Source organism: Lentzea albidocapillata (assembly GCF_000719115.1).
In the GTDB taxonomy this organism is placed as follows: Bacteria; Actinomycetota; Actinomycetes; order Mycobacteriales; family Pseudonocardiaceae; genus Lentzea; species Lentzea albidocapillata.
This window is the reverse complement of the sequence record NZ_JOEA01000032.1, coordinates 1-55958: the sequence shown is the minus strand read 5'-3', so window position 1 is coordinate 55958 and position 55958 is coordinate 1. Positions and strand designations below refer to the sequence as shown.

61 protein-coding genes and 2 pseudogenes (1 of these 63 running past the window's edge) are annotated in these 55958 nt (G+C 69.5%); 29 read left to right on the top strand and 34 right to left on the bottom strand.

Annotation, left to right across the window (positions count from 1 at the left end; translation table 11 throughout):
- The 4 genes in view from IG04_RS0139150 to pyrR are tightly spaced (at most 53 nt apart) and all read right to left on the bottom strand, a layout consistent with a single transcriptional unit that may run on beyond the window.
- Positions 1-355, bottom strand: the 5' portion of a protein-coding gene (locus tag IG04_RS0139150) for a PH-like domain-containing protein (protein ID WP_030481813.1). 152 nt of this gene lie to the left of the window's left edge; 355 of the gene's 507 nt are visible here — the first part of the coding sequence; the start codon lies at positions 353-355; its stop codon lies off the left edge, out of view.
- Positions 352-1635, bottom strand: coding sequence for a dihydroorotase (locus tag IG04_RS0139145; RefSeq protein WP_030481812.1), 1284 nt, complete (start codon positions 1633-1635; stop codon positions 352-354). Before IG04_RS0139145 ends, IG04_RS0139150 begins: the two co-directional genes overlap by 4 nt.
- Before the next feature lie 53 nt (positions 1636-1688).
- On the bottom strand, positions 1689-2621 hold the full coding sequence (locus IG04_RS0139140; protein ID WP_030481811.1) for an aspartate carbamoyltransferase catalytic subunit: 933 nt from the start codon (positions 2619-2621) through the stop codon (positions 1689-1691).
- Positions 2618-3190, bottom strand: coding sequence for a bifunctional pyr operon transcriptional regulator/uracil phosphoribosyltransferase PyrR (gene pyrR / locus IG04_RS0139135; RefSeq protein WP_030481810.1), 573 nt, complete (start codon positions 3188-3190; stop codon positions 2618-2620). Before pyrR ends, IG04_RS0139140 begins: the two co-directional genes overlap by 4 nt.
- 258 nt (positions 3191-3448) lie before the next feature.
- Between pyrR and bldD the strand changes: the two genes are divergently transcribed.
- Positions 3449-3937, top strand: coding sequence for a transcriptional regulator BldD (bldD, locus tag IG04_RS0139130; RefSeq protein WP_030471611.1), 489 nt, complete (start codon positions 3449-3451; stop codon positions 3935-3937).
- A 115-nt stretch (positions 3938-4052) separates the two neighbouring features.
- Here the strand turns inward: bldD and IG04_RS0139125 are convergent, their stop codons facing one another.
- The gene (locus IG04_RS0139125) at positions 4053-4871 is read right to left on the bottom strand and encodes a sigma-70 family RNA polymerase sigma factor (protein WP_030481809.1); all 819 of its coding nucleotides are present in this window, start codon (positions 4869-4871) and stop codon (positions 4053-4055) included.
- Between the two features lie 87 nt (positions 4872-4958).
- Here IG04_RS0139125 and IG04_RS48475 point away from each other — a divergent pair, with 87 nt between their 5' ends.
- Genes IG04_RS48475 through IG04_RS0139115 form a run of 3 tightly spaced genes read left to right on the top strand, consistent with a single transcriptional unit; the run spans position 4959 to position 6328 of the window.
- Positions 4959-5237, top strand: coding sequence for an NAD-dependent epimerase/dehydratase family protein (locus IG04_RS48475; RefSeq protein ID WP_245816528.1), 279 nt, complete (start codon positions 4959-4961; stop codon positions 5235-5237).
- Complete coding sequence (locus IG04_RS43365) at positions 5138-5686, top strand: SDR family oxidoreductase (RefSeq protein ID WP_245816530.1); 549 nt, start codon at positions 5138-5140, stop codon at positions 5684-5686. The genes IG04_RS48475 and IG04_RS43365 overlap by 100 nt, the downstream gene beginning before the upstream one ends.
- A gap of 12 nt (positions 5687-5698) precedes the next feature.
- On the top strand, positions 5699-6328 hold the full coding sequence (locus IG04_RS0139115) for an HD domain-containing protein (RefSeq protein WP_030481808.1): 630 nt from the start codon (positions 5699-5701) through the stop codon (positions 6326-6328).
- Positions 6329-6379: 51 nt separating this feature from the next.
- On the opposite strand, the gene nusB is transcribed toward IG04_RS0139115, so the two are convergent.
- From nusB to IG04_RS0139100, 3 genes are read right to left on the bottom strand one after another with little or no spacing between them, the layout of a single operon-like run.
- On the bottom strand, positions 6380-6799 hold the full coding sequence (gene nusB, locus IG04_RS0139110) for a transcription antitermination factor NusB (RefSeq protein WP_030481807.1): 420 nt from the start codon (positions 6797-6799) through the stop codon (positions 6380-6382).
- Positions 6799-7368 carry an elongation factor P gene (gene efp, locus IG04_RS0139105; RefSeq protein WP_030481806.1) on the bottom strand — a complete coding sequence of 190 codons (570 nt, stop codon included), beginning with the start codon at positions 7366-7368 and terminating at the stop codon, positions 6799-6801. Before efp ends, nusB begins: the two co-directional genes overlap by 1 nt.
- Before the next feature lie 33 nt (positions 7369-7401).
- Positions 7402-8478 (bottom strand): M24 family metallopeptidase, encoded by a 1077-nt coding sequence (locus tag IG04_RS0139100; protein ID WP_030481805.1) that lies wholly within the window; start codon positions 8476-8478, stop codon positions 7402-7404.
- A gap of 35 nt (positions 8479-8513) precedes the next feature.
- Between IG04_RS0139100 and IG04_RS0139095 the strand changes: the two genes are divergently transcribed.
- Entirely contained in the window at positions 8514-8924 is a 411-nt protein-coding gene (locus tag IG04_RS0139095) for a B-4DMT family transporter (RefSeq protein WP_143027694.1), read from the top strand.
- Between the two features lie 105 nt (positions 8925-9029).
- Here IG04_RS0139095 and IG04_RS0139090 read toward each other — a convergent pair whose 3' ends face one another.
- On the bottom strand, positions 9030-9395 hold the full coding sequence (locus IG04_RS0139090; RefSeq protein WP_245816534.1) for a VOC family protein: 366 nt from the start codon (positions 9393-9395) through the stop codon (positions 9030-9032).
- A gap of 180 nt (positions 9396-9575) precedes the next feature.
- Here IG04_RS0139090 and IG04_RS0139080 point away from each other — a divergent pair, with 180 nt between their 5' ends.
- Positions 9576-9773, top strand: coding sequence for a hypothetical protein (locus tag IG04_RS0139080; RefSeq protein WP_030481802.1), 198 nt, complete (start codon positions 9576-9578; stop codon positions 9771-9773).
- Here IG04_RS0139080 and aroQ read toward each other — a convergent pair.
- From aroQ to IG04_RS0139035, 9 genes are all read right to left on the bottom strand, one after another.
- Positions 9763-10191 (bottom strand): type II 3-dehydroquinate dehydratase, encoded by a 429-nt coding sequence (aroQ, locus tag IG04_RS0139075; protein ID WP_030481801.1) that lies wholly within the window; start codon positions 10189-10191, stop codon positions 9763-9765. The genes IG04_RS0139080 and aroQ overlap by 11 nt on opposite strands.
- Complete coding sequence (gene aroB, locus IG04_RS0139070) at positions 10188-11297, bottom strand: 3-dehydroquinate synthase (RefSeq protein WP_030481800.1); 1110 nt, start codon at positions 11295-11297, stop codon at positions 10188-10190. Before aroB ends, aroQ begins: the two co-directional genes overlap by 4 nt.
- Positions 11294-11800: a shikimate kinase gene (locus IG04_RS0139065; protein WP_030481799.1), complete on the bottom strand. Its 507-nt coding sequence runs from the start codon at positions 11798-11800 to the stop codon at positions 11294-11296. Before IG04_RS0139065 ends, aroB begins: the two co-directional genes overlap by 4 nt.
- Positions 11797-12996, bottom strand: coding sequence for a chorismate synthase (aroC, locus tag IG04_RS0139060; protein WP_030481798.1), 1200 nt, complete (start codon positions 12994-12996; stop codon positions 11797-11799). Before aroC ends, IG04_RS0139065 begins: the two co-directional genes overlap by 4 nt.
- Positions 12997-13009: 13 nt before the next feature.
- Positions 13010-13489, bottom strand: a complete 480-nt coding sequence (locus tag IG04_RS43360) for a prepilin peptidase (protein ID WP_051771746.1) — start codon at positions 13487-13489, stop codon at positions 13010-13012.
- Positions 13490-13578: 89 nt separating this feature from the next.
- Entirely contained in the window at positions 13579-14790 is a 1212-nt protein-coding gene (locus tag IG04_RS0139050) for a glycosyltransferase family 2 protein (RefSeq protein ID WP_084401953.1), read from the bottom strand.
- 76 nt (positions 14791-14866) lie between these two features.
- Positions 14867-15259, bottom strand: a complete 393-nt coding sequence (locus IG04_RS0139045; RefSeq protein ID WP_144065584.1) for a hypothetical protein — start codon at positions 15257-15259, stop codon at positions 14867-14869.
- 353 nt (positions 15260-15612) lie between these two features.
- Positions 15613-16068, bottom strand: a complete 456-nt coding sequence (locus IG04_RS0139040; protein WP_030481794.1) for a PTS sugar transporter subunit IIA — start codon at positions 16066-16068, stop codon at positions 15613-15615.
- The gene (locus IG04_RS0139035) at positions 16065-16301 is read right to left on the bottom strand and encodes a PTS sugar transporter subunit IIB (RefSeq protein WP_030481793.1); all 237 of its coding nucleotides are present in this window, start codon (positions 16299-16301) and stop codon (positions 16065-16067) included. The genes IG04_RS0139040 and IG04_RS0139035 overlap by 4 nt, the downstream gene beginning before the upstream one ends.
- Before the next feature lie 111 nt (positions 16302-16412).
- On the opposite strand from IG04_RS0139035, the gene IG04_RS0139030 reads away from it, so the two are divergent.
- Genes IG04_RS0139030 through IG04_RS47430 form a run of 3 tightly spaced genes read left to right on the top strand, consistent with a single transcriptional unit; the run spans position 16413 to position 18768 of the window.
- Positions 16413-17168 carry a GntR family transcriptional regulator gene (locus IG04_RS0139030; protein WP_030481792.1) on the top strand — a complete coding sequence of 252 codons (756 nt, stop codon included), beginning with the start codon at positions 16413-16415 and terminating at the stop codon, positions 17166-17168.
- Positions 17165-18472 carry a PTS transporter subunit EIIC gene (locus IG04_RS0139025; RefSeq protein WP_084401954.1) on the top strand — a complete coding sequence of 436 codons (1308 nt, stop codon included), beginning with the start codon at positions 17165-17167 and terminating at the stop codon, positions 18470-18472. The genes IG04_RS0139030 and IG04_RS0139025 overlap by 4 nt, the downstream gene beginning before the upstream one ends.
- Before the next feature lie 29 nt (positions 18473-18501).
- Positions 18502-18768, top strand: coding sequence for an HPr family phosphocarrier protein (locus tag IG04_RS47430; protein ID WP_159460507.1), 267 nt, complete (start codon positions 18502-18504; stop codon positions 18766-18768).
- Positions 18769-18960: 192 nt separating this feature from the next.
- On the opposite strand, the pseudogene IG04_RS48470 reads toward IG04_RS47430, so the two are convergent.
- A pseudogene (locus IG04_RS48470) lies at positions 18961-19458 on the bottom strand (phosphatase PAP2 family protein); the annotation flags it as partial.
- Between the two features lie 102 nt (positions 19459-19560).
- Between IG04_RS48470 and IG04_RS0139015 the strand changes: the two are divergent.
- From IG04_RS0139015 to IG04_RS44640, 3 genes are read left to right on the top strand one after another with little or no spacing between them, the layout of a single operon-like run.
- A complete protein-coding gene (locus IG04_RS0139015) occupies positions 19561-20235 on the top strand; it encodes a response regulator transcription factor (protein ID WP_030481789.1) in 675 nt (224 codons plus the stop codon).
- Positions 20232-21578, top strand: coding sequence for a sensor histidine kinase (locus tag IG04_RS0139010; RefSeq protein ID WP_030481788.1), 1347 nt, complete (start codon positions 20232-20234; stop codon positions 21576-21578). Before IG04_RS0139015 ends, IG04_RS0139010 begins: the two co-directional genes overlap by 4 nt.
- Positions 21575-21970, top strand: coding sequence for a hypothetical protein (locus IG04_RS44640; RefSeq protein ID WP_051771740.1), 396 nt, complete (start codon positions 21575-21577; stop codon positions 21968-21970). The genes IG04_RS0139010 and IG04_RS44640 overlap by 4 nt, the downstream gene beginning before the upstream one ends.
- A gap of 246 nt (positions 21971-22216) precedes the next feature.
- On the opposite strand, the gene IG04_RS48465 is transcribed toward IG04_RS44640, so the two are convergent.
- From IG04_RS48465 to IG04_RS0138975, 6 genes are read right to left on the bottom strand one after another with little or no spacing between them, the layout of a single operon-like run.
- Positions 22217-23032 carry a shikimate dehydrogenase gene (locus tag IG04_RS48465; protein WP_030481786.1) on the bottom strand — a complete coding sequence of 272 codons (816 nt, stop codon included), beginning with the start codon at positions 23030-23032 and terminating at the stop codon, positions 22217-22219.
- Positions 23032-24255: an endolytic transglycosylase MltG gene (mltG, locus tag IG04_RS48460; RefSeq protein WP_030481785.1), complete on the bottom strand. Its 1224-nt coding sequence runs from the start codon at positions 24253-24255 to the stop codon at positions 23032-23034. Before mltG ends, IG04_RS48465 begins: the two co-directional genes overlap by 1 nt.
- Positions 24252-24740 (bottom strand): Holliday junction resolvase RuvX, encoded by a 489-nt coding sequence (gene ruvX, locus IG04_RS0138990; RefSeq protein WP_030481784.1) that lies wholly within the window; start codon positions 24738-24740, stop codon positions 24252-24254. The genes mltG and ruvX overlap by 4 nt, the downstream gene beginning before the upstream one ends.
- The gene (gene alaS / locus IG04_RS0138985) at positions 24727-27396 is read right to left on the bottom strand and encodes an alanine--tRNA ligase (RefSeq protein WP_030481783.1); all 2670 of its coding nucleotides are present in this window, start codon (positions 27394-27396) and stop codon (positions 24727-24729) included. The genes ruvX and alaS overlap by 14 nt, the downstream gene beginning before the upstream one ends.
- Positions 27397-27455: 59 nt before the next feature.
- The gene (locus tag IG04_RS0138980; RefSeq protein WP_030481782.1) at positions 27456-27725 is read right to left on the bottom strand and encodes a hypothetical protein; all 270 of its coding nucleotides are present in this window, start codon (positions 27723-27725) and stop codon (positions 27456-27458) included.
- Positions 27722-28114: a DUF948 domain-containing protein gene (locus tag IG04_RS0138975; RefSeq protein WP_030481781.1), complete on the bottom strand. Its 393-nt coding sequence runs from the start codon at positions 28112-28114 to the stop codon at positions 27722-27724. The genes IG04_RS0138980 and IG04_RS0138975 overlap by 4 nt, the downstream gene beginning before the upstream one ends.
- Before the next feature lie 265 nt (positions 28115-28379).
- Here IG04_RS0138975 and IG04_RS0138970 point away from each other — a divergent pair, with 265 nt between their 5' ends.
- Entirely contained in the window at positions 28380-28958 is a 579-nt protein-coding gene (locus IG04_RS0138970) for a GNAT family N-acetyltransferase (RefSeq protein ID WP_144065585.1), read from the top strand.
- Here IG04_RS0138970 and IG04_RS0138965 read toward each other — a convergent pair.
- Entirely contained in the window at positions 28955-29590 is a 636-nt protein-coding gene (locus IG04_RS0138965) for a maleylpyruvate isomerase N-terminal domain-containing protein (RefSeq protein WP_030481779.1), read from the bottom strand. The two genes, IG04_RS0138970 and IG04_RS0138965, sit on opposite strands and share 4 nt — an antisense overlap.
- Before the next feature lie 22 nt (positions 29591-29612).
- The gene (locus IG04_RS0138960) at positions 29613-30962 is read right to left on the bottom strand and encodes a replication-associated recombination protein A (RefSeq protein WP_030481778.1); all 1350 of its coding nucleotides are present in this window, start codon (positions 30960-30962) and stop codon (positions 29613-29615) included.
- A 37-nt stretch (positions 30963-30999) separates the two neighbouring features.
- Between IG04_RS0138960 and IG04_RS0138955 the strand changes: the two genes are divergently transcribed.
- The 6 genes from IG04_RS0138955 (at position 31000) to IG04_RS0138930 (ending at position 36505) form a co-directional block, all read left to right on the top strand.
- Positions 31000-31578: a uridine kinase family protein gene (locus IG04_RS0138955; RefSeq protein WP_030481777.1), complete on the top strand. Its 579-nt coding sequence runs from the start codon at positions 31000-31002 to the stop codon at positions 31576-31578.
- Between the two features lie 70 nt (positions 31579-31648).
- Entirely contained in the window at positions 31649-32641 is a 993-nt protein-coding gene (locus IG04_RS0138950; protein WP_030481776.1) for a DUF7847 domain-containing protein, read from the top strand.
- The gene (locus tag IG04_RS0138945) at positions 32628-33227 is read left to right on the top strand and encodes a DUF4129 domain-containing protein (RefSeq protein ID WP_030481775.1); all 600 of its coding nucleotides are present in this window, start codon (positions 32628-32630) and stop codon (positions 33225-33227) included. The genes IG04_RS0138950 and IG04_RS0138945 overlap by 14 nt, the downstream gene beginning before the upstream one ends.
- Positions 33224-34255, top strand: coding sequence for a DUF4350 domain-containing protein (locus IG04_RS0138940; RefSeq protein WP_030481774.1), 1032 nt, complete (start codon positions 33224-33226; stop codon positions 34253-34255). Before IG04_RS0138945 ends, IG04_RS0138940 begins: the two co-directional genes overlap by 4 nt.
- Positions 34252-35214: an AAA family ATPase gene (locus IG04_RS0138935; RefSeq protein ID WP_030481773.1), complete on the top strand. Its 963-nt coding sequence runs from the start codon at positions 34252-34254 to the stop codon at positions 35212-35214. The genes IG04_RS0138940 and IG04_RS0138935 overlap by 4 nt, the downstream gene beginning before the upstream one ends.
- Position 35215: 1 nt before the next feature.
- Positions 35216-36505, top strand: a complete 1290-nt coding sequence (locus tag IG04_RS0138930) for a DUF58 domain-containing protein (RefSeq protein WP_030481772.1) — start codon at positions 35216-35218, stop codon at positions 36503-36505.
- Here the strand turns inward: IG04_RS0138930 and IG04_RS0138925 are convergent.
- Positions 36502-37509, bottom strand: a complete 1008-nt coding sequence (locus IG04_RS0138925) for a stage II sporulation protein M (RefSeq protein ID WP_030481771.1) — start codon at positions 37507-37509, stop codon at positions 36502-36504. The two genes, IG04_RS0138930 and IG04_RS0138925, sit on opposite strands and share 4 nt — an antisense overlap.
- Before the next feature lie 19 nt (positions 37510-37528).
- Here IG04_RS0138925 and IG04_RS0138920 point away from each other — a divergent pair, with 19 nt between their 5' ends.
- Entirely contained in the window at positions 37529-38260 is a 732-nt protein-coding gene (locus tag IG04_RS0138920; RefSeq protein WP_051771732.1) for an RDD family protein, read from the top strand.
- Here IG04_RS0138920 and IG04_RS0138915 read toward each other — a convergent pair.
- The 5 genes and pseudogenes from IG04_RS0138915 to IG04_RS0138900 all read right to left on the bottom strand — a co-directional run bounded on the left by IG04_RS0138915 (position 38257) and on the right by IG04_RS0138900 (position 41549).
- Positions 38257-39162, bottom strand: coding sequence for a phosphotransferase (locus IG04_RS0138915; protein ID WP_030481769.1), 906 nt, complete (start codon positions 39160-39162; stop codon positions 38257-38259). The two genes, IG04_RS0138920 and IG04_RS0138915, sit on opposite strands and share 4 nt — an antisense overlap.
- A 7-nt stretch (positions 39163-39169) precedes the next feature.
- A complete protein-coding gene (locus IG04_RS47425; protein ID WP_051771757.1) occupies positions 39170-39958 on the bottom strand; it encodes an energy-coupling factor ABC transporter ATP-binding protein in 789 nt (262 codons plus the stop codon).
- Positions 39947-40540, bottom strand: a pseudogene (cbiQ, locus tag IG04_RS47840) (cobalt ECF transporter T component CbiQ); the annotation flags it as partial. The pseudogene cbiQ and the gene IG04_RS47425, both read right to left, overlap by 12 nt.
- Positions 40541-40584: 44 nt before the next feature.
- The gene (locus tag IG04_RS0138905) at positions 40585-40866 is read right to left on the bottom strand and encodes a PDGLE domain-containing protein (protein WP_030481767.1); all 282 of its coding nucleotides are present in this window, start codon (positions 40864-40866) and stop codon (positions 40585-40587) included.
- On the bottom strand, positions 40863-41549 hold the full coding sequence (locus IG04_RS0138900) for an energy-coupling factor ABC transporter permease (RefSeq protein ID WP_030481766.1): 687 nt from the start codon (positions 41547-41549) through the stop codon (positions 40863-40865). The genes IG04_RS0138905 and IG04_RS0138900 overlap by 4 nt, the downstream gene beginning before the upstream one ends.
- A 299-nt stretch (positions 41550-41848) precedes the next feature.
- Here IG04_RS0138900 and IG04_RS0138895 point away from each other — a divergent pair, with 299 nt between their 5' ends.
- Positions 41849-43945, top strand: a complete 2097-nt coding sequence (locus tag IG04_RS0138895; protein WP_245816537.1) for a glycosyl hydrolase family 95 catalytic domain-containing protein — start codon at positions 41849-41851, stop codon at positions 43943-43945.
- Positions 43946-43995: 50 nt separating this feature from the next.
- Entirely contained in the window at positions 43996-45345 is a 1350-nt protein-coding gene (locus IG04_RS0138890) for a pyridoxal phosphate-dependent decarboxylase family protein (RefSeq protein ID WP_030481764.1), read from the top strand.
- Between the two features lie 97 nt (positions 45346-45442).
- Here IG04_RS0138890 and IG04_RS0138885 read toward each other — a convergent pair whose 3' ends face one another.
- Positions 45443-45958, bottom strand: coding sequence for a MarR family winged helix-turn-helix transcriptional regulator (locus IG04_RS0138885; RefSeq protein WP_245816540.1), 516 nt, complete (start codon positions 45956-45958; stop codon positions 45443-45445).
- A 362-nt stretch (positions 45959-46320) separates the two neighbouring features.
- Here IG04_RS0138885 and IG04_RS0138880 point away from each other — a divergent pair, with 362 nt between their 5' ends.
- The 7 genes from IG04_RS0138880 to IG04_RS0138850 all read left to right on the top strand — a co-directional run bounded on the left by IG04_RS0138880 (position 46321) and on the right by IG04_RS0138850 (position 55484).
- The gene (locus IG04_RS0138880) at positions 46321-47670 is read left to right on the top strand and encodes a glutamine synthetase family protein (protein ID WP_051771729.1); all 1350 of its coding nucleotides are present in this window, start codon (positions 46321-46323) and stop codon (positions 47668-47670) included.
- Between the two features lie 10 nt (positions 47671-47680).
- Entirely contained in the window at positions 47681-50167 is a 2487-nt protein-coding gene (locus IG04_RS0138875) for a DEAD/DEAH box helicase (RefSeq protein ID WP_030481761.1), read from the top strand.
- 446 nt (positions 50168-50613) lie between these two features.
- Positions 50614-50901 carry a hypothetical protein gene (locus IG04_RS0138870; protein WP_051771726.1) on the top strand — a complete coding sequence of 96 codons (288 nt, stop codon included), beginning with the start codon at positions 50614-50616 and terminating at the stop codon, positions 50899-50901.
- A gap of 350 nt (positions 50902-51251) precedes the next feature.
- On the top strand, positions 51252-52157 hold the full coding sequence (locus IG04_RS0138865) for a LytR/AlgR family response regulator transcription factor (protein ID WP_084401957.1): 906 nt from the start codon (positions 51252-51254) through the stop codon (positions 52155-52157).
- Between the two features lie 23 nt (positions 52158-52180).
- Entirely contained in the window at positions 52181-52555 is a 375-nt protein-coding gene (locus tag IG04_RS0138860) for a membrane protein (RefSeq protein ID WP_030481758.1), read from the top strand.
- The gene (locus IG04_RS0138855; protein WP_084590044.1) at positions 52552-54294 is read left to right on the top strand and encodes a sodium/solute symporter; all 1743 of its coding nucleotides are present in this window, start codon (positions 52552-52554) and stop codon (positions 54292-54294) included. The genes IG04_RS0138860 and IG04_RS0138855 overlap by 4 nt, the downstream gene beginning before the upstream one ends.
- Positions 54295-54308: 14 nt before the next feature.
- Positions 54309-55484 (top strand): sensor histidine kinase, encoded by a 1176-nt coding sequence (locus tag IG04_RS0138850; RefSeq protein ID WP_030481756.1) that lies wholly within the window; start codon positions 54309-54311, stop codon positions 55482-55484.
- Positions 55485-55958 lie beyond the last annotated feature (474 nt).

Genomic DNA, 55958 nt, shown 5'->3' with positions numbered 1-55958 from the left:
CCTTCCCGGCCAGTCCCCGGTCGGTGCGGGCGTCCCGGACGGACCCGGCGGGGATGAAGAGCGGCGAGGCGCCGGTCCGGTCGATCGCGATGCCCTCCGGCACAAGGCTCAGCGTGGCCTCGGCGCGGTGGCCGATGTCACCGACCTGGATGCGGTCCTGCCAGTTGCCCGCGTTCGTCGTTCCGATGTAGACGCCCGTGGTGGCGAACGTCGCGGCGCCGAGCTCCTCCGGCGTCGAGGGGAACGCGGGCAGATCGGCCTGCTTGCGCTGGCGTCGCTTCCAGCCGTGCCACATGCCGTAGACGCACAGGGCGAAGAAGACGAAGACCGCCAGGGACAGGAGGATCCGAGTCATTCCGCAATCCTCCCCGCCACCGAGGTCACCCGGCCACGCAAGATGGTGGCCGTCACCGCCGCGGGCAGTTCCATGCCCTCGAACGGGGTGTTGCCCGCGATGCTCGCGAACTGCGCGCCGTGCACCGTCCACGACGCGTCCGGGTCGACCAGCACGAGGTTCGCGGGCTCGCCGACGGCGATCGGACGGCCCTGGTCGGTCAGGCCGGCGATCTCGGCGGGCTTCTCGCTCATCACCCGCGCGACGCCGCGCCAGTCCAGCAGGCCGGTCTTCACCATCGTCTCGACGACGATGCCCAGCGCGGTCTGCAGGCCGAGCATGCCCGGACGGGCCGCCGACCACTCGCAGTCCTTGTCCTGGACCGCGTGCGGGGCGTGGTCCGTGGCGACGCAGTCGATCGTGCCGTCCGCCAGGGCCTGCCGCAGCGCGTCGACGTCGGCCTGCGTGCGCAGCGGCGGGTTGACCTTGTTGACCGGGTCGTAGGTGCTGAGCCGGTCGTCGGTCAGGATCAGGTGGTGCGGGGTGACCTCGGCGCTGACCCTGGTGCCGCGCGCCTTGGCCCACTTCAGGACGTCCGCCGTGCCCGTCGTGCTGACGTGGCAGACGTGCAGCCTCGCGTCGACCTGCTTCGCGAGGATGCAGTCACGGGCGACGATGGACTCCTCGGCCGCCGCCGGCCAGCCCTGCAGGCCGAGCCTGGACGCGTTCTCGCCCTCGTGCGCCTGGGCACCGACCGTGAGGCGCGGTTCCTCGGCGTGCTGGGCGATGACGGCGCCCAGGGACTTCGAGTACTCCAGCGCGCGACGCATGATCAGCGGGTCGTGCACGCAGTGGCCGTCGTCGGAGAAGACGCGGACGTTCGCCTTGGACTTCGCCATCGTGCCGAGCTCGGCGAGCTTCTCGCCCTTGAGGCCGACGGTGACGGCGCCGACCGGGTGGACGTCGACCAGGCCGACCTCCTGGCCGCGGCGGGCGACGTGCTCGACGATCACGGCGTTGTCGGCGACCGGGTCGGTGTTGGCCATGGCGAAAACGGCGGTGTAGCCACCCAGAGCAGCGGCCTTGGAACCGGTCTCGATCGTCTCGGTGTCCTCGCGGCCCGGCTCACGCAGGTGGGTGTGCAGGTCGACGAAACCCGGGAGCAGCACCGCGCCGTTGCCTTCGATGACTTCGGCTTCTGAATCCGTGCCCTCTGCGATCACGCCGTCGCGGATCAGCAGGTCGATCGGTTCACCCTCGCCGTAGGGCCGTACTGCCTTCAGCAACAAGGATTTCTTCACTTTGGCTTCCTGCAAGGGCTTCACTGTGTTTGATGGTTCGGTCGCAAGCTCCCTCACGAGGTTTCCTCCTCGTGGGCAAGCAGGTGGTACAGCACGGCCATGCGCACGTGGACACCGTTGCGGACCTGCTCGGTGATGGCGGCCTGCGGGCTGTCGGCGACGACGGAGGCGATCTCCATGCCGCGCAGCATCGGGCCGGGGTGCAGCACGACGGCGTGCTCTGGCAGCAGCTTCAGGCGGCGCTCGTTGAGGCCGTAGGCGATCGAGTACTCGCGCGAGCTCGGGAAGAACCCGCCGGTCATCCGCTCGGCCTGCACGCGCAGCAGCATCACGGCGTCCTGCGAGGCGAGCTCGGAGTCGATCTCGTGCGAGACCGTGACCGGCCACTTCTCGACGCCGGTGGGCAGCAGGGTCGGCGGGGCGACCAGCGTGACCTCGGCACCGAGCGTGGTGAGCAGGTGCACGTTCGACCGGGCGACCCGGCTGTGCAGGACGTCGCCGACGATCGCGACGCGGCGGCCGTCGAGGCTGCCGAGCCGGTCGCGCAGCGTGGCGGCGTCGAGCAACGCCTGCGTGGGGTGCTCGTGCATGCCGTCGCCGGCGTTCACCACGGACGTGTTCGTGTGCTTGAGCCAGCCCGCGAGCCGGTGTGCCGCACCGGATGCGGGGTGCCGCACGATCACGCAGTCGGCGCCCGCCGCCTGCAGGGTCAGCGCGGTGTCGCGCAGCGACTCGCCCTTGCTGACGCTGGAACCGGAGCTGCTGACGTTGATCACGTCGGCGGACATCCACTTGCCGGCGATCTCGAAGCTGACGCGGGTGCGGGTGCTGTTCTCGTAGAACATCGTGATCACCGTGCGGCCGCGCAGCGTCGGCAGCTTGCGGACCTCGCGGCCGAGCAGCGCCTGCTTCAGCCGGTCCGCGGTGTCGAGGATCGCGATCGCCTGGTCGCGGTCGAGGCCGTCGGTGGAGAGCAGGTGCTTCACTTCAGCACCACTCCGTCGCGACCGTCGAACTCTTCCAGCATCACGACGACGTCCTCGGTCTTGGACGTCGGCAGGTTCTTGCCCACGTAGTCCGCGCGGATCGGCAGCTCGCGGTGGCCTCGGTCGACCAGCACGGCGAGCTGGACGGCGCGGGGCCGGCCGTGGTCGCGCAGGGCGTCGAGGGCGGAGCGGATGGTGCGGCCGGAGAACAGCACGTCGTCCACGAGCACGACCAGCCTGTCGTCGATGCCGCCCTCGGGCAGCTTCGTCGCCTCCAGGGGCCGCGTGGGGCCTCTGCGCAGGTCGTCGCGGTAGAGGGTGATGTCGAGCGTGCCCTCGTGCACCGTCCGGCCGGAAAATTCGGCGATCTTAGCGGCTAGACGTCGTGCGAGGGGGGCTCCCCGGCTGGGAATACCCATCAAGACGACGTCGGGTGCGCTGGGTGCATCGAGAGCGGTCTTCTCGATGATCTGATGGGCCATTCGGGCGACAGTGCGCGCGACGTCACCGGCCGAAAGAATCTCGCGATCCCCGGCCGGATCCGTCGCGCCACGTTGACGTGACGCCACGGCTGGACCTCCTTCCCCGCCTCACTGGACGGGTCCTTAAAGGACGTCGGACACCTGGTAACAACTAGGCTGACCTGCACCGTATCACCTACGGACGGTCAACCATCCGAGTGGTAGGCCAGGCGTGGCGCGCGTCTCTCCCCGAGATCAGCTTGACCTGCCGACCACGGCGAGTAATCATTACTCTGCGTATCGATCTAAGCCTCCCCGGCGGCACGCGTGTACTGCTGACGGGGCGAATGAACGGAGAACCGCCACATGGGCGACTACGCCAAGGCGTTGGGGGCCAAGCTCCGCGCTATCCGCCAGCAGCAGGGTTTGTCCCTGCACGGCGTCGAGCAGAAGTCCGGCGGTCGCTGGAAGGCCGTGGTCGTCGGCTCCTACGAGCGCGGTGACCGCGCGGTGACCGTGCAGAAGCTGGCCGAGCTGGCCGACTTCTACGGGGTTCCCGTCGCCGAGCTGCTGCCCGAGGGCCGCGTGCCCTCCGGTGCCGAGCCGGCCACCAAGATCGTGATCAACCTCGAACGGCTGCAGCAACTGCCGGTCGAGAAGGTCGGCCCGCTGGCTCGCTACGCCGCGACCATCCAGTCGCAGCGCGGTGACTACAACGGCAAGGTCCTCTCCATCCGCACCGAGGACCTGCGTTCGCTCGCGATCATCTACGACATGACGCCGGGCGAGCTCACCGAGCAGCTGATCGACTGGGGTGTGCTGCCTCCCGAGGCCCGTCCCGCGAAGGAAGACTGAACTCCTTTTCCACTTCCGGAGCAGTGGCTCCCTGACGTCCTGCCAGTCGCCCTGAGGACGTCGGGCGAGCCACTGCTGCTTTTCGGGCGGAGCCACCCAGCGTGACCACCGGGTCTCACGACCGCGGCGCGACCAGCCTGCGGAGGTGCTCCCGGTCCTGGATCACGTGGATCGCGGCGATCTGCCCGTCGCGCACGGTGAAGGCCATGATCGAGAACGGCACGCCGTCCACCCGCGTGACGAAGCCGGCCTCGCCGCCGATGACCGCGAACTCGACGGCCGCCATCGCCGCGTACTTGCGGAACAGGCTGGCCCGGCCGGCGACGGTACGTCCGCCGATGACCTCCAGTGCGCCCGCGCGCAGCACGACGTCCGGGTGCAGCACCGCGACCAGGCCTTCCAGGTCACCTTCACGGGACGCCCTGAGGAACGCCTGCACCACCTCGCGCTGTTTCGGCAGGTCGACGTTCGGCTGAGGCCGGTCCTGCACGCGCTTGCGGGCGCGGGACGCCAGCTGCCGGGCCGTCGCCGGGGTCTTGTCGATCAACGGCGCGATGTCGTCGAACGGCACGGCGAACATGTCGTGCAGCACGAACGCCAGCCGCTCGTCGGGCTTGAGCGAGTCGAGCACGATCAGCATCGCGAGCCCGACCTGGTCCTTCGCGACGGCCTGCTGCTCGGGCTCCTCCCCCATCTCGATCACGGGGTCGGGCATCTCGAACGCGTGCTCCCGCCGGTCGCGCAGCATGTTCAGGCACACCCGCCCGACGACGGTCGTGAGCCACGCGGCCGGGTTCTCGATCTCTGCCGTGTCGGCGCGTTCGACGCGCAGCCAGGCGTCCTGCAGCGCGTCGTCGGCCTCGGCGAACGACCCCAGCATGCGGTGGGCGATGGCGCGCAAGCGCGTGCGCTCCTGCTCGAACTGCGCGATCAAAGCTCCCCCTGTGGCCTGGCGCACACCCTGTCACGTTCCCCGGCGCCGCCGGGTCGAGAGGGCGACGACTCATTCGGGAGGGTAATCGTGAAGATCCTCGTGACCGGTGGCACCGGCACACTCGGCAGGCACGTGGTTCCGCTGTTGCGCGAGGCCGGAGCGGACGTGGTGGTGCTGAGCAGGCACGGCGACATCGCCTGCGACCTGCTCGGTGACGTCCCGCCGATCGAGGCGGACGTCGTGGTGCACCTCGCCGGTGGGACGTCGTGGTGCACCTCGCCGGTGGGCAGAAGGGCGACGACGTCGCGACCCGCAACCTGCTCGCGGCCTGCCGGGGCGTCCGGCACTTCGTGTACATCTCGGTGATCGGCGCCGACACCGTGCCGCTGGCCTGGTTGCGCACCAAGCACGCGTGCGAGGAGGCGGTCGAGGCATCGGGCATCCCGTTCACGGTCCTGCGCGCGGCCCAGTTCCACGACCTGACGCTGACGATGGTGCGCGGCCTCGCGAAGCTCCCGGTCGTGCCGGTGCCGGGGATGCGGCTGCAGCCGGTGGACGCACGCGACGTGGCCGCACGGATCGCCGGTCTGGCGCTGGGACAGCCCGCCGGCCGGGTGCCCGACCTCGCCGGGCCCGCCGATTTCGATCTCCGGGAACTCGTGCGCGACTACCTGACCGTCGCGGGCAAGCGCCGGCTCACGGTGCCGGTGCGGCTGCCGGGCCAGGCCGGGAAGGCGTATCGCGGCGGGCGGAACCTGGCGCTGGACGGCGACCGCGGCACCCGCACGTGGGAGGAGTTCCTGGCCGAGCGGTAGTGTCCTGGCAACGTGACAGGACTTCTCGCTGATCAGAACCCGTTGCCGTCCGGTGTGGACTCCCGGCTGCGCGAGCACCTCACGTTCCTCATCGAGGTCGACCGGCTCAAGACCGTGCTGCGCGCGTCCCCTCTCGCGGCGGCGGACAGGCGCGAGAACGACGCGGAGCATTCGTGGCACCTCGCGCTGATGGTGATGACGCTCGCGGAGTACGCCGACGAACCGATCGACGTCGGCCACACGATGAAGCTCGTGGTGGTGCACGACCTCGTCGAGATCTACGCGGGTGACACGCCGATCTACGACACCGCGCTGGGCGAGAGCCAGCAGGAACGCGAGGAAGCCGCCGCCGACCGGCTGTTCGGCATCCTGCCCGAGGACGCGGGCCGCGCGATGCGGGCGTTGTGGGACGAGTTCGAGGCGCGTGAGACGCCGGAGGCGCGGTTCGCGAAGGCCATGGACCGGCTGCAACCGTTGCTGCTCAACTGGATGGCGAAGGGCGGGACCTGGCGGACGCCGGGCGTGAAGGCGCAGGACGTGCGCGCTCGCAAGGCCGTGATCGGCGAGGGCTCGACGACGCTGTGGCAGGCGGCGCTGCACCTGATCGACGAGGGCGAGCGGCGCGGCTGGGCCCGGCACTGACGCCGAAGGGGGCCACGTTCACCGTTGAACGTGGCCCCCTCGGAAGCAGAACTACAGGACGGCGCGCAGCTGGTCCGCGATGACCGCGATCCGGCCGAGCACACCGTTCACGAACCGCGGCGAGTCGTCCGTGGACAGGCCCTTGGCCAGCTCCACGGCCTCGTCGATGGCGACCGCGTCCGGCACGTCGGCCGCCCACAGCAGCTCGTACAGGCCGAGGCGCAGGATCGCGCGGTCGACCGCGGGCATGCGCTGCAGAGTCCAGCCCTCGGCGTGCTCCGAGATGAGGTCGTCGATGCGCGAGCGGTTCGCGGTGACACCCTCGACCAGCGTGACGGTGTAGTCGTTCACCGGCGGGACGTCAGGGGACCCGACGCGCGAAGCCAGCAGCGTCACTGCGTCGCTGCCCAGCAGGTCGGCCTCGTAGAGGAAGTCGACCGCGCGCTTGCGGGCCTTGCTCCGAGCACCCATCAGGACTTGTCGCTGATGCGGCCGAGGTAGCGGCCGTCGCGGGTGTCGACCTTGATCTTCTCACCGGTCGTGACGAACAGCGGGACCTGGATCTCGGCACCGGTCTCGAGGCGGGCGGGCTTGGTACCACCGGTGGAGCGGTCGCCCTGCAGGCCGGGGTCGGTGTGCTCGATGACGAGCTCGACCGACGTCGGGAGCTCGATGAACAGCGGGACGCCCTCGTGCGTGGCGACCATCGCTTCCTGGTTCTCCAGCATGTAGTCCGCGGCGTCACCGACGGTCTCGGCCGGAACCGGGATCTGGTCGTAGGTGTCACCGTCCATGAAGATGAAGTCGGTGCCTTCCTTGTACAGGTAGGTCATGCCGCGCTTGTCCACGGTGGCGGTCTCGACCTTGGTGCCCGCGTTGAAGGTCTTGTCGACGACCTTCCCGGTCAGCACGTGCTTGAGGGTCGTGCGTACGAAGGCGCCACCCTTGCCGGGCTTGACGTGCTGGAACGCGGTGACGGTCCAGAGCTGGCCGTCGAGGTTCAGCACCAGGCCGTTCTTCAGGTCGTTCGTGGTGGCCACGGTGGGATTTCTCTCCTGTGTAGGACGGGGGTGTCAGACGACCACGAGTTCCTTCGTGGTCAGGGTGAGGAGCTCCGGTCCGCTTTCGCGGACCACGAGGGTGTCCTCGATGCGGACCCCGCCCCGCCCCGACAAGTAGACGCCGGGCTCGACGGTGACCGCCATACCGGCCGAAAGTGTACCGGCACCTGCCTTCGACAACGCCGGTGCCTCGTGGATCTCCAGCCCGACCCCGTGACCGAGGCCGTGCAGGAACTCGCTCCCGTGCCCGGCCTTCTCGATCACCTCGCGTGACGCGTGGTCGACGTCGCTCACCTTCACGCCCGGCTCGAGCGCGTGGCGGCCCGCCGCCTGCGAGCGCGCGACCAGGTCGTACAGGTCGCGCTGCCAGTCCGCGGGCTTGCCGAGCACGAGCGTGCGGGTCATGTCGGAGTGGTAGCCGTCGACCAGCGCGCCGAAGTCGAGCTTGATGAGGTCGCCGGGGTGCAGCGTCGCGTCCGTCGGCGAGTGGTGGGGCACGGCCGAGTTCGCGCCGAACGCCACGATCGAGGAGAACGACGGCCCCTCGGCGCCGTGGTCGAGCATGCGGCTCTCCAGTTCGCGCGCGACCTCGCGTTCGGTGCGGCCGGCTCGCAGACCGCCGTGCCCGATCAACGCCGCGAGCGCGCGGTCCGCCGCCGCGCACGCCATCCGCAGCGCCTCGATCTCGACCTCGTCCTTGACCAGCCGCAGCTTCTCGACCAGGCCACCGGCCTTGTGCAGCTCCGCCTTGACGGCGGCCGCCGTCATTTCGTCCAGGCCGTCGACCGTGACGTGATGGCTCTCGAACCCGAGCCTGCCCTTCGCCCTGCTCGCGAGCGCGGTGTCGCACGGCCGGTCGATCAGCCGTTCCAGGTCCGGCACCTGCTTCGCCGACTGGGTGAGATAACGGCCGTCGGTGCAGAACACCGAGGTGTCGTCACCGCTCGCGCCGATCAGGACGGCGGCGTTCGATCCGGTGAACCCGGTCAGATACCGGACGTTCAGCAGGTTCGTCACGAGGAGCGCGTCCAGGTTCGTGGCCTGGAGCGCTTGGCGCAGTGCGTTTCGGCGTGCGGCGTACGACGACATGTCTCGCAGCGTACGGCCAGTCCTAAGCTGTCCGCATGCGTCCTTGGTTCGTCCGTGCGTTGTGGATGGGGCTCCTGCATGGAGCCGTGCAGACCGGCGTGGCGGCTGTGGGCGTGCGCAGCCCCGAGGCCTCGTCGATCCGGCCGATCGCTCTGGGCCTCCTGATCGTCGCCGCGGTCCTCTGGGGCGCCGTCGACGCGTTGCGCGAACTGGACGGGCGCGGCATGCAGTGGTTCATCGCGTCGCTGATCGCGGGCCCGTTCGCGGGTGCGCTGGGCGTGATCGGGTCGGCGTTGCTGGTCGACCAGACCGGGCAGGAGGCGCTGTGGGTGGCGCTGACCGGTGGAGCGGCCTTCACGGCGTTGCTCGTGCTCGCGCCCGCCGGGCTCGGGATGCTGCTGGGCGGGTTCCTCGCGAAGAAGGACCCGGCTAGTCCGCGGAGCTGACCGTGAGCAGGTAGCGCGCCGAGGTGCTGAACGTCCACCACTTCGCCTGCAGGCCCTGATCGGACAGCCGTTCCGCGCTCGCCGTCGATCGGCATCTTTACACGTTCAGACGCCTACCAGCTCGATTTCGAAGCCGTCCTCGTTCTCCAGGAACGCCGCGTAGTGATCCGGACCGCCCGCGTGAGGATGCCTGTCCGCGAACATGAGCCGCCAGCCGTTCGCCTCGGATTCCCGGGTCAGCCGGTCGACGTTCTCCCGGGTTCCGGCGTGCAGGGCGAGGTGGTTCAGGCCCGCCTTCATCCGATCGTGTGGACCGGTCATGGCCGGGGACTGCTCGACCACGACGTAGGTCTCGCCGAGTTTCCAGCTGACCCCGGCGGTCCAGCGCTGGTATTCGGTCCAGCCGAGTTCGGTGAGGACCCATCCGAACGCGGCCTCGGCGCGGGCCAGGTCCGGGACCCACAGTTCCACGTGGTGTAGCAACGGTTTCCCTTACGTGTCAACGAACTGATCAGCGGCAGAGGTGACCGCCGCGACCAGCGCGCCGTCGTACCCGCCGTCGGGCAGAGTCGACGTTTCGCCGCCCCGCAGCGAGGCCTGCGCAGGGCTCACCGGCCTGCGCGACGGGCCGCGGCCGACGGGCTCGCGCGGGTGGTCGTGCCGGTGCGGCCGACGCTCAAGGCGACCTACCCGTTGACGTCCATGGAGGACTTCCAGGGTGGACCCGCGGACGGCCTGCACGTCGTCGCGGGCGGGCTGGACCTGGTCGAGATCGACCGGGAGAGCGACCAGGGGGTCTACGACGAGACGAACCTCTGGATGCGCCACCCGGTGCGCGCTACTTCTTGAGCGACAGCCAGCGCAGGGCGAGCAGGTAGCCCTCGACGCCCAGGCCGACGATCACGCCGCTCGCGATCGCCGAGATGACGCTGTGGTGCCGGAACTCCTCGCGCTGATGGATGTTCGAGATGTGCACCTCGACCAGTGGCCCGGTCAGCTGCGAGCACGCGTCACGTACCGCGATCGAGTAGTGCGTCCAGGCGGCGCCGTTGAGGACCACCGGGATGGAGGCGTCGGCGGCCTCGTGCAGCCACTTGACCATCTCGCCCTCGTAGGCGGTCTGGCGGACCTCGACGTCGAAGCCGAGTTCCTTGCCCTCGGCGACGCACATCTCGACGAGGTCGGCGTGCGTGGTGCTGCCGTAGATGAGCGGCTCGCGGGTGCCGAGGCGGTCGAGGTTCGGGCCGTTCAGGACGAGGACCTTCACAGCAGCACCTTCCCGGAACCGGCGGCCGGCTCGGCGGCGACGGCCGAGTACGCGGCGGCGATCAGGGCCGGGTCCGGGCCTTCGAGGCGGCCGGGCTTGGCGAGGCCGTCGAGGACGACGAAGCGGAGCACGCCCGCCTTGTTCTTCTTGTCGACCTTCATGCCCTCCATGAGCTGCGGGAGGGCGTCCGGGTCGTACGTCGTCGGCAGGCCGAGCAACTGCAGGACGCGCTTGTGGCGGTCGGCCGTCTCGTCGTCCAGGCGGCCGGCGAGGCGGGCCAGTTCGGCGGCGAAGACCAGGCCCACGCTGATCGCGGCGCCGTGGCGCCAGCGGTAGCGCTCGCGGCGTTCGATGGCGTGGCCGAGGGTGTGGCCGTAGTTCAGGATCTCTCGCAACGACGACTCGCGCAGATCCGAGGTCACGACGTCGGCCTTGATCTGGATCTTGCGGCGGACCAGCTCGGCCAGCACCTCGCCCGTCGGGTCGAGGGCCAGGGCGGGGTCGGCCTCGATCAGGTCGAGGATGACCGGGTCGGCGATGAAGCCGCCCTTCACGATCTCGGTCATGCCGGCGATGAGTTCGTTGCGCGGCAGCGTTTCCAGCGTCGCGAGGTCGACGAAGATCGCGTCCGGCTCGTAGAACGTGCCGACGAGGTTCTTGCCCGCGTCGGTGTTGATGCCGGTCTTGCCGCCGACCGCCGCGTCGACCATGCCGAGCAGCGTCGTCGGGATGTTGACCAGCCGCACGCCGCGCATCCAGGTGGACGCGACGAAGCCCGCGAGGTCCGTCACCGCGCCGCCGCCGAGGCCGACGACGACGTCGGAGCGCGACAGGCCGATCTTGCCCAGCACGTCCCAGCAGAAGCCGGCGACCACGAGGTCCTTGCCGTCCTCGGCGTCCGGGACCTCGACGCGGTGCGCGTCGGCGCCCACGGCCTTGAGCTCGTCGACCAGCACCTTGGCCGTCTCGGCCAGGGTCGGCTGGTGCACGATCGCGATCTTGGCCGTGCCGCCCAGGAACTCGACGATGTCGCCGAGCAGGCCCCGGCCGACCACCACGTCGTAGGGCTTCTCCGCGGCGACCCGGATGCGCACGGGCTCGGTCATGCTTCAGCTCCCTTGATCACCGCGTCGGTCACCTGTTCCGGATCGAGCGAGTCCGTCAGGACCTCGATCGTCGCGACCTCGCGGTACAGCGGCAGGCGCGCGTCCAGCAGCGCCTTGAACGTGGCACGCGGGTTGATGCCGGACAGCAGCGGCCGCGAGGACGACAGCCCCGTGCGGCGCACACCCTCCGCCATGCCCACGCGCAGGAACACGACGGTGTGCTCGCGCAGGCGCTCGCGGGTCGTCGCGGACAGCACCGCTCCCCCGCCCAGGGCCAGCACGCCCTCGTGCTCGACGAGTGCCTTGGCGACCGCTTCCTCTTCCATGGTGCGGAAAGCGGGCTCGCCGTCGTCGGTGAAGATGTCCGAGATGGGCTTGCCGGCGAGCTCGACGATGTCCGCGTCGACGTCGCGGAACGGCACGCCGAGCCGTGCGGCCAGCAGTTCGCTGACGGTGGTCTTCCCGGCTCCGGGAGGACCGACCACCACGTACCGGGGGCTCACATGCCCTCCCAGCGGGCTTCCAGCGCCTTGAGGTAGGCGTGGGCGTTACGGCGCGTCTCGGGAAGCGAGTCGCCGCCGAACTTCTCCAGCGCGGCCTCGGCCAGCACCAGCGCCACCACGGACTCCAGCACCACACCGGCGCGCGGCACGGCGCAGACGTCCGAACGCTGGTGGATCGCGACGGCGGGCTCACCGGTGCGGACATCCACAGTGGACAGTGCGCGCGGCACGGTCGAGATGGGCTTCATCGCCACGCGGGCGCGCAGGATCTCGCCGTTGGTGATGCCGCCCTCGAGGCCACCGGCGCGGTTCGAGCGGCGCGTCACGCCGACCGGGCCGCTGCCGCGGTCGATCTCGTCGTGCGCCTGTGAACCCCAGCGCTTCGCCGAGGTGAAGCCGTCGCCGATCTCCACGCCCTTCATCGCCTGCACACCCATGAGGGCGGCGGCCAGGCGCGCGTCGAGGCGGCGGTCCCAGTGCACGTGCGAGCCCAGGCCCGGCGGCAACCCGTAGGCGAGCACCTCGATGACGCCGCCGACCGTGTCACCGGCCTCCTTGACGGCCTCGACCTCGGCGACCATCGCGTCGGTGCCGCGCTGGTCGAAGCACCGCACCGGCGACTCGTCGATCGCGGCCAGGTCGTCGGGCGTGGGCAGCGCGGCGTCCTCGGGCGTCTCGGCCTGGCCGATGGACACCACGTGACTCACGATCTGCACGCCGAGCAGCTGCTGCAGGAACTGCCGGGCGACCGTGCCCAGTGCCGTGCGGGCCGCGGTCTCACGCGCGGAGGCGCGCTCCAGCACCGGACGGGCCTCGTCGAAGCCGAACTTCTGCATGCCCGGCAGGTCGGCGTGGCCGGGACGCGGGCGGGTGAGGGCCTCGTTGCGGCCGGTCGTCTTGAGCAGGCTCGGGTCGACCGGGTCCGGCGACATGACCGTCTGCCACTTGGGCCACTCGGAGTTGCCGATCGTGACCGCGACCGGACCGCCCTGGGTCTTGCCGTGGCGGACACCGCCGAGGATCTCGACCTCGTCCTGCTCGAAGCCCATGCGCGGCGAGCGACCGAACCCGAGCCTGCGGCGCCCGAGCTGGGCGACGAGGTCCTCGGTGGTCACCTCCACCCCGGCGGGCATGCCCTCCAGGACGGCGACGAGGGCGGGGCCGTGTGACTCTCCAGCGGTGATCCAGCGCAGCACGTTCACAATCCTTTCACAGCGTCGTCAACGCCCAGGTGGCGGCCAGCAGGCCCGGTCCGTGCGGCACCGCGCGCCTGCGCCGGAGCGCGGCGACGGCCAGGGTGACCGCGCTGGACAGGATCGCCGCAGGTAAGAGCGCCGGCAGCGGGAGCGCCGCGCCGAGCCCGAAGGCGAGCTTCACGTCGCCGCCGCCCATGACGGCGGGCCTGACCCGTCTGACGACGAGATGCGCGCCACCGAAAACGGCGGCCGCGAGCAGCGCTTCTCCCAGGTGGTGGAACTGGAGGAGCAGCAGCGAGGCGGCCAACGGGAGGGTGAGGGCGTCCGGCAACCGGTGGTGCCGCAGATCGATCGCGGCGAGCACGACGCCGAACCAGGCCAGCACGAACGACTCGGGCGGTGCGTCGAGGGCCGCGGCGACTGTCCACAACAAACCTGCGAGCGCGCCCTTGAGGAGCACGCCCGGCGCGAACGCGAGCAGGACCGTGGTCATGGCTCCACGGTCCCGCCCCGGACGACGCGCGCCAAACTCCGGCCTGTCGTGAGCGGTCCATCCACGCACGGGGCTCACGGTGCCGCGGATCAGGCTGGCGAAACCCCAGAAGCGCGGCGCGGCACCGACTTCTCGAAGAAGACGTCGTCCCAGGGATCGCAAAGCTCCCGATAACGGTCCGCTTCGCCTTCTCCCCGCAACCGCCCCAGCAACGCGCAAATGAGCGCGTCGGTGTGACGACCGGCCCGATCGATGGCACTGCGCGCCATCAGATCGTCGTTTTTCCGGATTTCCACCGCTCGCAGAAGATCCCGCTTGGTCACCACTCCGCCGACCAGTTCCGCCATCGTGCTGAAGTAATGCGCGTCGACCTGTTCCAGATCGCGGCAGAACCGGTGAACCGAATCCCAGTCCCCCAGCGCGACCAGACCCTGGCACGAGAAGGCGAGCGCGAGTTTCCAGTACTCGGCCGCGCCGAGTAGGTCCCCGGACCCGGTGTCGCGCCCCACGAGATCGCGCAGCGCGTCGCACAGACCGACGATCTGGTCACCGCCGAGAACGGGCAGCGCGTCACGGACCATGAAGTAGAACCACCGCGGGTTGGCAGGATCGCTTTTCAGGGCACTGCGCAGCAACTCCATGTTGCGCTGTCGCTTTCCCTTGGCGTCCACCACATCGGGGCGGTACCCGTCGTGCAGGAAGACGACGTCCAACTCGACCAGCCCGATCGGTTCGTCGACCTCTCCCGCCACCACCGGGTACTCGTGGATCGCCCCCTTGAACCGGACGCCGCCGTCCGCCAGGAAGATGCGCGGGATGGAGTCGTCGTAAGTCTCCCGGTCCACGTCGAAGATCCTCGGCGCGAACACGAGCCGCGGTAGTCCCCCGGCACCGGTCAGCGAGTCCAGGCAGTCCCTGAGCTCCTCGGCCGACTCCACCCACTCGTCGGCGTCCACGAAGACGACCCACCCGTCCCCGATGGCGTCGACCGCCACGTTCCGCGCCTCGGCGAACGAGTCGCCCCACGGCACCTGAAGCAGCCGCACACCCCGGTCCGCATAGGTCGCGACGATGCCCAGCGTGCCGTCCACCGACCCGGTGTCCACCACCAGGACGTCGTCGAACCCGCTGTTCACGACGCTGTCGAGGCAGCGGGCGATGCACCTCTCCTCGTCCCTGGCCAGCACCACGACACTCGCCCTTGCACTCGTCTCCTGCCCGGTGAAACTCAGGTCGGCGAGCGGGGGCAGCACGCGTCGGATCCACGGGTTGGGCCCCGGCGACATGGTCTTCTCGCGCATCACGCCTCGCTTCCCGGTCAGCGGGTGAGACGCGGGTGCCGCACACGCGAAGGGCACCCGCGTCCAGCTCCACCGACTAGTTGCAGGCTTCCTTCGTGCCGATGTAGTACCAGGTGTTGCAGGTGAAGGAGTAGTGCCAGAAGACGTGGCACCAAAGCACCTGGTTCGGCGAGTAGCTGTAGCGGTACTCGAACTTCTGGATGTCCAGGAAGTTGCAGGTCTTGCTGTGCGTGTAGTTCTTGTAGTCGGGCTTCATGCAGTCGCTCGCGACGACGTCCGATCCGGTGCCAGCACCGGCCACCCCGGCCGAGACCGTGAAGAAGGACGCGCTCGCCAGCAACGTCGCGGCGAGGTGACGGATCTTGCGGCCTGCCACGCCCGTGCCGGACTCGGCAGCCTGGCTGCCCGCGCTCGGAGCGGACAGCTCGGCTTCGAGGTCGTCCAAGAACGCAAGCCGTTGCGAATTCACCGTTGGTTCCTCCACTAATCGCGTGTCATAGACATGTTTCAGCGAACGAGTAATAACGCGCACGCCGACAGAGCTCCGAGCTGCCGCCCGAAACTCTCCCATGCTGCGCGGACCCGCCCCCTGCGGAACTGCGAATGGCCGAAAACGGCCTAAGACGGCGTCACCCGGAAGTTGCCCCAGCAACTGTCCGGCACACGCCGATCACTGATTCCCACCCAGTGCACAATGCCCCCAGAACGCCAAATTCTGTCGGCGCACCGAGGATTCTTCTAGACCCATCCGGGTGAAGTGCTTCGATTCAGCTCGTCGTCGCCGACCGGGAGCCGGCGACGACGAACCAGAACGGGCTCACCTCAGCGAGACCAGTCGAACAGGGCGTCGCCCGCCACCACGTCCGCCTCGAGAGCCAGGTCGCCGAGCATCTCGGCGGACGCGTCCAGCGCCACCACCGGGCAGATCGGCGCGAACCCGGCCGCCTCGACCTCGGCCGGGTCCCACGTCACGATCTTCTGACCGGCCTGGACCTGCTCGCCCTTGACGACGTGGAGCTCGAAGCCCTCGCCCTTGCGCTTCACGGTGTCGATGCCGAGGTGGACCAGGATGGCCGCCCCGTCACCGTTGGCGACCACGAACGCGTGCGGGTGCAGCGTGACGACGGTGCCGTCGAGCGGTGACACCACATCGGCCTTCGATCGAACCGGTTCAACGGCCACGCCGGGCCCGACCATCGCCTCGGCGAAGACCTGGTCCGGAACCGCGGAGAGCGCGACCACCCGCCCGGCCACCGGGCTGCCGACGCGGAGGCTCACAGCAGGTCCTCGATGTCCGACGCGATGGTGTCCGCCTCAGGTCCGACGACGACCTGGACAACGTTGCCGGAACGCATGACTCCGTGCGCTCCCAACGCCTTCAGCGCCTTCTCGTTTACGACGGAACCGTCTTCGAGCTCGCACCGCAGGCGGGTGATGCAGGGCTCGATCTCGATGATGTTGTCCCGGCCGCCCAGCGCCTCGAGGATCTTCTGAGCCTTCTCGTCAGCCACGTTCGTACCTCTCGTTCCCGTAACAGCGGTTGACACCCGCTCGGTGCGCGGAGCATTCTCCCGCACCAACTGGTCTAGACCGGAAAGTACCACTAGCGAGGAGGTGAGCGAGTGAACGAGATCGTGGACGGGCCCAAGCCGAAGCACGCGCAGCTCCGCGAGATCCTGCGGCGGCTGGCCGAACAGGAGCTCGCTCCCGGCTCACCGATTCCGTCCGAGCGCGATCTCGCCGAGCGGTACGGAGTCTCTCGCATCACCGTGCGGGCCGCAGTCGGCCAACTGGTCGCCGACGGCCTGCTCACGCGGGCCAAGGGACGTGGGACGTTCACCGCCAAGCGGCGCTACGACCTGCAGCTCTTCCTGGCCTCGTTCACCTCGGACATGAAGGCACGCGGGGTCGAACCCAGCACCGAGGTGATCAGCTGCGGCCAGGCGGCACCCGGCTCGAAGGCCTCACTGGGCCTGGAGTCCGACGAGTACGCGTACCGCGTCGTGCGGCTGCGCAAGGCCGACGGGGCACCGTTGGCGCTCGAAGCCGGCTGGTACAGCCCGCACATGCTTCCCGAGCTCGACCGATGCGACCTGACCGGATCGATCTACGAGATCATCGCGACCCGGTACGGAATTCAGCTCGACCACGCGCGGCAGACCGTGTGGGCCGAGACCGCCGACGCGGAGACCGCGAAGGCGCTCGACGTCCGCAAGGGCAGCCCGCTTCTCGTGTTCAGGAGGGTCGCCAGCTCCGACGGGCGGCCCTGTGAAGACGTGACCTCCTGGTACCGGGGCGATCTCTACCAGGTGACCATGCAACTGGACCGGACCGTCCCGGGTACCGGACCAAACTCCGCCAAGGGAGGTACCACATGAGCGCCAGCGCCCCAGAGGCGACAGACGGTCGCGGGTTCAAGGGCCTGGCCGGTATGCAGCGGTTCGGCCGCAGCCTCATGCTGCCGATCGCCTCACTGCCCGCCGCCGCGATTCTCCTGCGTTTCGGTCAGCCTGACCTGCTCGGCAAGGACGGCCTGGGCTGGAACAAGGTCGCCGCCGTCATCGGCGGCGCGGGCGACGCCCTGTTCAGCAACCTGCCGCTGCTGTTCGCCGTGGGTGTGGCCATCGGCTTCGCCCGCCGTGGCGACGGCTCGACCGCACTCTCCGCCGTGGTCGGCTTCGTCGTCACTCAGGCCGTGTTCAAGGCCATGTCGCCGATGGTGCTTCCTCTCGCCGAGGATCCCACCAAGCAGGAGCAGATCAACTACTCCGTGCTGACCGGCATCGTGGTCGGCCTGATCTCCGCCGTTCTGTGGCAGAAGTACCACCGCATCAAGCTGCCGCCGTACCTGGCGTTCTTCGGCGGCCGTCGCTTCGTGCCGATCATCGTCGCGTCCGTCATGATCCCGGTCGCGGTCCTCATGGGCCTCATCTACCCGTGGTTCGACAAGGGCCTGACCGCGGTCGGCGAGGCCGTCTCGGGCAGCACGATCCTCGGCGCCGGCATCTACGGTGTCATCAACCGCCTGCTCATCCCGCTGGGTCTGCACCACATCCCGAACACGTTCATGTGGCAGGTCTTCGGCGAGTACCAGGTGGACGGCGCCACCAAGACCGGTGACATCCCGAGGTTCTTCGCGGGCGACCCGACCGCCGGCACGTTCATGAGCGGCTTCTTCCCGATCTTCATGTTCGCGCTCCCTGCGGCTGCGCTGGCGATCATCCACACCGCCAAGCCGTCGCAGAAGAAGATCATCGCGGGCATCATGGGCTCGGCGGCCCTCACCTCGTTCATCACGGGCGTCACCGAGCCGCTCGAGTTCGCGTTCATGTTCGTCGCCTGGCCGCTGTACGTCATCCACGCGTTCCTCACCGGCACGTCGCTGGCGATCACCAACGCGCTGGGTGTGCACGACGGTTTCGGCTTCTCGGCGGGTGTGATCGACTACCTGCTCAACTTCAACATCGCGACGAGGCCGTTGCTGATCATCCCGATCGGCCTCGTCTACGCGGCGATCTATTATTTCCTGTTCCGCTTCGTCATCACCAAGTGGAACCTGAAGACGCCTGGCCGCGAAGATGACGAGTCGCCGGAGGCCGACGAGAGCATCGTCGGCAGCAGTGGCGACACGGCGGTGGGCGAGAAGCCGAAGCCGAAGCGCAACCCGAACGAAAAGCAGTAGCGAAACCAGCTCTACCGGGAGGAACCATCATGGCCGAGCGACGGGTCACCGTGGCCAGCAAGGTCGGACTGCACGCCCGGCCTGCCGCACTGCTGGCGAAGGCCGCCGCCGACCAGCCGGTGACGGTCAGCATCGCCAAGGACGGCGGCGAAGCCGTTGACGCGGCGAGTGTTCTGGGTCTGATGACCCTGGGCGCCATGCACGGTGACGAGGTGGTGCTCAGCGCCGACGGGGACGGAGCGGACGCCGCTCTGGACGCCATCGCCGAGCTGATCGCCACCGATCACGACGAGTGATCCCGGTCGTGAGTGGTCTCGATCGCCCCGACGGCCGAGACCACTCACGGCCCACCCGAAGTGCAGCACGACACCCGCGGTCACGACGCCGGTCAAGGTCGACGGCGTGGCCTGCGGGTAGCTCACGATCAGCCAGACGCCTCCCACGGCCAGCGCGGGCGGCACGACCAGCCCCGCGGTCCACCTGTGCAGCAACAGGAACGCGAGCGTCGAGACCAGCAGCGCCGCACCGAGCGTGTCGCTGAACCGGTGCCAGCCGAGCGACACCGTCTCCGCCGCGACCGCCCCCGCGCCGAGCGCCCCCGGTACCGCCACGACCAGCGCGAACCGCCTGGGCACCGCCATCGTCACCGCGATCACCGACGCCACCGCGGCCGTCGTGTGTCCACTCGGGAAGCTGTTGTGCACCAGGACGGCGTCGTCGTCGAGCGGCGGACGCACCAGCACGTAGAGCTTCAGGACCTGCGCTCCCAGCACCGAACCGCCGAGCAGCAGCAACGGCGTGAGCGACTTCTTGCGCGCGAAGAGAACCACGAGGACGGCGGCGACGATGATCACCGTGTCCACGTTGGACGCCCACGAGCGTTGGAGTGACAGCTCAGGCAACGCGGCGTTCTCCGCCTTCTGCCCGAACGACGTCCACACCAGCGCGAAGTACGTGAAGAGAAATCCCAGCAAGCTTCCGGCCATGGGTTCGACACTCCGCGAGCCGGTCCATGGGAACGTCCACGCCATGTCATGGTTCCGCTACAGATCCAGCGCCGGTGCCGTGTCCGGCAGATAATGGATCTCGTGGCGATGGTGTTGCTGGTCGAGGACGACCCCTCGGTGCGTGAAGGACTCGGGCTGGCGTTGCGCCGCCAGGGACACGACGTCCGAGCAGCGGGAACAGGTGAGGAAGGCGTCGAGAAGCTGCGCGAGTCCCGTCCCGACATCGTGGTCCTCGACATCATGCTGCCGGGCATCGACGGCTTCGAGACGTGCCGGCGGATGCGCACGCACGCCGAGGTGCCGATCATCATGCTCACGGCGCGCGGCGACGACTTCGACGTGGTCGCGGGCCTGGAGGCGGGCGCGGACGACTACGTGGTCAAGCCCGTGGAACCGCGCGTGCTCGAGGCACGCATCCGCGCCGTGCTGCGGCGGACCGTCGCCGAGCCGTCGTCGATCGAACGGCACGGCTCGCTGGTGATCGATCGGGCAGGCCTGCAGGTGCTCAAGAACGACGTGAAGGTCGCGCTGACGCCGACCGAGCTGAAGCTGCTGCTCGAACTGTCCCGCACCCCCGGCCGCGTGCTGACCCGCCAGCAGATCCTCGAGGCCGTCTGGGAGCACGACTACCTCGGCGACTCACGGCTGGTCGACGCGTGCGTGCAGCGGTTGCGCGCGAAGATCGAGGACGTGCCCTCCGACCCCGGTCACGTCCACACGGTGCGCGGCTTCGGTTACCGCTTCGGCCCCCGATGAGGTCGTTGCTGCGCGGCCTGCGCCCGAGGCTGATGGCCGCGTTCCTGCTGTTGACGGTGCTGGGCGCGGTGGGAGCCGCGGGCGCCTCCTACGCGACCGCCCGCACGTTGCTGCTGGAGGACGCGCAGGACGGCTTCATGAACCCGCTCGTGCAGGACGTCCGCGACTACGCGCCCCGGCTGACCGTGCCGCCGGCGCAGGAGGACCTGGACGGCTTCGGCTCGTACCTGCGCGGCTCGGCGGTCGTGGTCTACGAGGGCCTGCGCTCCACCGGCGGCCCCGACCCGTCGTTCATCCCCGCCGAGATGCGCGAGAGGCTCAGGACGAGCGGGACGACCCTCTGGCAGCGCCGCACGGACCTGACCGAGCCGTACGTCGTCGTGGGCATCCCGCTGGTCCGTGCGGACGGCACGCCCACAGGCGTGGAGGTGTGGTCGCTGCTGTACTTGAGGGGCCCGCAGACCGCCATCGACAGCTTCTCGACGGCCGCCTGGGTGGGCGTCAGCCTCGTGCTCCCCCTGGCCCTGGGCGTCGCGCTGTTCACCGCGCGCGGGGTTCTGCGCCCCGTCCGCCGTCTCGGCGCCGCCGCCCGCGCGCTGGGGTCCGGCCGCCTGGACGCCCGCGTCGACGTACGCGGCTCCGACGAACTCGCCGATCTGGCCCGCACGTTCAACCAGGCCGCCGAACAGCTGGAAGCCTCCCAGGTCGCCTCCCGCCGCTTCGTCGCCGACGTGTCGCACGAACTCCGCACGCCCCTGACGGCGATGAACGCCGTGACCGCCGTGCTGGACGAGGACGCGGACACGTTGCCGCCCGACACGGCCGTCGCGGCCCGCCTGGTCTCCGCCGAGACCCGCAAGCTGACCCGCCTGGTCAACGACCTGATGGAGATCTCCCGCTTCGACGAGGGCCGCAACCTTCTCGAACTGGACGACTGGGACATCGGCACGGCGGTCCGCGACACCCTGGCCGCGCGCGGCTGGGCCACGTCCGTCGAGGCGTCCCTGCCCGAGGGCGTGGTGGCGCGGGTCGACCGCCGCCGCCTGGACGTCATCGTCGCCAACCTCGTGGGCAACGCGCTGAAGCACGGCGGCGTCCCCGTACGCGTGACGGTGCGGCCGGGCGTCATCGAGGTGGCCGACCACGGCCCCGGCATCCCCGCGGACGCCCTCCCCCACATCTTCGACCGCTTCTACAAGGCAGACACGGCCCGCTCCCGTTCCGAGGGCAGCGGACTGGGATTGGCGATCGCATGGGAGAACGCACGCCTGCACGGCGGCACCATCGAAGCGGCCAACGCGCCCTCGGGCGGCGCGGTCTTCACCTTGCGCTTGCCCTCGTGACCCTCACGGCCTGCGGCATCCGCCCGACCCCGATCCTCACCGGAGCCGCGGCGCCGACGGTCTCGTCGCACACGCTCACCATCTACCTCGTCACGGCCGGGCACGACGGCCTGGTGCGCCGCACCCGCGACTACACCGGCTCCGTCGACATCACGACCGCGATGAACCTGCTGCTGGCCGGCCCGAACGACGAGGAGAAGAAACTGGGCCTGGTGACCGAACTGCCCGCGACGTCGTCCAAGGCGGTGCCGGTGCTGGACGTGATCGTGATGCCGGAGGACGTCGCGCCACCGAGGACTAAGTGGGCGGTCTTCCAGGTGCACTGCACGGCCCTGGCGAGCCGCGCGAAGGTGGCCGGTGTGGCACCGGTTTCCGACGAGTTCTGTCCCTGACTTGCGCCGTAGAGGCGGGACGCACCGGCGGCCGTGGTGCCGTAACCGGTCGGCCCACGCGCCCAAGCGGAGCCCCCCGGCGGACACACCCGTGCGCCCCCACCCGCCGGCCCTCCCAAGGTGAGGAACACCGGCATGCGATGACTCCGGCCGAGTGGCACATCGTCCGCAGCCAAACGAGTCAGGCGTAGGGAACCACATCACCGCCGCGCGCCGGTACCGGACAGCCCAAGATCAAGCCGAAAGTTACGACCGCGATACAGACCCCAGGGCGGCACGCATGGCCTCCCGCGGCGCGGGCTTGCCGGTGAACTGCTCGAACTGCCCGAAAGCCTGGTGCAGCAACATGTCCAGCCCGGTGACCAGACGGGCGCCGGAGGCCTCGACGGCCTTCGCCACCGGCGTGGGCCACGGGTGGTAGATCACGTCCAGCACGTACGGCGCCCGCGCCAGCGAGTCGGCCAGCCGGGCGGCGGCCTCGGCGGGCACGGTCGACACGAGCACGTCCGCGGCACCGGCCAGCACGGCGAGGTCCACAGAGGACAGTTCCAGCACCTCGACGGAGACACCGACCCTCGACGCCGTCTCCACGGCCTCTCCCGCGCGCGCGGGATCTCGCACCACCAGGGAGACCGACGAGATCCCGAGCTCGGCGAACCCGGCCAGCGCGGCCGCGGCCGTGCCGCCCGCACCCAGCACGACGCCGTGCGAGCCGCCGGAGAAACCCTTCTCCCGCAACGCTCCCACGACACCGTCCACATCGGTGCAGTCGGCGTGCCACTCGGAACCGTGGCGCACCAGCGTGTTCGCCGCCCCCACCGCGGTCGCCCGCGGGGTCACGACCGAGGCGAACGCCAGCGCGGCGCGTTTGGTCGGCATCGTGCAGGACAGGCCTGCCCACTCCGGTCCCAGCGACGAGACCAGCGCGGGAACGCCGGCCTCGGAGCACTCCAGGCGGGTGTACTCCCAGTCGAGGCCCAGCTCGGCGTACGCGGCGTTGTGCAGCACGGGAGAAAGCGAGTGTTCGATCGGCGAGCCGATCACCGCCGCCTTGCGCACCACTAGTAGACGCCCTCCTGCTGAGCCTTCTGGTCCTTCGCCTGGTGCTCTTCGTACGTCTTCGAGAAGCACGACGTGCCGTCCTTCTGGCACTTCACGAAGTACATCATGTCGCCGCCCGCGGGCTTGATCGCGGCGGCGATGGCCTGCTGCGACGGCGAGCCGATCGGCGTCGGCGTCAGGCCGGGGACCTTGTAGGTGTTGTAGGGCTGGATCGCGTTGCGGTCCGCGTCGGACGTGCGGATGTGCGGCTGGTTGTTCCGGTAGTTGATGGTCGAGTCGAACTGCAGGGGCATCGGTTCCGCGATCCGGTTGTAGATGACCTGCGAAACCTGGCCGAAGTCCTTCTCGATGGCTTCCTTCTCGATCAACGAGGCGATGACGAGCACCTCGTAGGGACGGAAGCCGGTGTTCATGGTGCCGCCGGGAATGCCCGCGCCCTGCAGCTTCTGGGCCGAGGACACGATGACGCTGCGGATCAGCTCGACCGCGGTGACACCGGGTTTGACCTGGTAGACGCCGCGCATGATCAGGCCTTCGAGGCGGAACTGGGGATCGGCGCGCTTCACGTCCGCCAGCGCCCATTCCGGCACACCGAGGGCGACCGGGTCGGTCTGCTCGGCGGCGGCCTTGATCTCGTCGGCGGTCAGGCACACCTTCGCGCCGTCCTTCTCCGTGCAGCTCGCGGCGGCGAGCTTGGAGTAGACGCCCGGGACCGCCTTGCCGTCGGCCTGGATGTCGGTGAGCTTCAGGCCACCGACGATCTGCACGGCCGGGACCCTGGTCTTCGGGTCGATCATGCGGGCCACCGCGTTCTGGCCCGACATCTTCGTCTTCATCAGGTAGAAGCCGGGCTGGATCGACGTCACGCGGGCGTCGGTCTTGCTGGCCTCGGTGAAGGCGCGCGCGGAGGCGATGACGCCGTTGTCGTACAGGGTCGACGCGATCTTGCTGACCACGTCGCCGTCCTGGACCTCGACGATGGCGTCGACCTCGCCGCTGCCCGCGTAGTCCTCGAACGAGCCGATGCCGCGCAGCTCGCGGTAGCCGTAGTAGGCACCGCCCATGCCCACGGCGAGGATCAGCGCGACGACCAGCCACAGGACCGTCTTCTTGCGCTTCTTCGCCTTGGCGCGGGCGTTGTCACGCTCGCGATCGCGTTTCTTGAGCGGCCTCCGCTCATCCACTTCGGGGTCGGTGAACAACCCGAGATCGTCGCCGCTCACGCCTCGTCCTTTCGGGCGGGCACCGAATGTGCCCGTGCGTCCAGCCAAGATTGCAGGATCTCGACAGCGGCAGCCTGATCGACCACGGCTCGCTGCTTCTTGCCCTTCACACCGCGCTGTGCCAGTACCCGGCTGACCACGACCGTCGTCAGGCGTTCGTCGCTGAGCCGCACCGGCACCGGAGCGATGCGCTCGGCCAAGGCCGCAGCGTACGCGGTCGCCGCCTCTGCCGCGGGGCCGTGCCTGCCGGCCAATGTCTTCGGTAAGCCGACCACGACCTCTACGACTTCATGTTCGGCCACGAGACGTACGAGTTCCGTGAGGTCCGAGCCGTTCTTCTGGTCGCGTTGCAGGGTGACCAGCGGAGTCGCCAGGAACGGTGCCGGATCGCTGAGGGCGACCCCCACGCGAACCGACCCGACGTCGACGCCGAGCCTCCGTCCGAGGCCCGGATCGTCGACACCAGGAGCATCAGCGCTGCTCAAGCACCTTGTCCAGTTCGTTCGTCAGGGCCGTGATGGCGTCGGTGACGCCGGCCGGGTTCGTGCCGCCACCCTGGGCCAGGTCCGGCTTGCCGCCACCGCGGGCGGCGATGGCCGGGCCGAACACCGGGACGAGCTTGCCGGCGGCCAGCCCGAGGTCGCGGGCGGCGGCCGTGGTGGCCACCACGAAGCTGACCTTGTCGCCGTCGACCGAGAACAGGGCCACCACACCGGGCCTGCTGCCCAGGCGGTTGCGGACCTCGCCACCGAGGGTGCGCAGGTCGTTGCCCGACACGCCCTCCAGGCCGAGGGCCACCAGCGACAGGCCGCGGATGTCGAGGGCCTTGTCGGCGAGGGCGCCGGCGTTGCCCAGCAGCTCGGCGGCGCGGACCTTCTCCAGCTCCTTCTCGGCGGACTTCAGGCGCTCGACCAGCGACTCGATCCGCTCGGGCAGGCCTTCGGAGCCGACCTTGAGCATGTCGGAGAGGTTCTGCACGATGGCGCGTTCCCTGGCCAGGAACCGCATGGCCTCGATGCCGACGTAGGCCTCCAGGCGGCGCACGCCGGAACCGACCGACGACTCACCCAGCAGGGTGATCGGGCCGATCTGCGACGAGTGCTCGACGTGGGTACCACCGCACAGCTCGCGCGACCACTCGCCACCGATCTCGATGACACGCACGGTCTCGTCGTACGTCTCGCCGAACAGGGCGACGGCGCCCATGTCCTGGGCACCGGCCATGTCGGTGTAGACGATGCTGACCGGCAGGTCCTTGCGCACGGCGAGGTTCGAGACCTCCTCGATCTCGCTCTTGGCCTCGGCGGACAGGCCACCGGTCCAGGCGAAGTCGAGCCGCAGGTAGCCGGGCTTGTTGTACGAACCGCTCTGCAGGGCCGACGGGCCGAGCACGTGCCGCAGGGCGGCGTGCACGACGTGCGTGCCCGAGTGGCCCTGGCGGGCACCGACGCGCCACTCCGGGTCGACGCGGGCCTCGACGTGCTCGCCCTCGCTGACCTCGCCGCTGACGACGCGCACCTGGTGCACCCACAGCTTGCGGGCGACCTTCTGCACGTCGAGCACCTCAAGCTCGGCGTTGGCCGTGACGATGGTGCCGGCGTCGGACTCCTGGCCACCGGACTCGGCGTAGAGCGGCGTGCGATCGAGGACGACCTCGACGATGTCGCCCTCGCGAGCCGACTTCACCCGCTGGCCATTCAGCACGATGCCGCGCAGCGTGGCCTCGGAGGCGAGCTCGGTGTAGCCGGTGAACTCGGTCGGGCCCTGCTCCAGCAGCTCGCGGTAGACCGACTGGTCGCCGTGGCCGGTCTTCTTGCCGGCGGCGTCGGCCTTGGCGCGGGCGCGCTGCTCGGCCATCAGCTTGCGGAACCCGTCCTCGTCCACGGCCAGGCCGGCCTCGGAGGCCATCTCCAGCGTGAGGTCGATCGGGAAGCCGTACGTGTCGTGCAGCTGGAAGGCCTTGTCACCGGGCAGCGTGGCGCGGCCGTCGGACTTCACCTCGGCGGCGGCGCCCTCGAAGATCCGCGAACCGGCGTCGAGGGTGCGCAGGAACGTGTCCTCCTCGGCCTTGAGCACCTGCTGGATGCGGGCGAACCCGCTGACCAGCTCGGGGTAGGCCTCGCCCATCGAGTCGCGGACGACCTCGGCGAACTGCTGCAGCACCGGCTCGTTCACGCCCAGCAGGCGGGAGCTGCGGACGATGCGGCGCAGCAGGCGGCGCAGCACGTAGCCGCGGGCCTCGTTGCCGGGCGTGACGCCGTCGCCGACCAGGAGCACACCGCTGCGGGCGTGGTCGGCGATGACACGGAAGCGGATGTCGTCGACCTCGTTGGTGCCGTACTTGCGGCCGGAGAGCTCCTCGGCCTTGTTGATCACGGCGCGGACCAGGTCGGTCTCGTAGACGTTGTCGACGCCCTGCAACAGGTAGGCGACGCGCTCGACGCCCATGCCGGTGTCGATGTTCTTCGACGGCAGCTCACCGAGGACCGGGTAGTCCTTCTTGGCGCCACCCTCGCCGCGGATGTTCTGCATGAAGACGAGGTTCCAGATCTCCAGGTACCTGTCCTCGTCGACTACCGGGCCGCCCTCCTTGCCGTACTCGGGGCCGCGGTCGTAGTAGATCTCCGAGCACGGGCCGCACGGGCCGGGGACGCCCATCGACCAGAAGTTGTCCTCGACGCCGCGGCGCTGGATGCGCTCCAGCGGCATGCCGGCGACCTTCTGCCACAGCTCGATGGCCTCGTCGTCGTCGAGGTAGACCGTCACCCAGATGCGCTCGGGATCGAAGCCGTAGCCGCCGTTCTCCTGGGAGTTGGTGATCAGCTCCCAGGCCAGCCGGATGGCGTCTTCCTTGAAGTAGTCGCCGAGCGAGAAGTTGCCGGCCATCTGGAAGAACGTGAGGTGGCGCGTGGTCTTGCCGACCTCGTCGATGTCGGGCGTGCGCACGCACTTCTGGATGCTCGTCATCCGCTTGGCGGGCGGCGGGGCCTCGCCGAGGAAGTACGGCTTGAACGGCACCATGCCGGCGTTGACGAACAGCAGGTTCGGGTCGTCGAGCAGCAGCGAGGCGCTGGGGATGTACTTGTGCCCGGCCTTCTCGAAGTGCTCGCGGAAACGCTTGATGATCTCGTGGGTCTGCACGGGAAGTTCCTTGGTGAGTTGCTGGGGGAAGTCAGGACATGGTCACGGGGCGAACGGCGCTAGTGCTTCCCGTTCGCCCTGGGCGCTCGGCGCCCCGGCGTGAATCCCGTCTGACGTTCCACGGTGTCCTGCAACTCCTGCTCCCGTTCGGCCATCCCCGCGCGCACCTCGGCCCCGAAGGAACCGATGGCGCCGGCGAGTTCGCGCAGGCCTTCACCCACGTTAGCGCCGACACCGGCAGGAGTCGCCTGCTTTGCGACCTCGGAGGCCTTCTTCGCGGCGAACAGGCCTGCCGCGGCACCCAGTCCGAACCAGAAGAGGCGGCTCACTTCGCACCTCGCCTGGGACGGCGCTTGGAGTGCTTGTTCGGCTGTTCGGCGGCCTTGCGACGAGCCTTGACGGCCTTGCTCACGCCGTAGGACAGCGCGGCGGCCTTGACCAGCGGACCGCCGAGAGTGGCGGTGAACAGGCTGGTGAGCGCCGAGACGTTGCCCGTGACGGCGCGCGCGTTGGCCGTGATGCCGTCGACGCGTTCGAGCTGCGTGTTCACGTGCGTGAGCGTCGTGTTGGCCTCGGTGAACAACGGGTCCGTGTTCTCGTGCGCTTTGCGCATCGCGATCGTGGCCTCGTCGAAGAAGCGCGCGGCCTTGATCGCCACGACCCCGACGATGAGCACGAGCAGCACGAAAGCACCGGCGGCGAGCCACCCTGGCGACACGGATCCTCCTGGTGAACAGGCGTTCGGGCTTGGTTGCGGGTGAGATTACCGGGTGGGTCCGACACCCGGCTGGGCGGCACCATTTGTTGATCTTCAACGACCTGTGGCGCCGTCGATCTGCTCGTGATTGCGGTGCTCCGTCCATCGGGACCTCATTGACGCGCGACCGTCACAGCCTGTGAAATACCCGTCACCCAGGGCTTGACAGCGGCGGCCTTGCCAGTAGAAGTTAGGCGACCCTAAGTTGATCCGCGCAGGAGGCCTCGTGAAGCCGGTGTCGCACCTGGACTCCTATCGGCTCCAGCTCATGGCGGACGCCCCGCCCGTCCCCGACCTGCCGATGCCGTGGGACGCCCGCGTGGCACGGTCGGACGGCTACGACCTGCACCTCGTGCACCGCTGGAACCAGGCACCGCACGTCGCGGCGTTCCGGCGGCAGGCGTGGACGCTGCCGCAGTGGGAGCGGCGGCTGGCGGAACTGCTGGCGGGGGACGACGTCCGGCCGGTGCTGGTGAGCTGGCACGGCCGCCCGGTGATCTACACCGAGGTCTACCGCGCGGCCAGGCACGCCGTAGCCCACTGCTACCGGGCGCGGCCGCACGACCTCGGGCTGAACCTCGCCGTCGGCGAGCTGGCGATGACCGACCGCGGACTTGTGCGGTCGCTGCTCCCCAGGCTCACCGACGCGCTGTTCGAGGCCGACCCGCACTGCACGCGGATCGTGCTCGAACCGGACGTGCGCAACACACGGGCGATCAGGTCGTTCGAGGCCGGCGGGTTCGTGGCCGCGGACGAGATCATGCTGCCCGGCAAGCTCGCACTGCTGATGGTCTGCAAGCGTTAGAACGCGGTGATGTCCTGTGGTGCACGCTCTTTGCGGCTCAAAGCGCGCACCACGTCGATCGCGCGGTGCTTGTTGAGCGCCATCCGGGTCAGCAGGTCGATGACCGTTTCACTGACGTGGCGCGGGAACTCGGGCGTGTCCAGCCCGACGCTCACCGCGAGGTCGTCGGAGTGCACGACGAACTCCATCAGCCTGCTGACGAGGTACTCGTCCAGCGGCACCGCCCACGGGCCCCAGTGCGGCATGCGAACGCCCCGGTTCTCCTGACCGGGCAACGACTTCGCGAGTTCGTCGAGTGTCTGCTCGAAGCGGTCGCACAGGGCGTCCCGCCCTTCCGCCGCGAGCTTCTCGCCGCCCGCGCGGATGCGGGTGTGGAACTCGGAGTCGACGTCCAGGTCGGTCCACTGGGCCCGCTCGTAGTGCTCCATCAGGGAGACGACGGGCTGGTCGCCGGGCGGCGTCCCGATCATGGACGGGAGCGGCAGCGCCTGGTAGGCCAGGTGCCCGGCGAGGCCGCTGACGCCGAACTCCGGCAGGGCGCTCGGCTGGTCCCAGTGCCGCGCGACCCGCTGGTGGCGCAGGAGTTCCAGGGCGATGCGGGCGGTGGTCAGGAAGTCTTCTCTGATCGTCACCTCGTCGAAGTTACGCGCCGGATCACTCGCCCCTGATCACCCGGCGCAGCCGCGGCAGCCGTTCCTCCAGGGCGCGTTCGCCGCCGCGCCCGGTCGGTTCGTAGTAGTCGCGCCCTACCAGCTCGTCCGGCGCGTACTGCTGCGTCAGCACGCCCTCGGGCACGTCGTGCGGGTACCGGTAGCCCTGCGCGTTGCCCAGCTTCGCCGCGCCCGCGTAGTGCCCGTCGCGCAGATGTGGGGGCACGGAACCGATGGCGCCCTTGCGCACGTCTTCGATGGCGGCGTAGATCGCGGTGGTCACGGCGTTCGACTTCGGTGCGGTGGCGAGGTGGATCGTGGCCTGCGCGAGGTTCAGGGTGCACTCGGGCAGCCCGATGAGCTGCACGGCCTGAGCCGCCGCCACGCACGTCTGCAGCGCCGTCGGGTCGGCCATGCCGACGTCCTCGCTGGCGTGGATCACCAGCCGCCGCGCGATGAAGCGCGGGTCCTCCCCCGCCTCGATCATCCGCGCGAGGTAGTGCAGGGCCGCGTCGACGTCCGAGCCGCGGATCGACTTGATGAAGGCCGACGTCACGTCGTAGTGCTGGTCGCCGTCGCGGTCGTAGCGCACCGCTGCCTTGTCCACGATGGACTCCAGCAGCGTCAGCGTGATCACGCCGTCGTTCGACGCCAGCGCCGAGTCCGCGGCGGCCTCCAGCGCCGTGAGGGACCGGCGGGCGTCACCGCCGGCCAGGCGGATCAGGTGGTCCTCCGCCTCGGGCTCCAGCACCACGGACCCGCCCAGGCCGCGTTCGTCGGACACCGCCCGCCCGATCACCGCGCGCACGCCGTCGTCGGTCAGCGACCTGAGCTGCAGCACGAGCGAACGCGACAGCAGCGGCGACACGACCGAGAAGAACGGGTTCTCCGTGGTGGCCGCGACCAGCAGCACGATCCGGTCCTCGACCGCGCCCAGCAGAGCGTCCTGCTGGGTCTTGGAGAACCGGTGGACCTCGTCGATGAACAGCACCGTCGACTCGCCGGACCGGACCAGGCGGCGCCGGGCCTCGTCGATGACCGCCCGCACCTCCTTCACGCCGGCCGACAGCGCGGACAACGCGACGAACCGGCGGCCGGTCGCCTTCGACACCAGGGTCGCGAGGGTCGTCTTGCCGGTGCCGGGAGGGCCGTGGAGCATCACGGACGCCGGCGTGGCGCCCTCGACCAGGCGGCGCAGCGGGGCGCCGGGCCCGAGCAGGTGGTCCTGGCCGACGACCTCGTCCAGCGTGGCCGGACGCATCCGCACGGCCAGCGGGGCGTTGGCCGCGATGCGCTCGGCCTTCTCCTCGTCGGTCGCGCCGAAGAGGCCCTCGTCGAACAGACCTTCGCTCATGCGTTCGAGCGTAGGTCATGTGCGAGGATCGCGTTCCGTGCCCATCCCTCGTGCCGTGCTGCTCGCCGGACCCTCCGGCTCAGGCAAGTCGACACTCGCCGCCCACCTCGGCTGGCCTGTCCTTCGCCTCGACGACTTCTACCGCGACGGCGACGACCCGCTGCTCCCCCGCGACGAGCACGGCAGGGCCGACTGGGACGCCATCGGCTCGTGGAACGCGGACAAGGCGCTCCAGGCGATCATCGAACTGTCGGACACGGGCAGGGTCGAGGCGCCGGTCTACTCCATCAGCGAGGACCGCGCGGTCGGCACCCAGACGATCGAGCTCGGCGGCGCGCCCGCGTTCATCGCGGAGGGCCTGTTCGCGGACCTGCTGGTCCAGGGCGCGAAGGAGGCCGGGGTGCTCCGGGACGCGATCGTGCTCGCGCCGAGCCCGCCCGTGACGTTCGTGCGCCGGTTCGCCCGTGACGTGGCCGAGGCCCGCAAGCCGGTGCCGACGCTGGTCAGGCGCGGCCTGCGGCTCATGCGGGAGCAACCGCAGGTGGTGAGGAGGTGCGTCAGCGCGGGCATGCGGCGCACGACGCCGGCCAGGGCTCGGACCGAGCTCGTTTCGTGATCAGGTCGCCGGGTGGCGGTGGCCCTGATCTGGCAGGATGCCGCTCACACCACGACCGGGGGTAGCCGAGATGTCCGAAACGCCCGGCTGGTCGTCACCCGACCAGCCACAGAACCAGCCGCCGCAGCAGCCTGGCCAGCAGCCGCAGTACGGCTACAACGCCCCGCCGCCGCCCGGGGGCCAGCCGACGATCAAGCCCGGCGTGATCCCGCTGCGGCCGCTGGCCGTCGGCGAGATCGTCGACGGCGCCATCACGACGATGCGCCGCTACCCGAAGCTGATCATCGGCGCGGCCGCCGTGGTCGCCGCGGTCACGCAGATCCTCGGCCTGCTGGTGCAGCTGCCGTTCCTCGACGACCTCACCGCCGTCGTGGCGCTCGACCCGAACACGGTGACGCAGGAACAGGCGATCGACCAGCTCACCGGCGCCATCACCGGTTTCCTCACCGGCACGCTGCTCAGCGTCTTCCTGCTGCTGCTCGGCACCGTGTTCCTGTCGGGCTTCATCACCGTCATCGTGGGCCACGCCGTGCTGGGCAAGCCGGTCACGTTCGCGCAGGCGTGGGAGGAGTTCAAGCCCCGGCTGCTCCCGCTGCTCGGCGCGACGCTGCTGTCCGGTCTCGTGATCTCCGTCGGCCTGATCCTGTGCATCGTGCCCGGCGTTTGGCTGTGGGTGCTGTTCGCCCTGGTCACGCCCGCGCTCGTGCTGGAGCGCTGCGGCGTCACCACCGCGTTCGGCCGCTCGAAGAAGCTCGTGGACGGCGCGTGGTGGCGGACGTTCGGCATCCTGCTGCTCACCGTCGTGATCGGCTGGGTGATCAGCTGGATCATCAGCCTCCCGTTCGGTCTGCTGGGCGCGGCGACGACCGGTTTCTCGGCCGACCCCACGGCGACCCTGAGCGTCGGCTCGCTGATCCTGTCGACCATCGGCGCGATCATCGCCTCGACGATCACGCTGCCGTTCAGCTCCGCGGTGACCGTGCTGCTCTACGTCGACCGGCGGATGCGGTCCGAGGGCATGGACATCGAACTCCAGCGGGCCGCGGGGCATGGCGGCCTCTGACGTACCGGTAGATCTCGGCCGCGACGAGGCGAGGGAGGCGGCCGTCCGGGAGCTCAGCGACCCGGCGTACGTCTCCGACGACCCGAACCCGCTGGAACGCGCCGTCGACTGGGTGCTGACCCGCCTCGGCGAGCTGCTCGCCGGGGCGGGTGGCATGAGCGGCTTCACCGCGTTCACCGTCGTCGTGGCCGTGCTCGTGCTGATCGTGATCATCATCAGGCTTCGTGTCGGGCGCACGGGCCGTGCGCTGCGGTCGGGCGACAAGGTGTTCGGTTCGGCCGTCATGACGGCCGCCGAGCACCGGGCCGCCGCCGAGAAGGCCGCGGCGGCCGGTGATCTGGCCAAGGCCGTGCGCGAACGCTTCCGCGCGGTGGTGCGCGAACTGGAACAACGCGGCGTGCTCGACGCACGGGCCGGACGCACCGTGGACGAGGTCGCTTTCGAGGCGGGCCAGGCACTTCCGGTGCTCGCCGACGACCTGCGCGGCGCGGCGGTCCAGTTCGACGACGTCTGGTACGGCGGCAGGCCCGCGACGGTGGAGGGGTATCAGCGGCTGGTCTCCGTGGACGGCCGGGTGCGCGGATGACGGCGGTCTCTCCCGACGCCGGCCGGATCTGGACGGCCGCGCGCGGTCCCCTGCTGATCGGCGTGATCATCCTCTTCGCCGCGGTCGTGATCACGTTGCTGCGCGGCAGCGGCGAGGGCGGCGCGCTCGACCCCCGGTCGTTCCGGCCGGAGGGCAGCCACGCGGTCGCCGATCTGCTGGAACAGAACGGCGTGCGGGTCGAGCTCACCGACAACGCGTCCGCTGTGGACGGTGCGACGCTGTTCGTGACGCAGCCGAACCTGATCGACCCGGAACGGCTCGCGGACCTGAGCAGCCGGGCCTCCGCGACCGTGCTCCTCGCGCCCGCCCCCGGACTGGGCCGGCTGGAGCCCGGGACCCGTCAGCCCGGCTGCCCGCTGGCGGACAGGGCCGGCGCGGCGACCATGGGCGGGTTCACCTACGAGGGCGAGCAGAGTTGCTACGACTCGACGCTGGTCCGCACCGGCACCGTCACGACGATCGGCTACGGCGGGATCTTCACCAACCGCGACATCGACGAGGAGGGCAACGCGGCACTCGCGTTGTCGTTGCTGGGCCAGCACGAACGGCTGGTCTGGTACATGCCGTCGGCGGCGGACAGGTCGCAGCAGAAGTCGCTGACCGGCCTGATCCCGGACGGCTGGAAGTACGGCGCCCTGCAACTCGGCATCGCGGCCGTGCTGATCGCGCTGTGGCGTGCGCGCAGGCTCGGCCGCGTGGTGCCCGAACCGCTTCCGGTCGTGGTGCGCGCCGCCGAGACCGTGGAGGGCAGGGCGCGGCTGTACCGCCGGTCGCACGCCGCCTCGCACGCCGCCTCCGTGCTGCGGCAGGCCACGCGTGACCGGCTGGCACCGCTGCTGGGGGTGCCGCCGGGCGACGATCCGTCCGAGGAGATCGCCCGCAGGACTTCGCGTCCCGTCACCTCGGTGCGGGCGCTGCTCTACGACAAGGAGCCGGTGGACGACCGGGGGTTGGTCGCGCTGGCTGCATCGCTCGATGCTCTGGAGAACGAGGTGCGCAAGGCATGACGGCAGTGGTCACCACCGAGGAAGCCCGTATGGCGCTGGTGGCGTTGCGCGCGGAGATCGGCAAAGCCGTGGTGGGCAACGACGCCGCCGTGACGTCGTTGATCCTCGCGTTGCTGTGCAAGGGACACGTGCTGTTGGAGGGTGTTCCGGGCGTCGCGAAGACGTTGCTCGTGCGTGCTCTTGCGCGCGCGTTGGATCTGTCGACGACGCGTGTGCAGTTCACGCCGGACCTGATGCCCGGCGACCTGACGGGGTCGCTGGTCTACGACTCGCACAACGCGGCGTTCTCGTTCCGTGAGGGCCCGGTCTTCACGAACCTGCTGCTCGCCGACGAGATCAACCGGACGCCGCCGAAGACGCAGTCCGCGCTGCTGGAGGCGATGGAGGAACGGCAGGTCTCCGCCGACGGCAAGACCCGGCCGCTGCCGTCGCCGTTCATCGTCGTGGCCACGCAGAACCCGGTGGAGTACGAGGGCACCTACCCGTTGCCCGAGGCGCAGCTCGACCGGTTCCTGCTCAAGGTGACGATGCCGATCCCGGCGCGGGAGCACGAGATCGACGTGCTGACGCGGCACGCCTCCGGCTTCGACCCGCGTGACCTGTCCTCGTTGAACCCGGTCGCGAGTGCCGCGCACCTGGAGGCGGGTACGGCGGCCGTGCGCTCGTTGACCGTGGCTCCTGAGGTGATCGCGTACGTCGTCGACGTGTGCCGTGCGACCCGTCAGTCTCCGGCCGTGCGCCTGGGCGTTTCTCCCCGTGGCGCAACGGCTCTGCTGGCTGCCGCACGCGCGTGGGCGTGGCTCTCGGGCCGTGACTACGTGACGCCGGACGACGTGAAGGCGCTCGCACGGCCCGCGTTGCGGCATCGGCTGGAGCTGCGCCCGGAGGCCGAACTGGAGGGCGTGACGTCGGACGGCGTGCTGGACGGCGTGCTCGGCGCTGTTCAGGTGCCGCGCTGACGTGGCGCTCACGGGCCGCGCGGGATTGCTCGCGCTCATCGGGGTTTTCGTCGTCGGGCTGCTCCTGCCTTCGTGGCACGGGATTCTCGGCTTGCTCGGCCTTCTGGTGCTGTGCGTGGCCGTCGACTTGTTGTTGGCGGCTGGCGTGCGGCGGTTGACGTTCTCGCGCGCGGGGGCGACCTCGGTGCGCACGGGCGAGCCGTGTGTGGTGCAGCTGACCGTGCACAACCCTGGGCGTCGGCTGCGTGGCGTTCTTCGTGACGCATGGGCGCCTTCTGCTGGTGTGGTCGCCGATCGGGTTGCGGTCGACGTGCCCGCTGGTGGTTCGCGTGTGCTGTCTTTCGAACTACGGCCCATACGCCGTGGCGATCGCCCTGCGGACCGTGTGACCGTGCGTTCCCACGGTCCGTTGGGCATCGCGGCACGGCAGGGCTCACACGTCGTGCCGTGGACGGTGCGCGCGCTGCCGCCGTTCCACAGCCGCCGTCACCTTCCTCCTCTGCTGGAACGCCTGCGCGAACTGGATGGCCGCCGCGCCTCGTTGATCCGTGGAGCTGGCACGGAGTTCGACTCGCTGCGCGCGTACGTCATCGGTGACGACGTGCGCTCGATCGACTGGCGTGCGTCGGCTCGTTCGTCGGACGTGGTGGTGCGCACCTGGCGCCCCGAACGCGACCGGCAGGTGACGATCGTGCTCGACACAGCCCGCACCTCGGCGGGCCGCGTGGACGGCGCCCTGGGCGGTCTGCCACGCCTGGACACGGCGATGGACGCCACCTTGTTGTTGTCCGCCTTGGCTTCGCAGGCCCGTGACCAGGTCGACTTCCTGGCGTTCAGCCACCAGGTGCGTGCCTCGGTACCGCGGGCCACGCTGCCCGTCCTGGTGCGGGCCATGGCACCGCTGGAGGCCGAACTGGTCGAGTTCGACGCCCGCGGCGCCGTCGCCGAGGTGCTCCGCCGCGCCGGTCGCCGCTCGCTGGTCGTGCTGCTGACGTCGCTGGAGCCGTCGATCGAGCACGGTCTGCTGCCGCTGCTGCCGGCGTTGGCCACGCGGCACCACCTGTTGATCGCGTCGGTGTCCGACCCGGCCGTGCACGCGATGGCGGCCGGACGTGGCGACCTGGAGGCCGTGTACTCGGCCGCTGCCGCGGAACGCACTCTGGCCGAACGCCGGCGCCTCACCGCGTTGCTCGCACGGCACGGTGTCGACGTCGTGGACGCACTGCCCGATGACCTGCCGCGCGCTCTCGCGGACCGCTATCTCTCGCTGAAGGCCGCAGGCAAGCTCTAAACCGCGACTGGAGCGACGTCCTCACGTTCGCTCGCGTCCATGTCGCCCGTCTCGCCCTGCCGCGCGGCCCGGCGCCCGATCACGAAGACGTACAGCAGGAACAGCACCTCGGCCACCACCCCGATGCCGACGCGCGCCCACGTCGGCAGCCCGGAGGGCGTCACGAACCCTTCCAGCACACCGGATACGAGCAGCACCACGACCAGTCCGAGCGCCACCGCGACGACCGACCGGCCCTCCGTGGCGAGGGCCTGGGCGCGGGTGCGCTTGCCGGGGTCGATCACCTGCCAGCCCAGCCGCATGCCGATGCCCGCCGCCACAAACACGGCCGTGAGCTCCAACAACCCGTGCGGCGCCAACAGTCCGAGGAACAACCCTCCGCGGCCCGCGCCGAACATCAGTCCGATGCCGACGCCGACGTTGAGGGCGTTGGTGAAGAGCAGGTAGACCGGCGGAATCGCGAACAGCACGCCCAGCAACAGGCAGGCCGCGGCGATCCACGCGTTGTTCGTCCACACCTTCGCCGCGAACGACCCGGCGGGGTCGCTGGAGTAGTAGGACTCGTACCCGCCGCCGACCCTCGTCATCTCCCGGATCTCGTCCGGCGCGGCGATGGTCGCCTGCACGTCCGGGTTGGCGGCGATCCACGCCGCGATGATGCCGGTGACCAGGTAGAACGCGATCCCGGCCGGCACCCACCACCGCCAGCCGAGGTAGATCGCGGCGGGCAGCCGGTGCGTGAAGAAGCGCGTGAACGTCCGCCAGGCGGGCGTGTGCGTGCCCGTCAGCACCGACCGCGCCTGGGCGACCAGCGCCGAGAGCCGTTCGACCGTGGCCGGGTCCGGCGTCTGGCTGCGCACGACCGACAGGTGCGTCGTCACCCGCTGGTAGAGCTCGATCAGCTCGTCGGCCTCGGCCCCGCTGAGCTTCCCGGACCGCTTGACCAGCTGCTCGAGCCGCCGCCACGACTCGCGGTGGCGATCGATGAAGACGTCCAGATCCACGATGAGTCACACTATCCGCGTGGGGGACCTCGTCACCGGTGAAGCCGTAGTTCTGGACCTGCGCGTCGCACAGCTCGCCAGCAGGGCGGTCGCGTACGCGATCGACGTGGCCGTGCAGTTCGGCCTGCTCGTCATCCTGTTCCTGATCGCGCCGGTCGACATCGACAACGCGCTGCAGGACGCGCTCGCGCTCACGCTGCTGATAGCCGTGATGATCGGCTTCCCGACCGCGATGGAGACCGCGACGCGAGGCCGTTCGCTGGGCAAGCTCGCCATGGGCCTGCGCGTGGTGCGCGACGACGGCGGCGCGATCCGCTTCCGGCACGCCCTGGTGCGCTCGCTCACCGGCTTCGTCGTGGACTTCTGGGTGCTGGGCCTCGGCGGCGCGATCGCCCTGTTCGTCTCCCTCTTCTCGCCGCAGGGCAAGCGGGTCGGCGACTACCTCGCCGGCACGGTGGTGATCCACACCCGCGTGCCGCGCCAGGAGGTGGAGCTCGCCGTGATGCCGCCGCAGCTCGCGGAGTGGGCGTCGGGGCTCGACCTGTCGCAGCTGCCGGAGGAGCTGGTGCTGGCGGCGCGACAGTACCTGAGCCGCTATCACGAGCTGAACGAGCAGGCGCGGTGGGACCTGGGCTCGCGGCTGTCGGACGACGTCGGCGCGGCGATCCGGTCGCCGCGGGTCGAGTACACGCATCCGCACCCGTACCTGTCGGCGGTGCTGGCGGAGCGCAGGCGGCGGGCGGCGCGCTAGGCGTTCGCCAGGCGGAGGCGTTCGGCGCCTTGTTCGCGCACGGCGTCACCTGACGGCGTCGGATCGCCGTGCAGGACCTCCCACCGTGCGTTGTGCAGAGCGGTCCACATGCTCCCGGCCCACGCGATCTGGATCTCCTCCGCGGAGAACGCCCGCCCGCGGGCCTGCTGGTAGGTCTCGAGGAACGCCGCCGAGCTCTCGATCGGCACCAGGCCCGGCGGCGGCGTGTTGGCGAACGCTCCGGACGCGGCACCGGCCAGGGCCGCTTCCGGTTGCCACGCCAGGCTGTCCCAGTCGTGCACGGTCAGCACCTCGCCGTGCTGCCAGCGGAGGTTCTGCGCCTCGAAGTCGGCGTGGCCCAGCACGCACGGCAGCGAGGTGGCCAGCAACCGCTTGCGCACGCGGGAGGCCATCTCCGAGACGACGGACGGCACCACGCCCTGGTCCCGCGCGTCGAGGAAGTCGATCGCCGGCCACAGGCCGGGACCGGTGTGGTCCCAGCGGGCCCAGCGCGGTGACGGGAGCGGCGGCGGGACGGAGACGTCGGCCAGCAGGGCCATCAGCCGGGCGAACACGGCCGCGTAGCGGCGAGCGACGTCCGGGGAGGAGCCGAGCAGCATCTCCCCGCCGGGCAACGGTTCCTCGGCGTGCACGGCCAGCCCGTCCGCGACCACGACCGGCGTCAGCGGGCGGGGGCACGGGAACCCCCGCGACGCCAGGGAGGCCTGCGCGGCCACGCACGAGGCAGCGCGGCCGTCGTCCGGGCGGGCCTTCACGTAGACCTCGCGGCCGTCGGCCAGACGCACGCCGGAGACCGTGGAGATCGACACCCGCTCGTAGAGCACCTCGGCCACGGGGCTGCCCAGCTCCGACGAGCACCAGGCGGACAGGTCGATGGTCATACAGGCCCTAGTCGAGCCGGAAGCCGTAGGGCAGTTCGAGGCGGTGGCGGGCCAGCAGCGCGGAGTCCGCGAGGATCTCGCGGGTCGGTCCGTCCGCCACGACCACGCCGTCGTCGATCAGCACGCTGCGGGGGCAGATCTGCAGCGCGAACGGCAGGTCGTGCGTGACCATCAGCATGGTGGGCGCCAACGAGAGCAGCAACTCGGCGAGTTCGCGGCGGGCCACCGGTTCGAGGTTGGCCGACGGCTCGTCCAGCACCAGGATCTCCGGCGAGCAGGCCAGCACCGAGGCCAGCGCGACGCGGCGCCGCTGACCGCCGGACAGGTGCAGTGGCGAGCGGTCCGCGACCGACTCCATTCCCACGGCACTCAACGCCTTCCGCACGCGGGCGTCCACATCGGACATGCCGAAGTTGCGCGGCCCGAACGCGACGTCCTCCCCGACGGTCGGGCAGAACAGCTGGTCGTCGGGGTCCTGGAAGACGAGCCCGACGCGGCGCCGGATCTCGCGCAGGTTCTGCCTGCGCACCTCCAGCCCGGCGACGGAGATCGAGCCCGAGCCGCCACCGAGAACTCCGTTGAGGTGCAACGCGAACGTGGTCTTGCCCGCGCCGTTCGGCCCGAGCACCGCGACGCGTTCACCGTGCTCGACGCGCAGGTCGACGCCGAACAGCGCCTGGTGCCCGTCCGGGTAGGCGAAAGCGAGCTTCGAGACCTCCAGGGCAGCGGCGGCAGGGGTCTCCGGAACGATCGTCGCCGAGCCTGCCGGCCCGCCCGTCCAGCCGCGCGACACCATCGCGAGGTGCACCCTCTCTCCGCGTTCGTAGGACCGGATGAACAACGTGCCGACCGACCGGGCCGCCGCGCCCGCCTGCCACAGGAAGCGCGGGTCGTCGCCACGGGAAATGCGGGCGACGCGCATGCGTTTCGCCTCGCCCACGACGACCTCGCCGTACCGCAGCATCAGCGTGGCGATCATGATCAGCGGCGCCGGCACCCGCAGCGTCTGCAGGCCGCGCAGCAACTCCCCCGGTGCCGTCGTGGCGGCCAGGGTCAGGCTGACCAGGACGCCCAGCGTGCCCTTGGCGAGGATGTTCCAGCCCGCCAGGGAACCCTCGACCGACACCGAGAAGCCGAGGAAATCGGTGCGCGGGTCCGTGCCGAAGATCGGCAGCAGGAACGCGAGCACCACGAACGGCACCTCGATCACCGCGCGCTTCACGAACCACAGCACGGGAACCCGCGCCACGAACCACACCGCGACGATCAGCAGCAGGTAGAGGCCGAACAGCGGGAACATCGTGCGCGGGGTCGCGACGACGCCCAGCACCGCCCCGAACGCCACGAGGATCTTCACGTGGGGCGCGAGGCGGTGCACCGGCGAGTCGCCGGCGTGGTGCAGGACGTCGTGGGCGCCGCTCACTACGCGTCGGACTTCTTGCGCAGCATCCAGAACAGGCCGAACGAGATGGCCAGGACCACGACTACGCCGAGCACGCCCGCGAGGCCGGTGAACCTGTCGTCGCCGCCGAACGCGTAGTCGGCGAAGGTGCTGCCGGCGAACGGGTGCTCCTGCGCGTGCTCGGCGATGCCGGTGTCCTCGACGGTCTTGTCCAGGCCGTCCGGGTCGCCGGACGCGAAGTACGACAGCACTCCCGCGATCAGCAGCGACACGAACGCGAACCCGATGAAGAACTTCTTCACGGCCGGACCTCCAGCGGCTTGGTGTTGCCCTTCAGCAGGTAGACGAGGTCAGGGCGGATCGACGCGACCGAGGTGACCGTGACGGCGGTGATCAGGCCCTCGCCGATGCCGATCAGCGCGTGCAGGCCCCACATCAGCAGGGCGACCTTGCCGATCTCCACGCCTCCCGCGCCGCCGATCGCGTACTCGACGATGAAGCCGGTCGCGGCCAGCAGGGTGTTGACGAACGCCGAGATGAACGCGACGGCGGCGAGACCGCCCTTGCCCTTCGCGGCGACCTTGCGCAGCGCGACGGCGACGAGGAACCCGGCCACGGTGCCGATCAGCGCCATGTTGGTGATGTTGGCGCCCAGCGCGGTGAGGCCGCCGTCCGCGAACAGCAGCGCCTGCACGACGAGCACGATCGTCACGCACAACGCGCCGACGTACGGGCCGACCAGGATCGCCGCGAGCGCACCGCCCAGCAGGTGCCCGGAGGCGCCGGGCAGGATCGGGAAGTTGATCATCTGGACGGCGAAGATGAACGTGGCCACCAGGCCGGCCATCGGCGCAGTGCGGTCGTCAAGGTCCGCACGGGCCTTGACCAACGCGAACCCGACGCCTGCCGCCGCCAGGACGAGGAGGACGACCGACACCGGCGCGTTCAGCAGACCGTCGCTCATGTGCATGGCAACAGGTGACATGAGCGCTAACGCTAATTGCCGGACCTCGGCTATGGCTAGAACGTTGCAACAACGATTTGCAGGCAGGAAGGCGGTGGTGGTCACACCGCCCGCTAGTCATCGGATGACTTCTGCGGTTAGATCCGTTCCGCCGCCGCCACGGCACGGAGGGACGAACAGTGACAGAGCTGTCGCGTAGAACCTTTTTGTACGGGACGGGCGTGGCCGTCGGGGCCTCCGCACTCGGGGTGGGCACTGCGGTCGCAGCCCCTGAAACATCGGGTCACAACGTGCACCGGGACGTCGTCCGGGACGCCCGGATGGAGTGGAGGAGACTGCCGCAGAACTGGGGTGACAGCCCGTTCCTGGCCAACGGTTTCCTGGGCGTCCAGGTCTACGCGGGCCGCACCGCGAACGAGCTGAAGCTCATGCTCAGCCACTCCGAGGTGCAGGACCAGCGGGAACACTGGGAGGCCGCGGTCGGCCTCTCCCGGCTGCCGATCGGCTACCTGACCCTGCAGTTCGCCGGCGCGATCACCGCCGTCGACTGGACGCTCGACCTGTGGAACGCGGAGCTCACCGGCTCCGTGACGACCACGCAGGGCAGCGCCACGTTCACGATGCTCGTGCACAACTCGCGCAGCACGTTCCTCGCCTCCGTGAAGGGCGACGTGACCTGGGGTTTCCAGCCGCTGGAGTCGTCGACGACACGTCAGATCCGCAGGCCGGCGGACTACACGGCCAACCCCGCGCCGACGTTGGGCACCGCCAACGGCGTCTCCTTCGCCGCCCAGCCGCTGCTGGCGGGCGGTGGCTACACAACGGCCTGGCAGACCCGCAACGGCCGTTTCGCGGCCCACGTGGCGTACACACACCCTGCGAACACGCACACGTCCGACGCGATCCGTGAGGTGCGTCAGGCATTGGCGATCCCGTTCGAGGTGCTGACGATGCAGCATCGCCGCTGGTGGAACGCCTACTTCGCGAAGTCGCTCGTCTCGGTGCCGGACAAGCTCGTGCAACGCTTCTACTGGTTGCAGCTCTACAAGATGGCGGCGGCGACCCGAGCGGACGCGCCGGTCATCTCCGAGTGGGGCCCGTGGTTCCCCGAGCAGGGCAACAGCTGGACGGCCGTGTGGTGGAACCTCAACGTCCAGATCTCGTATCCGCTGGTCAACGGCTCGAACCACCACGAGCTCGACGCGGTGACGACGACGCTGAAGCGGTTCGAGCACAACCTCGAACTCAACGTGAACCCGGCTTACCGCGACGGCAACTCGTACGCGATCTGCCACCCCGGCGACCGCACGCTGCGCTCCGGGCCGCGCTACTGCGGCGTTCCGGGCGTCGCACCGAACGACCATACGGGCAATCTTCTGTGGGCCTGCCACAACGTCTGGCTGGGCTATCGGCACACGATGGACAAGAAGATCCTCAAGGACGTCCTCTTCCCGATCTTGACGAAGGCGGTCAACTACTACGCCCGGTTCCTCGTCGAGGGCGCGGACGGGAAGCTGCATCTGCCGGAGACGCGCTCACCGGAGTATGCGAACGCCACGGACACGACGTACGACCTCTCGCTGATCCGCTGGGGTGTACGCACGCTGCTGTCCATCGAGGAGAACGCACGCTGGCGTGACATCGCCAACCGGCTCGTGCCGTACGCCCAGGGCCCGGACGGCGTGCTCATCGGCAAGGACGTCTCGCTCAACGACTCGCACCGGCACTTCTCCCACATGCTGTGGTTCTACCCGCTGCGCGAACTGACCTACGACATGCCGGAGCACCGCGCGCTCATCAACAAGACGTTCGACCACTGGGTCTCGCGGCAGGACAAGTGGGCCGGGTACAGCTACGGCGCCGCGTCCGCGATGGCGTCGGCGATGGGACGGCCGGAGGAGGCGCTGTCGTTCCTGCGCTACTTCCTCGACCGCAAGCAGGTCGGCTCGAACGCCGTGCTGACCGAGAACACCTTCTACCGCGAGGGAGGCAACCTCGCGATCGAGTCGCCGTTGATGTCCGGCCAGGCCGTGCTGGAGATGATGGTCCAGTCGCACAACGACGTCGTGCGCGTGTTCCCGTCTGTTTCGTCCACTTGGGCCGATGCGTCCATCTCGTCGTTGCGCACGCAAGGAGCGTTCCTTGTGGACGCTTCCCGCTCCGGCGGACGCACCGACTGGGTCCAGGTCCATTCGGAGGCGGGCTCGCCTTTGTTGCTGGAGCACGGAATCACGGGCGACATCGACGTCCGCGACACGTGGGGCCGGCGTTTGGACTACAAGACTCGTGGCTCCGCCATCGAAATCCCGCTTCGTCGAGGTCAGAGCGCCGTGGTCTCCCGTCGCGGCACACGCCCTGACACCTCACCACGTGATGTGAACGCCAACGGCTCGTCTTCACGTTGGGGACTGCCGTAACGTCCAAATTCGAACATTCGGATTGTGCGTGGACGAGTGGGGTGTGTGCGGTGGATCTTCAACACTGGCTCAACGAGGCGCTGGCCAACCACGAGAAGTGGACGGCGGAGTACGGCTCCTTCACACCCCACTCGTCGTTGCAGGCCGACCCGGCGCTCTTCGGCTCGGCACTCGCCGAGCTCCAGGACCGCCTGCGTGACAACTACCCGTTCTTCCACCCGCGCTACGCGGGCCAGATGCTCAAGCCGCCGCACCCCGCGGCAGTGGTGGGCTACCTGTCCGCGATGCTGATCAACCCGAACAACCACGCCCTGGACGGCGGTCCCGCGACCGCCGCCATGGAACGCGAGGTCGTCTCGGACCTGGCGACGATGTTCGGCTACGGCGAGCAGCACCTCGGCCACCTGACGTCGAGCGGCACGATCGCGAACCTGGAGGCGTTGTTCGTCGCCCGTTCGCTGCATCCGACCCGTGGTGTCGCGTACTCCTCCGAGGCGCACTACACGCACTCACGGATGTGCGGCGTGCTCGGCATCGAGGGTTTCCCTGTCGCCGTGGACGGCCTCGGACGCATGGATCTGGACGCGCTCGAAGAGCTCCTGAAGACCGGCAAGGTCGGAACTGTGGTGGTCACTCCGGGAACTACCGCTTTGGGTGCCATCGAACCGGTGAATCTTGTGCTGGACGTCGCACGCCGTTACGACGCACGGGTGCACGTGGACGGCGCGTACGGCGGCTTCTTCACCCTGCTCGCAGGCACCGACCTCGCCCCCGAGCCGTGGGAGGCCATCGGCTCGTGCGACTCCGTGGTGGTCGACCCGCACAAGCACGGCCTCCAGCCCTACGGCTGCGGCGCCGTCCTTTTCCGCGACCCGTCCGTGGGCCGGTTCTACCTGCACGACTCGCCGTACACGTATTTCACGTCCGACGAGATGCACCTCGGCGAAATCAGCCTGGAATGCTCGCGCGCCGGCGCCGCGGCGGCCGGTCTCTGGCTGACCCTCCGCCTGCTTCCCCTGACCCGCGACGGCCTGGGCGAGGTCCTGGCGGCCGGACGGCGGGCAGCCGTGCGGTGGGCGTCGATCATCCGGGAGTCCGAGGCCCTGGAGCTCTACCAGGAGCCCGAGCTCGACATCGTCACGTACTTCCCGCGCACCGACCCGCTGACCCTGTCGGCCGTGGACGCGGCCTCGCACCGCGTGATGCAGACGGGCATGAACGCACCCGTCGACCCGATCTTCCTGAGCGTGGCACGGGCGTCGAAGGGTGCGTTCGCCGCCCGCCACCCCGAGGTCGGGGCCGACGCGGACGGTGCACGGGTACTGCGCAGCGTGCTGATGAAGCCGGAGTCCGAGGACTACCTCGACACCCTGCACGCGCGGGTGCTCAGCCTGCTCTGACAGGCCTGGTCACGGGCCTGCTCTCGGACCGGCCAGACAGCGGACCAACGCCGAAATGGGCGACTCACCTCAGGTGAGTCGCCCACAGCCGCGAAGATCAGCCGTGCTTGGCGCGCCGGCCGGACCGGCGCGGCGGCAGCGGCGTGTCTCCGCGCAGGTCGAGGCGGCGCTGCTCGCCGTTGGCCTCCAGGTGCGTGACCATGCGGCGCAGCATCTCGGCCAGCGACTGGGCTTCGGACGACTCCAGCGGGTCGCTGACGAAGACCTCTTCCTCGTTGAACTTGGGGAAGAGGTCGGCCATCAGTTCTTCACCCTCAGGGGTGAGCCGCAGAACCGCCAGACGTCCGTCGGTCGGGTGACCCATGCGCTCCAGCAGGCCCCGTGACTGCAGCGTCTTGGCGACGCCCGTCAGGGTTCCCTTGGAGATCCCGGCCTCCTCGGCGACGTACCGCGTCTCCATCTCGCCCCAGATCCACACGACCCAGAGCACGACGAAGCCGGTCCAGGTCAGATCGCTGGTGCGCAGCACCGAGTTCTCGAGGTGCTGGCGGATCGCGGTAGCGGCGCGGTGGATGTTCGACACCGCCGCCATCTGTTCGCGACGCAGCGGCACCGCACCGAGTTTGGCCTGGACGGCTTTCTCGGTCTCGGCAATCGTGTGGTGACCAGACAACTCAAAGTCTCCCGTGCTCGAGCTCAGGTGTTCCCGGCACAATACTTGCGGTTCCGAACTATGTCTGTGATGTGGTGCGAGTCGGTCCGCAACCACTTTGATCACGATCCCACATCGTGCATGATCTCGTGACGGTCGTCACCCGTCCAGTTACGGACTGTTGCCCGGTGGTGGACGATGAGTGTGGAGCACCCGACGGGGACCAATGACGGTCATTGCTCCACGGGCGGGTCGATAGCGTTTGCCCCTCAACGTTATCCCCTCCGCGCCAGCGACACACTGTGCCGGAAAGGTAGTTCGACGTGGTCGGTGAACAGGTGACACGGGAACTCGCGGCAAGACTGGGCGAGGACGGGATCGACGTGGTGCGCGTCGTATTCCCGGACCTGCTCGGCACCGACCGGGGCCGTGACATCCTCGTAGAGCACCTACCTGCGGTTACGCAGCGCGGGCTGTCGTTCTGCCGGGCCGTGTACAGCACCACCCCTGGCGGCAAGACCACCGAGAACGGGGGTGTGCTCGACGCCGGGCTGCCCGACGTGATCGTGGTCCCCGACCTCGACACGCTGCTCCCGATCCCCTGGGAGCCGGGGGTGGCGTGGTGCATCGGCGACGCGGTGAGCCCGGCCGACGAAAGACCCGTGGACGAATCGCCCCGGCAGGTGCTGCGCAGGGCGCTGGAAATATTCGAGACCACCGGGCTCACGCCGGTTGTGGGACCCGAGCTGGAATATTTTCTCTGCGAACCGGACGAAGATCGCCCGAACGGGTGGCGGCCGTACTGCGACGAGCCGGGCAACGTCTACGCGACCGGGCGCCGCGGCGATTCCGACGGTCATCTGCTGAGAACTCTTCGCACGCTCAGTTCGGCAGGCCTCCAAACGACCGGAGGCAACCACGAGTACGCCGGCGGGCAGTTCGAAATCAACCTCGTCCATTCGCCCGCCATGGACGCGGCCGACCGCGCGTTCCGCTTCAAGACGAGCGTGAAGGAACTGGCCCGGCGCGAAGGCCGGATGGCGACGTTCATGGCCAAGCCGTTCAACGACGGCGGCGGCAGCGGCTTCCACCTGCACCTGTCGTGCCACGAGAAGGACGGCCGCAACGCGTTCCAGGCGCCCGGCACCACCAGCGGCCTGTCGGACGAGGCGCGCTGGGCCATCGGCGGCATCCTCAAGCACGCCCCGGCGCTGGCCGCGCTGCTCAACCCGACGGTCAACTCCTACAAGCGGTTCGGGCCGGACTCGCTCGCGCCGTGGCTGATCGACTGGGGCCTGGACAACCGCAGCGCGATGCTGCGGGTACCGGCCGAGCGCGGTGACACGACCCGGCTCGAACTGCGGCTCGGCGACGCGAGCGCCAACCCGTACCTCGGCATCGCGGGCCTCATCGCGGCCACCTACCTGGGCATTCGCGACCAGATCGAACCGCCGCGGCCCTCCGCCGGGTACGGCTACGACCCGTCGAAGGCCCCCACGCTGCCCGCCACGCTGCCCGACGCCCTCGCCTACCTGGAGGAGGACACGGCGATGGTCGACGTGCTGGGCAAGGACTTCGTGCGGTCCTATGTGGACTTCAAGTGGGAGGAGGTGGCCCGCTTCCAGCGGTTCGTGACCGACTGGGAGTTCACCGAATACGCGTACCACCTATAGTTCACCTGCGATGACTGCACTCACGGACCGGCTCACCTCGATCGCCGACGAAGACGAACTGTTCGACGCCTTCTCCCACTGGGCTACCGAGCGCGGCCTCGCGCTGTACCCGGCGCAGGAGGAAGCGGTCATCGAGCTCGTCTCGGGGGCCAACGTCATCCTCAGCACCCCCACGGGGTCGGGCAAGAGCCTGGTCGCCATCGGTGCCCACCTGGTCGCGATGGCGGCGAACCAGCGCAGCTTCTACACCGCGCCGATCAAGGCGCTGGTCTCGGAGAAGTTCTTCGCGCTGTGCGAGGTGTTCGGGCCGGAGAACGTCGGCATGATGACCGGCGACGCCAGCGTCAACGACCAGGCGCCCATCATCTGCTGCACCGCGGAGATCCTCGCGAACATCGCCCTGCGCGACGGCCACACGGCCGACGTCGGCCAGGTCGTGATGGACGAGTTCCACTTCTACAGCGAGCCCGACCGCGGCTGGGCCTGGCAGGTGCCGATCGTCGAGCTGCCGCAGGCCCAGTTCCTGCTGATGTCGGCGACGCTGGGCGACGTCGCGTTCTTCGAGAAGGACCTGACGCGGCGCACCGGCAGGCCGACTGCGGTGGTCCGCTCTGTGCAGCGCCCGGTGCCACTGAACTTCCAGTACGTCTCCACGCCGTTGCACGAGACGATCGAAGACCTGCTGCACGGCCGTGAGGCGCCGATCTACGTCGTGCACTTCACCCAGGCCGCCGCGCTGGAGCGCGCACAGTCGCTGATGAGCGTCAACGTCGCGACGAAGCCGGAGAAGGAGGCCATCGCGGCGAAGATGGGCAACTTCCGGTTCTCGGCCGGGTTCGGCAAGACGCTCTCCCGGCTGGTCCGGCACGGCATCGGCGTGCACCACGCCGGCATGCTGCCCAAGTACCGCCGCCTGGTCGAACAGCTCGCGCAAGCGGGTCTGATGAAGGTCATCTGCGGCACGGACACCCTCGGCGTCGGCATCAACGTCCCGATCCGTACCGTCGTGTTCACCGCTCTCGCGAAGTACGACGGCACGAGGACGCGGACCCTGAAGGCCCGTGAGTTCCATCAGATCGCCGGACGGGCGGGCCGCGCGGGCTACGACACCATCGGCACGGTCGTCGTGCAGGCGCCCGAGCACGAGGTCGAGAACATCAAGGCGCTGGCGAAGGCCGGCGACGACCCGAAGAAGCGCCGCAAGGTCGTGCGCAAGAAGGCACCGGACGGATTCGTGTCGTGGAGCGACGCGACGTTCGAACGGCTCGTCGGCGCCGAACCGGAACCGCTGACGTCGTCGTTCCAGGTCTCGCACGCGATGCTGCTGAACGTGATCGGCCGCCCTCAGGGCGGTGCGTTCCAGGCCATGCGGCACCTCCTGGAGGACAACCACGAGGACCGTTCCAAGCAGCTCAAGCACATCCGCCGGGCGCTGGCGATGTACCGGGCGCTGGTCGCGGCCGGTGTCGTGGAACGCCACGGCGACGACTTCCAGCTCACCGTCGACCTGCAGTTCAACTTCGCGCTGAACCAGCCGCTGTCGCCGTTCGCGCTGGCCGCGATCGAACTGCTCGACCGCGAGGCGCCGGGCTACGAGCTCGACGTGCTGTCGGTGATCGAGTCCATCCTGGACAACCCGCGGCAGATCCTGGGCGCGCAGGAGCACAAGGCACGCGGCGAGGCGATCGGCGCGATGAAGGCCGAGGGCATCGAGTACGACCAGCGGATGGAACTGCTGGACGAGGTCACGTACCCGAAGCCGCTCGCCGACCTGCTCGACGCCGCGTTCTTCACCTATCGCCGCGGCCACCCGTGGGTCGGCGACTACGACCTCTCCCCCAAGTCCGTCGTGCGGGACATGTACGAGCGCGCGATGACGTTCACGGAGTACGTGTCGTTCTACGGCCTGGCGCGCTCCGAGGGCCTCGTCCTGCGGTACCTGGCCGACGCCTACAAGGCGCTGTCGCAGACGGTGCCGGACGAGGCGAAGACCGAGGAGCTCAACGACCTGATCTCGTGGCTGGGCGAGCTCGTCCGCCAGGTCGACTCGTCGCTGATCGACGAGTGGGAGAAGCTCACCAACCCGGACGCTCCCGAGCAGGAGGTGCGCGTCGACCTGCCGCCGGCGGTCACCCGCAACGTCCGCGCGTTCCGCGTGCTGGTCCGCAACGCGCTGTTCCGCCGCGTGGAGCTGGCCGCCAAGCGCGACTGGTACTCACTCGGCGAGCTCGACCACGAGTCGGGCTGGACGGCCAAGGAGTGGATGGACGCGCTGGAGCCGTACTTCGAGGAGCACTCGGACATCGGCGCGGGCCCGAACGCGCGCGGCCCGGCGTTCCTGATCATCAACGTCGAGCGCGAGCGCTGGGTGTGCCGGCAGATCTTCGAGGACCCGGCCGGGGACAAGGACTGGGGCTTCAACGCCGAGGTCGACCTGGCGGCGTCGGACGAACTCGGCGAGGCGGTCGTGACGATCACGGACGTCGGCCGCCTGTAGTTCACGGGGCCACGACCACCGCGCCGTCCTGGTGGCAGAAGCCGCTATTTCCTCTTGAACCGAACGACTGAACTCAGCGCACACGCTCGCCACACACCGCATTGCAGCAGAAGAGTTAATACGCCTGTCGGTAAGTCCCCCGGCCGCGCAACTCAATGCCGTGATTCAGGCGACCCAGGGCACACCTGCTCGGCCAAACGCCACCCGGCCTACCAGGCACGAAGAGCTGACATGGTTTGAGAAAGCAGGCTGAACGCCGAAACCGGTCCATTTCAGCCGGTCACCAGAAGTGTGCGCCAGTTGAGACGAGCACCAGTTGAGACGGAATGCACAATCGATTGACCGAGTAGTGTCCTGTGGACAACATCATTGCGCCGGACCACAACGGTCGGGATATGGTGTTGCCCAGTGGGGAAATTTCTGGGGCAGCACGTCTGGAGGAATCCGTGGACCCGGCACTGGACGCCTTGCGCGACCGGCTGGCGGAGATCGTCGCGTCACCGCCGGACAACACCGAGCAGCTCGTGGACACGCTGAGCGGTCTCGCCAAGCTCTCGAACCAGTGGTCCGAGGCTATCCAGGCGCTGCGCGCGCCCACCCGCAGACTGATCGGCCCGGCCGCCGCCGCTTCCGTGAGCGTCGCCGCACGTCGTGCCGAGGAGTCGTTCATCGAGCTGGAGATCACGCTCGGTGACGCGCTGGCGGCCCAGCCCCGCGCGATCCGGCAGCCGTGAGACCACCCTATCCTCTGCCCGGAAAGTCGCTCGTTCGCTGACAAAACCGCGTGGCAGGCCTGACCAGGCAACTGCACACTGCGTGATAGTCCTACCTGAGACGCACCCGATCGGAGGGTTTCCGCACGTCCTCCGACTGGCGGATGATGCGCCCGTTCGGGGTTTCAGGGGTGCGAGGGGGTACTCGTCGTGCACACGCTGTGCAACCGGACCCCCGCGGCGGGTCACCCTCCGTGAGGGGGCATGATCGCGTATCCGACGCCCTCGGCTCACCAGGCGCGCGACGACCGAGCGTGGTCTAATCGCCGCCACGTGAGGATCGGCCGTACACAGTTTGGACTCGATCTCGAATGACCTCAGGTCTGCCCTGCCCCATCTGCGAGGGGCCGGATCGACGTGGCAGCCTCGAGCGCTCGCTGCGGGTGCTCGCCGTCGACGACGAGGCACCCGCGCTGGAAGACCTCACGTACCTGTTGCGCTCCGATCCGCGCATCGCCCACGTGGAAGCGGTCACCGACGCCACCAAGGCGCTGCGCGTGCTGCACCGCGCGATGGACGCCGGGCAGCCGTTGGACGCGGTGTTCCTCGACATCCGCATGCCGGGGCTGGACGGTCTCGACCTCGCCCGCGTGCTCTCGCGGTTCGCGCAGCCGCCGCCCGTCGTGTTCGTGACGGCGCACCAGCAGCCGGCCGTGGAGGCGTTCGAACTCAAGGCGCTCGACTACCTCCTCAAGCCCGTGCGCCAGGAACGGCTCGCGGAGTCCGTGCACCGCATCGTGCACGAGGTCTGGGACTCGAAGGCCGCCGCCGAATCGGCCACCTCGGCACCCACGCAGCCCGCGAACTCCACGCCGCCGGAGATGGGCGACGAGGTCATCCCCGTCGAACTCGGTGGCGTCACGCGGTTCATCCGCCTCGCCGACATCCGGTACGTGGAGGCGCACGGCGACTACGCCCGCCTGCACACCGCGACCGGCAGCGGCCTGGTGCGCGCGGCGTTGAACGGCCTGGAGGAGCGCTGGCGCAGCGCGGGGTTCGTCCGCATCCACCGCAGCCACCTGGTGTCGCTCGGCCACATCGACGAACTGCGGCTGGAGGACGGGCACCTGAGCGTCACGATCGGCGGCGCGGTGCTCCCGGTCAGCCGCCGGCACGCCCGCCACCTGCGGCAGCTGCTGGTCCGCCGCGCCCGGCCCACGCCCGGCGCGGGTCAGCCCGCCGGTGTCCTGCAACCGAGGAACGGGCTCGGGTCGTGACGACGCCGCCACCCCGGAGGCCGGTGGAGAAGCCGACCCAGCGTGTGGTGGTGACGAGCCCGCGCACGCGGGCACCCCGTGCGCGCCGCCCGTACTCGGGCACGCGTGAGATCAACGAGCAGAGCGAGCTCGGCGCCGTCTACATGCGCACGCTGATCCGGGCGCAACGGCGGCTGGGCCTGTCGGTGTGCCTGGTGGCGACCGGGGCACTGGCCCTGCTGCCGCTGCTGTTCGCGATCGACCCGGAGCTCGGCAGGTTCCGGATCCTCGGGCTCGGGCTGCCGTGGTTCCTGCTGTGCGTGGCGACGTGCCCGATGCTGCTGCTGGCCGGCTGGTTCTACGTGCGGCAGGCCGAGCGCAGTGAACGCGAGTTCGCGGAGCTGGTCGAACGTCCATGACGAGTGGTTACGCCATCGTGGCGGTGCTGGTCGTCGCACTGGGCACGATCCTGGTCGGCACCTACGGACTGCGCGTCTCCCGCACCACGTCCGACTTCTACGTCGCCTCGCGCACCGTCTCGCCGTGGTGGAACGCCTCGGCGATCGGCGGCGAGTACCTCTCCGCCGCGTCGTTCGTCGGCATCGCCGGGCTGATCTTCGCCTACGGGCCGGACATGCTGTGGTTCCCGGTCGGTTACACCGCCGGGTACCTCGTGCTGCTGACGATGGTCGCGGCGCCGCTGCGGCGTTCCGGCGCCTACACGCTGCCCGACTTCGCCGAGGCCCGCTTCCGGTCCCGCGGCGTGCGCGCGGTCGCCTCGATCCTGGCGCTGGCGATCGGCTGGCTGTACCTGCTGCCCCAGTTGGAGGGCGCGGGCCTGACGCTGAACACGGTGACGGGCGCGCCGGACTGGGTGGGCGCGCTGATCGTCACGATGGTCGTGACCGCGAACGTGATGTCGGGCGGGATGCGGTCGATCACGTTCGTGCAGGCGTTCCAGTACTGGCTCAAGCTCACCGCGATCACCGTGCCGATCGTGTTCCTGATCGTCGCGTGGCAGGTGCACGGTTCCGAGTCGCTGACCAAGCCCGAGTACCCGGTCTTCCGGCAGGACACCGAAGTCACCTTCCAGCGCCTGACCACGATCCACGCCGACAGGTTCATCTCCATCAGGGGCACCGGCGAGATCGACGGCGCACGCGTCCAGAACACCGTTGTGGTGCTGACCGAGGGCTACCACCGCATCGGGCAGGGCTCGGAGTTCACGTTCCCGAAGGACGCGGCGGTCCCACATCTGTCCACAATGGAGCACAACACCAACGAGATGTGGTCGCTGCCGATGTCGAGCGGCCAGGACTTCCCGTTGTACGGGGCGTACTCGCTCATCATCGCGACGTTCCTCGGCACCATGGGCCTGCCGCACGTGATCGTGCGTTTCTACACGAACCCGAACGGCACCGCCGCGCGCCGCACGACGTTGATCGTGCTGGGCCTGCTGTCCGTCTTCTACCTGATGCCACCGATGTACGGCGCCCTGGGCCGCCTGTACACACCGGAACTGCTGATGACCGGCCAGACCGACGCCGTGGTGCTGGTGCTGCCGACGCGGATGATCGAAGGCATCGGCGGCCAGTTGCTGGGCGCGCTGGTGGCGGGTGGCGCCTTCGCGGCGTTCCTCTCCACGTCGTCGGGCCTGGTGGTGTCGCTGGCGGGCGTGCTCTCTCAGGACGTGCTGCGCCTTGGCGGCGTGCGCGGTTTCCGGATCTCCACGGTGCTCGCGGGCATCGTGCCGCTGGCGATGACGTTCATCTCCACCGGCATGCCCGTCGCGGACATGGTCGGCCTGGCGTTCGCGGTGGCGGCGTCCTCGTTGTGCCCGTTGCTGATGCTGGGCATCTGGTCGAGCCGCATCACGAAGGCCGGTGCCATCGCGGGCATGCTCGCGGGCGGCGTTCCGGCGCTGACCGCGGGTCTCGTCACGATGTTCACCGACACCGGCGACGCCTGGTACGAGATCCTGCTCTCGCGCCCCGCCGCGTGGACGGTCCCGCTCGGTTTCACGGTGATGTACGTCGTCTCGCTGTCGCGGCGCCGCCCCCACGCCCCCGTACAACCAGTACGAGAACGTGGGGGCGACACCACGATGCACCCGTCTGACCCCGAATTCCCCCGGCAACGTTCCGGGCCACACCACTAGAAGGTGACGCGCCCATGCAAGACTTCCTCACCGCCGCCGCGATCCTGATCGTCGGCGGAGCGGCCGTCCTCGTCCTGTGGCGAGGCACGCGCAACAAGCAGTCGCTCTCGACCGAGGCCCAGCGCGTCACCTACGAAACCCTCCACACGGCGTGGTCCGCCGCACCCCCGCTGCGCGCGGGCCTGGTCCCGGACGCGGCGAAGAAGTCGGCCCGGCACCTGCGGACATTGCTGGACACACCCGCGCTGGCGTTGACCGACGAAACGGAGGTCGTCGCGTGGGAAGGCGTCTCCGACCACCACGCGGCCGACGCCATGACCCAGGCCGAGGACGTCTTCCTGACCGGCCGCACCCAGGCGTTCGACATAGGCTGCACCGAACCGAACTGCCCGATCAACTGCGCCGTAGTAGCTCCCCTGACCGTCGAGGGCCGCGTGGTCGGCACCCTGGCCGCCTACTCCCGCGAAGCCTCGGCGGGCCTCGTCCGCGCGACGAACCAGGTGGCCCGCTGGGCGGCGGGCCAACTGGAACTGGCCGAACTGGACCGCTCCCGAACCCGCCTGGTCGAAGCAGAAGTGCGCGCCCTGCGAGCCCAGATCTCCCCGCACTTCATCTACAACTCGCTCTCCGCCATCGCCTCCTACGTCCGCACCAACCCGGAACGAGCCCGCACCCTGCTCCTGGACTTCGCGGACTTCACCCGCTACTCCTTCCGCCGCCACGGCGACTTCACCACCCTCGCCGAGGAACTCCGCTCGATCGACCAGTACCTCGCCCTGGAACGAGCCCGCTTCGGCGAACGCCTGAAGGTGACCCTGCAGGTGGCCCCCGAGGTGCTCCCGGTGACGGTCCCGTTCCTCTGCCTGCAACCCCTGGTCGAAAACGCCGTCCGCCACGGCATGGAGGGCAAGGTAGAGCCAGGCCACATCCAGATCTACGCGAACGACGGCGGCGCCGAGGCCCACATCACAATCGAGGACGACGGCATAGGCATGGACCCGGAAAAACTCCGCCGCACCCTCGCCGGCCACGTGGACGAGTCCGCCGGGATAGGCCTGGGCAACATCGACGAACGACTCCGCCGCGTCTACGGCGACGAGTACGGCCTGGTCGTGGAAACCGCCTGCGGCCTGGGTACGAAGATCACCGTCCGCGTGCCGAAGTACCACGCAGGCATCAACGGCATGTGACCGCAGGCTCCCGCAGGGGTCCCCTCCGATTCCGGCTCCCCCGCGACCCAACGTACCGACGAGGTCCGACACTCACGCAAGCCAAGCCGCCCGCGCACCACCGGCAACGGCAAACACCCCTGCCACGCAACGCAACGGCGGTCGTGCAGCACCCCTCCGCACGCGACAGGCAAGGGCGAAGCCAGGCAGCCCTGCCGCCCAACAATGGCGGAGCTGAGGCGTCCCTCCGCGCGCCCAGGGCGATGGCGGAGCCGAGCCACCCTGCCGCCCAACGCAACGGCGAAGCCGAGGCGTGTGAACCTCTTCGCGCTGGTCAAGCGGTGGTTACCCACGCACTCGGCGATTGGGGCTTTACCTTGAGTGGGCGGGATGCTTCCCTCATGGGCACGGCCGGGCGCTTTTCAGCCCGGCCTTTTCCGGCCGTCAAGCATCCCGCCAGAGGCTCAAGGTCAAGCCCCAATCGCTATCGACGCG

Excerpts from the sequence above, each read along its gene's own strand:
- bldD (WP_030471611.1), top strand. The coding sequence starts at position 3,449 with ATGGGCGACTACGCCAAGGCGTTGGGGGCCAAGCTCCGCGCTATCCGC.
- nusB (WP_030481807.1), bottom strand. The coding sequence starts at position 6,799 with ATGGGTGCTCGGAGCAAGGCCCGCAAGCGCGCGGTCGACTTCCTCTAC.
- IG04_RS0139100 (WP_030481805.1), bottom strand. The coding sequence starts at position 8,478 with ATGTCGTCGTACGCCGCACGCCGAAACGCACTGCGCCAAGCGCTCCAG.
- IG04_RS0139095 (WP_143027694.1), top strand. The coding sequence starts at position 8,514 with ATGCGTCCTTGGTTCGTCCGTGCGTTGTGGATGGGGCTCCTGCATGGA.
- aroB (WP_030481800.1), bottom strand. The coding sequence starts at position 11,297 with ATGACCGAGCCCGTGCGCATCCGGGTCGCCGCGGAGAAGCCCTACGAC.
- IG04_RS43360 (WP_051771746.1), bottom strand. The coding sequence starts at position 13,489 with ATGACCACGGTCCTGCTCGCGTTCGCGCCGGGCGTGCTCCTCAAGGGC.
- IG04_RS0139050 (WP_084401953.1), bottom strand. The coding sequence starts at position 14,790 with ATGCGCGAGAAGACCATGTCGCCGGGGCCCAACCCGTGGATCCGACGC.
- IG04_RS0139025 (WP_084401954.1), top strand. The coding sequence starts at position 17,165 with ATGAGCGCCAGCGCCCCAGAGGCGACAGACGGTCGCGGGTTCAAGGGC.
- IG04_RS47430 (WP_159460507.1), top strand. The coding sequence starts at position 18,502 with ATGGCCGAGCGACGGGTCACCGTGGCCAGCAAGGTCGGACTGCACGCC.
- IG04_RS0139010 (WP_030481788.1), top strand. The coding sequence starts at position 20,232 with ATGAGGTCGTTGCTGCGCGGCCTGCGCCCGAGGCTGATGGCCGCGTTC.
- IG04_RS0138960 (WP_030481778.1), bottom strand. The coding sequence starts at position 30,962 with ATGAGCGAAGGTCTGTTCGACGAGGGCCTCTTCGGCGCGACCGACGAG.
- IG04_RS0138950 (WP_030481776.1), top strand. The coding sequence starts at position 31,649 with ATGTCCGAAACGCCCGGCTGGTCGTCACCCGACCAGCCACAGAACCAG.
- IG04_RS0138945 (WP_030481775.1), top strand. The coding sequence starts at position 32,628 with ATGGCGGCCTCTGACGTACCGGTAGATCTCGGCCGCGACGAGGCGAGG.
- IG04_RS0138940 (WP_030481774.1), top strand. The coding sequence starts at position 33,224 with ATGACGGCGGTCTCTCCCGACGCCGGCCGGATCTGGACGGCCGCGCGC.
- IG04_RS0138935 (WP_030481773.1), top strand. The coding sequence starts at position 34,252 with ATGACGGCAGTGGTCACCACCGAGGAAGCCCGTATGGCGCTGGTGGCG.
- IG04_RS0138915 (WP_030481769.1), bottom strand. The coding sequence starts at position 39,162 with ATGACCATCGACCTGTCCGCCTGGTGCTCGTCGGAGCTGGGCAGCCCC.
- IG04_RS47425 (WP_051771757.1), bottom strand. The coding sequence starts at position 39,958 with ATGGTGTCGCGCGGCTGGACGGGCGGGCCGGCAGGCTCGGCGACGATC.
- IG04_RS0138900 (WP_030481766.1), bottom strand. The coding sequence starts at position 41,549 with ATGTCACCTGTTGCCATGCACATGAGCGACGGTCTGCTGAACGCGCCG.
- IG04_RS0138895 (WP_245816537.1), top strand. The coding sequence starts at position 41,849 with ATGGAGTGGAGGAGACTGCCGCAGAACTGGGGTGACAGCCCGTTCCTG.
- IG04_RS0138875 (WP_030481761.1), top strand. The coding sequence starts at position 47,681 with ATGACTGCACTCACGGACCGGCTCACCTCGATCGCCGACGAAGACGAA.
- IG04_RS0138865 (WP_084401957.1), top strand. The coding sequence starts at position 51,252 with ATGACCTCAGGTCTGCCCTGCCCCATCTGCGAGGGGCCGGATCGACGT.
- IG04_RS0138855 (WP_084590044.1), top strand. The coding sequence starts at position 52,552 with ATGACGAGTGGTTACGCCATCGTGGCGGTGCTGGTCGTCGCACTGGGC.
- IG04_RS0138850 (WP_030481756.1), top strand. The coding sequence starts at position 54,309 with ATGCAAGACTTCCTCACCGCCGCCGCGATCCTGATCGTCGGCGGAGCG.